Below are 56,103 nucleotides of genomic sequence, written 5' to 3' on the forward strand. Positions count from 1 at the left end.
AGCCCCGCGCCCCTGAAGCTGCCCCTTCGGGGCGCTTCACAGTTCCAGCAGCCACCGTCCGCCGCCTATCAGCGAGCAAAGCGACACCAGGTGGAACAGGAACAGCCACAAGCCCGCCGGTACGTGCGTCAGGCGTGCCAACTGGTCCGCGTCCGAGTCGCCCGCTCCGCCCCTCGACCTCTTCGCCTGGAGCTCGAAAGCGGGACGCACTCCACCCAACAACAAGAACCACACCACCGCGTAAGCGAACGCCGCCTGCACCTGCGGACCCGTAAGCCACGACACCAGGAGGAAGGCCGCGCCGCTGAGGATCACCGTGAGGGCGCCGTACGCGTTGCGGATCATCACCAGCATGGCGATGAGCAGGAGGGTCGACAGCCACAGGAGGAGGGTGATGTGGCCGGCGCCCAGAAGGGCGGCGCCGCCCAGGCCCAGGAGTGGGGGAGCGGTGTAGCCGGCGGCCGCCGTGAGGATCATGCCGAGGCCGTGCGGTTTGCCGCGGCTGACGGTGAGGCCGCTGGTGTCGGAGTGGAGGCGGATGCCGGTGAGCTGGCGGCCGGTGAGGAGGGCCACCAGGCCGTGGCCGCCCTCGTGGGCGATGGTGATGGCGTTGCGGGAGACGCGCCAGAGTCCGTGCGGGACGACCACGGCGAGCGCGGCGACCATGGTGGCGATCACCACCCACAGATCCGGGTCGGGCTGGCTGCCGAAGACCTCGTCCCAGAGGGCGGGTATCGAGGCGATTGCGGTGCTGTCCATTGGCGGCGGAGGCTCCCGTGGGTGTCGTCGAATCTGGCAGTGTTGCACGTATGTGCGGACGGTATGCAGCTAGTCGTGGGCCCGAGGATCTCGCAGGAGTCTTTGAGATCGAGAAGTGGGAGCCCGAGGAGGTGCTGGCCCCCGACTACAACGTGGCCCCGACCAAAGAGGTCTATGCAGTCCTCGACCGTCCACTTAAGGACGCGGACAGCCCGAAGCCGGTTCGCCAGCTGCGCAAGCTGAAGTGGGGGCTGGTGCCGAGCTGGTCGAAGACGCCCGAGGGCGGGGCGCGGATGATCAACGCCCGCGCGGAGACCGTGCACGAGAAGCCTTCGTACCGTCGCGCCTTCGCCGCCCGGCGGTGCATCATCCCCGCCGACGGCTACTACGAGTGGGTCACCGCCAAGGACGAGCGGGAGCTGGAGGTCGAGGGGAAGAAGAAGCGGCAGCGGAAGCAGCCGTACTTCGTGCTCCCCGCCGACGGGTCGGTGTTCGCGATGGCCGGTCTTTACGAGTTCTGGCGGGACCGGACGCTGCCCGACGACCATCCGCTGGCCTGGTGGGTCACCTGCTCGGTGATCACCACGGAGGCGGAGACGACCCCGCTCGCGGTCGCCCCCGCCGACGGGCCGTACGCGCTCGCCGACATCCACCCCCGGATGCCCCTGATGCTCACCCCGGACCGCTGGGACGCCTGGCTCGACCCGGCCCGCACCGACCCCGACGACCTGCGCGAGCTGCTCGCCCCGCCACCCGCCGGGCTGATGCGCGCCTACCCGGTGTCCACGGCCGTCAGCAACGTCCGCAACAACGGACCGGAGCTGCTGAAGGAGCTGGAGGGGCCCGAGGAGGGCACACTCTTCTAGCGTGACCGAGATCATTGAGACCGACGCGGGGACCGCCCGCATCACCTGGCACCGGGCGAAGCAGGCCCGGCTCGTCCTCGCCGTCAGTCATGGGGCCGGCGGCGGCATCGAGGCGCGCGACCTCCAGGCCCTCGCGACCGTCCTCCCCGCGCACGGCGTGACCGTCGCGCTGGTCGAGCAGCCGTGGCGGGTGGCCGGGAAGAAGGTGGCGACCGCGCCGAAGACGCTGGACGTGGGGTGGCGGGGCATCTGGCCGGCCGTCGCGAAGCCCGGGCTGCCGGTGGTCTCCGGGGGCCGCAGTGCCGGAGCGCGCGTGGCCTGTCGTACGGCGACGGAGCTGGGCGCCGCCGCCGTCCTGGCCCTGAGCTTCCCGCTGCACCCGCCCGGGAAGCCGGAGAAGTCGCGGGCCGGTGAACTGCTCGGCGCCGGGGTGCCCACGCTCGTCGTGCAGGGCGGCAACGACCCCTTCGGGAAACCGGCCGAGTTCCCGGAGGGCGACTTCGAACTGGTCGAAGTGCCGTACGGCGATCATGGTTTCGCGGTGCCGAAGCGGGCGGAGATCGGGCAGGACCAGGCCCTGGAGATCATCACCGGGCGAGTGGTGGAGTGGACTCGAACACTCGGGTGAAGGGCGGGAATGCCGGGACCCTTACCACTGTTGTGCAGGGCACAGAGAGTCGTAGAAAGGAAGTCCTCCGCATGGGTTCGACCTTCTGCCCGGCCCGTAGCAGCCGCCCCGACCTGGACTGGTCGGTGCTGCACGCGACCAAGGCCACCCCTATTGGGGCGGCGGGCGGACCGGATCGTCGTCTATCCTCCGATTCTGGTGGCATCGGCTTCGGTGCTGCCCGGAATCTTGAGGAGGTGGGTCCGGTTCCCGGTACCGACGCAGGGACCGAACACGGCCAGGCGGAGCAGCCCGAGGGCCAGGGCACGAGCACGGAGTCCACGGCGGAGCGCAGCGCGCGCTTCGAGCGGGACGCGCTCGAATTCCTCGACCAGATGTATTCGGCCGCACTGCGCATGACCCGCAACCCGGCCGACGCCGAGGACCTGGTGCAGGAGACGTACGCCAAGGCGTACGCGTCGTTCCACCAGTTCCGCGAGGGCACCAACCTCAAGGCGTGGCTGTACCGGATCCTCACCAACACGTTCATCAACTCGTACCGCAAGAAGCAGCGCGAACCCCAGCGCTCCGCGGCCGAGGAGATCGAGGACTGGCAGCTCGCGCGTGCCGAGTCGCACATGTCGACGGGTCTGCGCTCCGCCGAGTCGCAGGCGCTCGACCACCTGCCCGACTCGGATGTGAAGGAAGCCCTCCAGGCCATTCCGGAGGAATTCCGCATCGCCGTGTATCTCGCGGACGTAGAGGGCTTTGCGTACAAGGAGATCGCGGACATCATGGGGACACCCATCGGTACGGTGATGTCCCGGCTGCACCGGGGCCGCCGTCAACTGCGCGGCATGCTCGAGGACTACGCGCGTGACCGCGGACTGGTCCCGGCCGGTGCCGGAGAGTCGAACGAAGCGAAAGGCTCGGGCTCATGAGCTGCGGAGAGCCGCACGAAACGGACTGCAGTGAGGTCCTCGACCATCTCTACGAGTTCCTCGACAGAGAGATGCCGGACGCGGACTGCACCAAGTTCGAGGTGCACTTCGAGGAGTGCTCGCCGTGCCTGGAGAAGTACGGCCTGGAGCAGGCCGTGAAGAAGCTCGTGAAGCGGTGCTGCGGGCAGGACGACGTGCCGACGGATCTGCGCTCCAAGGTGATGGGACGCCTGGAGATGATCCGGTCGGGGCAGGTCGTGCCCGAGCATGATGTGGCGGCCTCTCCGCAGGAGTCCTGAACGGACTGTCGTCACTCGAATGTGCTAATCCGCGGGTGATACGCCCGCGGCCTCCCCCTGATCGCCCTAGGCTCCTCGGCCTGGACAGGCATGGTCGGGGGGAAGGGCGTCAGCCATGGAGGCGACACCGGCACGGGCACGTGCGTACGTCCTCTGTGCCGTCCTCGGCGCCCTGCTCTGTCTGCTTCCGCTGCCGGCCGTCCACGCACCCTGGTGGGCGGTCGTGCTGTTGGCGGCCCTCTACGCCGGCTGCGAGCAGATCGCCCGGCGCCGGTTCGCCGGCACCTTCTACCCGGTGCTGCTCGCCGCCGCCTTCCTCCTGCCGCCGCCCGCCGCCGCGCTCGTACCGCTGCCGGGCGCGCTGTTCTCCCACGTCGACGAGGGCCCGCCCTGGCTGCGGCGCAGCTGGCGTGCCGCGCAACTCGCGCTCGCCGTATGGGCGGCGGGCCGCGTCCACTGGGCGCTGGGCGGCCGGAACGCCGTCGTCGCCTCCGACTTCCCGTACGCCCTGCTGCCCGCCCTCGCCGCCGTCCTCGCCTTCTGCCTGGTCCTGACCGTCCTCGACGGCGGCATCCTGGCGCTGGCCGAGCGGATGCCCCTACGACGGGCCTGGCGAGGCCTGTTCCTACGGTCCCTGGCGCCCATCGGCGTGCACGGGCTCGCCGGGCTGATGATGGCCGTCCTGTGGCGCAGCCCCTACGGCCCGGTCGCCGCGCTGCTCGTCCTGCTGCCGATGGGGGTGTCCTGGTGGGTGTTCGCCCAGTACCACCGGGAACACGCCGCCCACCAGGCCACCATCCGCGCCCTCGTCCAGGCCGTCGACATCAAGGACGGATACACCCGCGGGCACAGCGAGCGGGTCGGACAGGCGTCGATGATGATCGCGCGGGAACTGGGGATGGACGACTCGCGGGTGGAGGTGCTGCGCTTCGCCGGGATCCTGCACGACGTGGGGAAGCTGGGCGTGCCCACGCGGCTCCTGCGCAAGGACGGGCCGCTCACCCCCGAGGAACGGCGGGTGATCGAACTGCATCCCGAGTACGGGCACGAGATCGTGCGGGGCATCGGCTTTCTCGGGGAGGCCCGTGCGGCCGTCCTGCACCACCACGAACGGCTGGACGGCAGCGGGTACCCGTACGGGCTGCTGGGCAGTCAGATCCCGGAGTCCGCGCGGGTGGTTGCTGTCGCCGACGCCTTCGACGCGATGACGTCGACGCGGTCGTACCGGCGGGCTCGGCCGGTTCCGGCAGCTCTGGCGGAGCTGGAGCGGTGTGCGGGGGCGCAGTTCGATCCGCGCATGGTGGCCGCGCTGATGCTGGCCCTCGGCAAGTACGGCTGGCGGCCCGCCGTCACCGCGGACGAGCCCGCCGACCTCGTGCCGCCGCCCGCGCCGGTCCCGAGCCGGCCGGGAGTACACCGATGACGCGGCGCCGCAACCTCCTGCCCCTCACCCTCATCCACACCTCCGCCGCCCTCCTCGCCGTCACCGCCCTCACTCACACCCTCTGGACCGGCCTCGAAGAACGCGGAGTCGCCCTCGCCTTCGGACTCCTCGTAGCCATAGGCGAGCTGAGCCGCTGGAACGGCAACAGCACCGCCGGTCTCGGCGCCGCCGGCGCCCTCTCCTACGCCCTCCTCGGTACGGACGCCGGCCACCCCACTCATCACGGCGTCTTCCAGGTCGTCACCGTGGTCGTCGCCGCCGCGCTGGTCGGCTGTGTGCCGCACATCGCGCGCGGGCAGAGCGGGACCCCCGACCACCTGGCACGCCGGATCCTGACCGTCGGCTTCGCCGCCGTCTGCTTCCAACCCCTTTACAACCAAGGGGTGTTCGGCCACTGGGGCGGCCCCGCCTACGCCCTCCTCCTGCTCGCGCTGCTCGCCCTCACCGCCCTCTGCGACGCCGTGCTCGCCGCCGCGCTCGCCCACTCCCGCACCCGCTGGCCCTTCGGCCCGCTGCTCCGCGACGAGCTGCGCGGCATGCTCGGCATCGGGTCGGCGGTCTGCGCGACCGGCGCGGTGATGGCGCTCGCGGTCGCCGTGGTGGGGCTGTGGGCGCTGCCCGTCTTCTCCGTGCCGCTGCTGCTGACCCAGCTGTCCTTCCGGCGGTACGCGGCCGTACGGACCACCTACCGGCAGACCATCACCTCCCTCGCCCGCTCCACCGAGATCGCCGGGTACACCCCGGCCGGGCACGCCCGCCGGGTCGCCGCGCTCTGCCAGGCGGTCGGGCGGGACATGGGACTGTCCGAACCCGACCTCACCGTCCTGGAGTACGCAGCCCTGATGCACGACATCGGCCAGCTCAGCCTCGTCGACCCGGTACCGGCCGGCGCCACCGCCGTACTCCCCGTGGCCGAGCAGCGGCGGATAGCCCTGCTCGGCGGGGCCGTCGTACGGCAGACCGGGGTGAGTCCTCAGGTGGCGGCCGTCGTGGAGCGGCAGGCCGACCCGTGCCGGGAGCAGCCCGTCTCCGCGCGGATCGTGCGGGCCGTCAACGCGTACGAGGAGAAAACCCGGGCAGGAGGCCCCGGCGGGCCCCTCCAGGCGCTGGAGGAGCTGCGCCTCGGGACCGCCGGGGACTACGCTCCCGAGGTCGTGGAAGCGCTGGCCCGGGTGCTCTCCCGTGGCTGTCTGACCTTGCCTTCGGCTGGGTAACCCATGGGTAATGAGCGCCCTCCCAGCCGTACGTGGTTGGATGCGAAGAAGAGGGTGTCCGGGGGCAGAGCCAGCCCAACGAACGGAACTGGCAGGCGGGAATCGTGAGGATCTTCGGCAAGGGACGGCACCGGCCCTCCGCCTCCTGGCGGCAGGCCACAGACCGCGCGTTCACGCTGATCGGCGACGGTCGCTACGAGGACGCGGGCGCGCTGCTGACACGTGCCGCCGATCTGGAACCCTGGCTGTCCGAGTCCTGGTTCAACCTCGCACTGCTGCACAAGTTCCGGCACGACTGGGAGCAGGCCCGGGCGGCCGGGCTCCGCGCGGTCGCGCTGCTGGAGCGGGAGGCCGGCGCGCCCGACTGGTGGAACGTGGGCATCGCGGCCACCGCGCTCCAGGACTGGCCGCTGGCCCGGCGGGCCTGGCAGGCGTACGGGCTGCGGGTGCCGGGCGGGGTCACCGCGGCGGGCGAACCCGCCGGGATGGACCTCGGCAGCGCGGCCGTACGGCTGTCTCCCGAGGGCGAGGCCGAGGTCGTGTGGGGGCGGCGGCTGGATCCGGCGCGGATCGAGGTGCTGTCCATTCCGCTTCCCTCGTCCGGGCGACGCTGGGGTGAGGTCGTGCTCCATGACGGCGTGCCGCACGGTGAGCGGACCACCGCCGCCGGGCACTCCTACCCGGTTTTCGACGAGATCGAGCTGTGGGCGCCGTCGCCTGTGCCTACGTGGGTCGTGCTGCTGGAGGCTGCCGCCGAGGCCGACCGGGACGCGTTGGAGCAGCTGGCGGCCGATGCCGGGTTCGCGGCGGAGGACTGGTCGTCCTCCGTGCGGTTGCTGTGCCGGATGTGTTCTGAGTCGCGGATGCCGTCCGACGAGGGTGACGGGGAGCATCTTGATCCGCATGATCACAGTGAGCCTGGGCATCCTGGGCCGCTCGGGCATCGGACCGATGGGCAGTTGTGGGTGCCGGAGCGGGAGTGTGGGCTTGCGGCGCCCGCGTCGCTCGTGAGGGGGTTGTTGGACGGGTGGGTTGCCGACAGCCCTGACTCTCGGGACTGGCGGGATTTGGAAGAGGTCTGCTGAGGTCGTTGGTCGGGTGCGGGTCCGTTGTGGCTGGTCGCGCAGTTCCCCGCGCCCCTAAAAGACAGGGCGTTGTCGCTGGTCGCGCTCACACGGCGGAGCCGCAGATATGCACAGCCCCGCGCCCCTGAAGGACATCCACGTACCCTGTCTCTGCAACATCTCCCCCCGTTTTACCTAGGAAGGCTTACGTCCGTCATGGCGCAGCAGGACACCGATCAGCAGCACGTGGGCGTGCTTCCCGTGGACGACGAGGGGTTTGTCGTCGATACCGAGGGGACCGAGGAGCGTGAGGCGGCCTGGCGGGAGCGGGGGACCTCGCGGGCGATCACGGTCGTCGGGAATCCGGTGCTGCACAAGGAGTGCGCGGACGTCACCGAGTTCGGCGCGGAGCTGGAGACGCTGGTGGCGGACATGTTCGCCTCGCAGCGCACCGCCGAGGGCGTCGGCCTCGCCGCCAACCAGATCGGCGTCGGCCTGAAGGTCTTCGTCTACGACTGCCAGGACGACGAGGGCAAGCGGCACGTAGGTGTCGTCTGCAACCCCAAGCTGGTCGACCTGCCCGCCGACAAGCGGCACCTGGACGAGAGCAACGAGGGCTGTCTGTCGGTGCCCACCGCGTACGCGCCGCTCGCGCGGCCCGACTACGCCGAGGTGACCGGGCAGGACGAGCGGGGCAACCCGATCAAGGTCCGCGGCACCGGCTACTTCGCCCGGTGTCTGCAGCACGAGACCGATCACCTCTACGGCTACCTCTACATCGACCGGCTCTCCAAGCGCGACCGCAAGGACGCGCTGCGGCAGATGGCCGAGAACGAGCCCCGCTACCCCGTGGTCGCCAACGACTGAGTCCCGGGGAGTCCCAGGGACGATCACAACCCCCTTACGTACGGCGTCTGTTCAGGTGCACCTCCCTGACCAGGCGCCGTTCGCATGTCCGTCGCACATTCGATCGTTTTTGCTCTCGTAGTGATCCAGAATCAGTCACACAAGGATGGGTTCTCGGCACTTGGGGGTAGTGAAGGGAGCAAATCCGTTCCCAGAACGGTCAGTTGTGGTGCTGAATGGGAAGTGCGGGGATACGCAACGGCGCACGCCCGGCACAGCGGGAGGGGCGTGTGCACCTGGCGGCTGAGAGGGGTTTGTTCGTGCCTGCTTTCTCGCACAGCACCACAACGGCATCGACGGCGATCGCCGTTCCACCATCACTCTCTCTCCCGGTGATCGAGGCGGCGTTTCCCCGGCGACTGCATCCGTATTGGCCGAGGCTCCAGGAGAAGACACGCGTCTGGCTGCTGGAAAAGCGCCTCATGCCGGCGGACAAGGTACGCGAATATGCCGACGGTCTTTGCTACACGGACTTGATGGCCGGGTACTACTTGGGCGCACCGGACGAGGTGCTCCAGGCGATAGCGGACTTCAGCGCGTGGTTCTTCGTCTGGGACGACCGCCATGACCGGGACATCGTGTACGGCCGGCCCGACGCCTGGCGGCGGCTCCGGTTCCGCTTGCACGCCGCACTGGACTCACCACGCCACCACCTGCTTCACCCGGATCCCCTGGTCGCGGGGTTCGCCGACTGCATGATGCGGATCTACTCGTTCCTCCCCGCCACCTGGAACGCGCGGTTCGCCCGGCACTTCCACGCCGTGATCGAGGCCTACGACCGGGAATTCCGCAACCGCTCCGAGGGGGCCATTCCCGCGGTCGAGGAATATCTGGCACTGCGCCGGCTCACCTTCGCGCACTGGATCTGGACCGATCTACTGGAAGCGAGCGCGGGGTGCGAACTCCCGGAGGGCGTAAGGAAACACCCGGGATATCGGCGGGCGGCGCTGCTCAGTCAGGAATTCGCCGCCTGGTACAACGACCTCTGCTCTCTTCCCAAGGAAATAGCGGGCGACGAGGTCCACAATCTCGGAATCAGTCTCATCAAACACGAGGGACTGACTCTCGAGGACGCGGTCGCCGAAGTGAGGCGTCGGGTCGAGGAATGCATTGCCGATTTCCTCGTCGCGGAACAGGAGACCTTACTTCTTGCCGAGCGGCTCGACGACGGCACCGTACACGGAATGGAATGGAGCGCCGCCGTACGGTCCTGTCTCGGCAATATGCGGAACTGGTTCAGTTCCGTCTACTGGTTCCACCACGAGTCCGGCCGTTACATGGTCGACAGCTGGGACGACCGGTCCACACCCCCGTACGTCAACAACGAAGCGGCAGGTGAGAAATGACCGTCGAGTCTGTGAAGCCCGCGCCCCCCGAGGCGCCGGAACTGCTGGAGCCGCCCGTCGCGGGCGGCGGAGTGCCGCTGCTCGGCCATGGCTGGAAGCTGGTCCGCGACCCGCTGGCCTTCATGGCCCGACTCCGCGACCACGGCGAGGTCGTACGGCTCCGCCTCGGTCCCAAGACGGTGTACGCCGTCACCGCGCCGGCCCTCACCGGGGCGGTCGCGCTGAGCCCCGACTACATCATCGCGGGCCCGCTGTGGGAGTCCCTGGAGGGACTGCTCGGCAAGGAGGGGGTGGCCACCGCCAACGGGCCCACCCACCGGCGCCAACGGCGCATCATCCAGCCCGCGTTCCGGCTCGACGCGATACCCGGCTACGGGCCGGTCATCGAGGAGGAGGTGCACGCGCTCACCGAGCGCTGGCGGCACGGCGGGACGATCGACTGCACCTCCGAGGCCTTCCGGGTCGCCGTGCGGATCGCGGCCCGCTGTCTGCTGCGCGGCGACTTCATGGACGAGCGCGCCGAACGGCTGTGCACCGCCCTCGCCACCGTCTTCCGGGGCATGTACCGGCGGATGGTCGTCCCGGCCGGACCGCTCTACCGGCTGCCCCTTCCGGCCAACCGCGAATTCGACCGGGCGCTGGCCGATTTGCATCTCCTCGTCGACGAGATCGTCGCCGAACGCCGGGCATCTGGTCAAAAGCCGGACGATTTGCTGACAGCGCTGCTGGAGGCGACCGACGAGAATGGCGAGCCGATCGGGGAACAGGAGATCCACGACCAGGTCGTCGCGATCCTCACCCCCGGAAGTGAAACCGTGGCGTCCACGATCATGTCGCTGCTCCAAGTCCTGACCGAACACCCGGAACACACCGACAAGGTATGTGCGGAAGTTGAATCCGTGACGGGCGGACGCCCGGTGGCATTCGACGACGTCCGCGCGCTCACCCACACCAACAATGTCCTCGTCGAGACGTTGCGCCTGTGGCCCGCCGTATGGATATTGACGCGACGGGCGGTCACCGACACCGAACTGGGCGGCTATCGGATTCCGGCCGGGGCCGACATCATCTACAGCCCCTACGCGATCCAGCGCGACCCGCGTTCGTATGCGCACAACCTGGAGTTCGACCCCGACCGCTGGCTTCCGGAACGGTCCAAGGACGTACCGAAGTTCGCCATGAGCCCGTTCAGCGTCGGCAACCGGAAGTGTCCCAGCGACCACTTCTCGATGGCCCTGCTGAGCCTGTTCACGGCGGCGGTGGCGGCGAAGTACCGCTTCGAGCTGGTGTCCGGCTCCTACGACACCACTCGCGTCGGCATCACCCTCCACCCGCACCGGCTGATGCTCAGGCCGATCCCCAGGTGAGACGACAGGCGTGCGTTCAGGCGGCTTCCGGGCCCCTGAACGTGCGCCGGTAGGCGTTCGGAGTGGTACCCAGGGCGCGGACGAACTGGTGGCGCAGCGCGGGCGCGGTGCCGAAGCCGGCACGCCAGGCGATCGCGTCCATCGTCTCGTCCGTCCCCTCCAGCAACTGCTGTGCCAGCAGCACCCGTTGACGCAGGATCCAGCGGTACGGCGTGGTCCCGGTCTCCTGCTGGAAGCGGCGGGCGAAGGTACGCGGCGACATGTGGGCGCGGGCGGCGAGCTGTTCGACGGTGACCTCCTGGTCGAGGTGCTCCGCCATCCACACCAGCACCTCGCCCACCGTGTCGCACTGCGAGCGCGGCAGCGGCCGCTCGATGTACTGGGCCTGCCCGCCGTCGCGGTGCGGCGGTACGACCATCCGCCGGGCGATGGCGTTGGCGACCTCGGGACCCTGCTCCTTGCGCACGATGTGCAGACAGGCGTCGATGCCGGCCGCGGTGCCCGCCGAGGTGATCACCGGGTCCGCGTCGACGTACAGCACGTCCGGCTCCACGACGATCTTCGGATACCGCCGGGCCAGCAGCTCCGCGTGATGCCAGTGCACCGCGCACCGCCGCCCGTCCAGCAGCCCGGCGGCGGCCAGCACGAACACCCCCGAGCAGACGCTGAGCACCCGGGCACCCCGGTCCACGGCCCGCCGCAGCGCGTCGAGCAGCTCCTCCGGGTACTCCCGCGCCGCGTAGGTCGCACCCGCCGGTACGGCGATCAGGTCCGCAGTCTCCAGCCGCTCGAGCCCGTGCTGGACGGCCAGCGAGAAGCCCGCGTGGGTGGCGAGCGTCGGTCCCTCGGCCGAGGCGACCGCGAAGTCGTAGACCGGCAGGCCCTCGTCGCTGCGGTCGAGGCCGAACACCTCGCAGACGACGCCGAGTTCGAAGGGATGGACTCCGTCGAGCAGGACCACGGCCACGTTTTTGAGCATGCTGCCAGTGTGCGCCAGGACTGGCAGGAAATCGAGGGTGTACGGCAGTACTGCCACTCACGGTAAGGAGTGTAAGGCTCGACACTGGTGTCTATGAACGCAGCCATGGACAACCTCATCGCCCTACTGACCGTCCTCGGCGTCTTCCTCGCCGTGGCCTTCCCGTCGCTGCTCGGCATCGCGCACGAGCGGCGCATCGACCGTCAGATCCGGACCGCCCACCGGATCATGACTTCGTCACCACGACGGTGACCGACCACTCCTGAATGCCCTTGCAGGAGATCTTGTGCGGGGCGGTCGCACACAGCGGCCGGGACGACGTGAGCTTCACGGTCCCGGCCGAGACCGCCTTGAACGCGTTGCTCGCGTCGCCGGGCCGGATCAGGATCCCGCTGTTGGTGGCCTCCAGGCCCGTGCCGGCGGTCTTGACCTGCGCCCACGGCCGGGACGCCGTCCCGTCCAGCAGGATGCGGACCGTGTTGCCGGTCGTCAGGCAGAACGTTCCGTTGTCGTCGGTGGCGGCGAGGGTCTCCTTCGACGCACAGGCCGACTTGCTCTTGCTCGGTGTGGGGGACGAGGACGGCGACACGCTGCCGCTGCCGGTGTCGGACTTCGTGCCGCCGCAGCCGGTGAGGGTCAGTGCCAGGGTGGCGACGGCGAGGGACGGAGCGAGGATGGATCGACGCATGGGGGGCCTCCTTGCCCCTTTGACGTGTCACGGACGCATCCGGATCCGCCGTGAGAAGTGAAGTATTCGTGGACATGACAGAGCCCCGGCCGCTGCGAGACGGCCGGGGCCCAGCTCATGAGGAGGTCAGCTTGTCGTCACGGCGGTGTCGTCGAGAACGAAGCTGGTCTGGAGCGAGGAGTCCTCGACCCCGCTGAACTTCAGGGTGACCGTGGTGCCGGCGAAGGCCGACAGGCTGAAGGACTTCGCGACGTAGCCGGTCGCCGCGTTGAGGTTGGAGTAGGTGGCCAGGGTGGTCGATCCGGCGGTGACCGTCAGCTTGTCGTAGGCCGTGCTGGTGGTGGTCTCCGCGGTGTCGACGTGCAGGTAGAAGGTGAAGGTCGTGGCGGTGCAGCCGGACGGGATCGTCACCGACTGGGACAGCGTGTCGGTGTGGGTCGAGCCGTAGCCGTCGAGCCACGCGTAGTACGAGCCCGCGTGCGCGGCCTCACTGCTGGAGTTGGTGATGACGCCGCTGCTCGCGGTCCAGGTGGTGTTGCCGGACTCGAAGCCCGCGTTGCCCAGGAGCTGGGTCGAGGTGCAGGAGCCGCCGCCCGAGGTGCTGACCGTCCAGGTGAAGGAGGCCGAGCCGGAGGCGCCGGTGGAGTCGGTCGCGGTCACCGTCACGGCGTAGGTGCCGGCGGTGGACGCGGTGCCGGAGATCAGCCCGGTCGAGCTGCTGATCGACAGGCCGGTGGGCAGCCCGCTCGCGCTGTAGGTGAGGGTCGCGCCCGCGCTGTCCGAGGCCGAGATCTGCAGGCTGGCCGTGGAACCGGTCGCCGTGGACTGGCTGCCCGGGTTGGTGACGGTCACCGTGTTGCCGGTCGTGGTGCCGGTGGTGAAGGCGGCGGTGCCGTCCGGGGTGCCCCAGCCGGTCGGGCCGTCGTAGCCGGTGCCCGCGGTGCAGAAGTACGAGGTCGAGCAGGTGCCGTTGTTGCCGCTGGTGACGTCGTACAGGTTGCTGGTGTGGGAGTAGGGGTACTTCGCCGGGTAGTCGCTGGAGCCCGGGGTGCCGGCCAGCGCGTAGACGCCCGCGATGATCGGGGACGAGGCGCTGGTGCCGCCGTAGACCGCCCAGCCGGAGCCGCCGTAGGTGTCGTAGACGGCCACGCCGGTGGCGGGGTCGGCGACGGCCGCGACGTCGGCCTCCATGCGCTTGGTGCAGCCCGTGTCGGTCTGCCAGCTCGGCTTCGGGTCGTAGGCGGAGCAGCCGGAGCCGCCGCCCTCGGTGCTGCTCGTCTTCCACACGGACTCGGTCCAGCCGCGGGAGTTGGAGGACGTGGAGAGGGCCGTGCCGCCAACTGCGGTCACGTACTGGGACGTTGCCGGGTACTCGGCGCCGTAGGCCTCGTCACCGGAGGAGACGGTGATCGCGACACCCGGGTGCTTGAAGTACGAGGTGTCCTCGCTGGTCTGCGAGGAGGACTCGGAGCCGCCCCAGCTGTTGGAGACGAACTTCGCGCCCAGGGCGACGGCCTCGTTCTCGGCGGCGCCGAGGTTGGCGTCGGTGGCCGAAGTGGCCTCCACCAGGATGATGTTGCAGTTCGGGCAGACCGCGCTGACCATGTCGATGTCGAGCGCTTCCTCGCCCGCCCAGCCGGTGTCGTTCGTCGGCAGGGAGGTGGTCGAGCCGGTCTGGCTGACCTGCTTGAAGCAGCCGCTGGCCTTGGTGCAGGCGGAGAGGCCGAAGTTCGAGCGGTAAGTGGCCAGGTCCGACTCGGCGTTGGGGTCGTTGTACGCGTCGACCACGGCGACCGTCAGACCGGAACCGCCGGTCGAGGGCAGCGCGTACGCGCTGTGCAGGTTGGCCGGGCTCAGCCCGGAGACCGCCGCGGCGGCGTCCGGGTGCACGGCGGCGGCGAGCTTCTGCTTGATGTCGGTGCGCCGCTGCGCGAAGCAGGCCGCCGAACCGGGGGCCGCGGTCGCGCACAGGTGCTCGGTCGGCACCTTCTGCCCGGCCTTGCCGGTCGAGTGGACGGCCTGGGCCGCGGGGGCGGTCAGGGCCTTGGCGTTCTGGGTGACCTTGGAGACCTGGGCGGACTGCACGACCGCGTGGTTGGCGGGCCGCGCGTCGGCGGGGGAGGCCGCCGCGAGACCGAAGACGCTGAGGGTGAGGGCGGGTATGGCGGCGGTCAGTAGTCTTCGCAGGCTTCGTCTGGGCTTCTCACGCATGGGGGTACTGCCTCCGTCGAGTTCGATTGGAGTGGGGTTCCTCGGCGTGGTGGCAGGCCTGTGACGCGCGTAGCGGCGGCGTTGAACGTCGTCATGGGCATGACACTTGGAGCGTTCTGTGATGCCGTTGTGAATGACATGGACAGGACGGGCAGAACGTAGCCGGGCCGACGAGACCGCGAACAGACGCACCCCATGAACTTTGCCGCTCCATAGAAACTCCATGGACGGCCCATGGAAGCTCCATGGGCCGTCCGCGAAGTAAGCGATACATAAAGGGGGGCTAGAAGTCCTCGTCGAGGTCGACCGTGCCCTCCACGGCGACCTGGTACGCCGACGGGCGGCGCTCGAAGAAGTTGGTCAGCTCCTGCACACCCTGCAACTCCATGAAGGAGAAGGGGTTCTCGGAGCCGTAGACCGGCGCGAAGCCCAGCCGCTGGAGGCGCTGGTCGGCAACGCACTCCAGGTACTGGCGCATCGAGTCGGTGTTCATGCCCGGCAGACCCTCACCGCACAGATCGCGCCCGAACTGCAGCTCGGCCTCGACAGCCTCCTTCAGCATGTCCGTGACCTGCTGCTGGAGTTGGTCGTCGAACAGCTCCGGCTCCTCCTTGCGGACGGTGTCGACGACCTCGAACGCGAAGCTCATGTGCATGGTCTCGTCGCGGAACACCCAGTTGGTGCCGGTGGCCAGGCCGTGCAGGAGACCGCGGCTGCGGAACCAGTAGACGTACGCGAACGCGCCGTAGAAGAACAGCCCCTCGATGCACGCGGCGAAGCAGATCAGGTTGAGGAGGAAACGGCGGCGGTCGGCCTGGGTCTGGAGGCTCTCCAGCTTCTCGACCTCGTTGATCCACTTGAAGCAGAACTCTGCCTTCTCGCGGATGGAGGGGATGTTCTCCACCGCGTCGAAGGCGGCGGCCCTGTCCTCGGGGTCGGGGAGGTAGGTGTCCAGCAGGGTCAGGTAGAACTGGACGTGCACGGCCTCCTCGAAGAGCTGACGGCTCAAGTAGAGCCTCGCCTCGGGGGAGTTGATGTGCTTGTACAGCGTCAGCACGAGGTTGTTCGCCACGATCGAGTCGCCCGTCGCGAAGAATGCGACCAGCCGGCCGATCATGTGCTGCTCGCCCGGCGTCAGCTTCGCGAGGTCGGCGACGTCCGAGTGGAGGTCGACCTCCTCGACGGTCCAGGTGTTCTTGATCGCGTCCCGGTAGCGCTCGTAGAAGTCCGGGTAGCGCATGGGGCGGAGGGTCAGCTCGAAGCCCGGGTCGAGAAGGTTCTTGGCTTCGGTGGTCATTACTGGCAGGCCTCGCAGGACTCGGGGTTTTCCAGGGAGCAGGCGACCGCGTCTTCGTCGGGCGTCAACTGCTGTACGGGGACGGTGGGTTGGGCTTGCGCCTGGGCCGCGCGGGCGATCCGGGTCGCCGGGCGCGAGCGCAGGTAGTACGTCGTCTTCAGGCCCTGCTTCCAGGCGTACGCGTACATCGAGGAGAGCTTGCCGATGGTCGGCGTCTCCAGGAACAGGTTCAGGGACTGGGACTGGTCCAGGAACGGGGTGCGGGCGGCGGCCATGTCGATCAGGCCGCGCTGCGGGATCTCCCATGCCGTGCGGTACAGCGCTTTTACGTCCGCCGGGATCCAAGTGAAGCCCTGCACCGAGCCGTTGGCGTCGCGCAGCGCCTCGCGGGTGCGGGCGTCCCACACGCCGAGCTGCTTCAGCTCGTTCACCAGATACGAGTTGACCTGGAGGAACTCACCGGACAGCGTCTCGCGCTTGAAGAGGTTGGAGACCTGCGGCTCGATGCACTCGTAGACGCCCGCGATGGACGCGATGGTGGCGGTGGGGGCGATCGCCAGCAACAGGCTGTTGCGCATGCCGACTTGGGCGATACGTTCCCGCAGGGCCGTCCAGCGCTCGGGCCAGGTGAGTTCCACGTCGTAGTGGTCGGGGTGCAGAACACCACGGGCGGTACGGGTCTTCTCCCAGGCCGGGAGCGGGCCGTTGCGCTCGGCGAGGTCGGCGGAGGCCTCGTAGGCGGCGAGCATGATCCGCTCGGCGATCCGGGTCGAAAGCGCCTGCGCCTGCGGGGAGTCGAAGGGGACGCGGAGTTTGAAGAAGACGTCCTGGAGGCCCATCGCGCCCAGACCGACCGGGCGCCAGCGGGCGTTGGAACGGCCCGCCTGCTCGGTCGGGTAGAAGTTGATGTCGACGACCCGGTCGAGGAAGGTGACGGCGGTGCGGACCGTCTCGTCCAGCCGCTCCCAGTCCAGCTCACCATCGGTGACGAACGCGCCCAGGTTCACCGAGCCCAGGTTGCAGACCGCCGTCTCGCCGTCGTCCGTGACCTCCAGGATCTCGGTGCAGAGGTTCGAGGAGTGGACGGTGTGGCCGGGCTCGGCGGTCTGGTTGGCGGTGCGGTTGGCCGCGTCCTTGAAGGTCATCCAGCCGTTGCCGGTCTGCGCGAGGGTGCGCATCATGCGGCCGTAGAGGTCACGGGCCGGGATGGTCTTCTTGGCCAGGCCCGCCGCTTCCGCCTTGCGGTAGGCGGCGTCGAACTCGTCGCCCCACAGGTCGACCAGCTCGGGCACGTCGGCGGGGGAGAACAGCGACCAGGTGCCGTCCTCGTTGACCCGGCGCATGAACTCGTCCGGGATCCAGTGCGCCAGGTTCAGATTGTGCGTACGGCGGGCGTCCTCACCGGTGTTGTCCCGCAGCTCCAGGAACTCCTCGATGTCGGAGTGCCAGGTCTCCAGGTAGACGGCGGCGGCACCCTTGCGCCGGCCGCCCTGGTTCACCGCGGCGACCGAGGCGTCCAGCGTCTTCAGGAACGGGACGATGCCGTTGGAGTGCCCGTTCGTGCCGCGGATCAGCGAACCGCGGCTGCGGATACGGGAGTACGACAGTCCGATGCCACCCGCGTGCTTCGAGAGGCGGGCGACCTGGTGGTAGCGGTCGTAGATGGAGTCCAGCTCGTCCAGCGGGGAGTCGAGGAGGTAGCAGGACGACATCTGGGGGTGCCGGGTGCCGGAGTTGAAGAGGGTGGGGGAGGAGGGGAGGTAGTCGAGGCGGCTCATCAGCCGGTAGAGCGCGGCGACTTCGTCGAGCGCGCGCGTCGAGTCGTCCTCGGCGAGGCCGCTCGCGACACGCAGCATGAAGTGCTGGGGCGTCTCGATGACCTTGCGGGTGATCGGGTGGCGCAGGAGGTAACGGCTGTGCAGGGTACGGAGCCCGAAGTAGCCGAAGCGGTCGTCGCCCTCGATGTCGATCAGCGCGTCGAGGCGGGCCGCGTGCAGCGTCACGAACTCGGCGGTGCGGTCGGCGATCAGGCCCTCGCGGTGGCCCACGGCGACGGATTCGGTGAACGTGGTGACGCCCTGCGAGGCGGCCTCGGCGGCGATGTTGATCGTCAGCAGCCGGGCGGCGAGGCGGGAGTAGACCGGGTCCTCGGAGATGAGGCCGGCGGCGGCCTCCGTGGCCAGTTCGCGCAGTTCCGTCTCGTCCGCGTGCGCGGACCGGCCGCGCAGCGTGGCGGCGGCGACCCGGCCGGGGTCGGCGTCGGGAAGGTCGGCGGTCAGCTCGGTCAGGGTCCGCAGGATCGCGGCGCCGGGACCGTCGGCACCGGGAACGGCCGTTCCGGGAACGTCGGTTCCGGACGCTGCGTTCGCCTCGTTCGCCTGGGTCGCTGATGCCGGCTCTGCTGGCGCGATGGTCACGGTGGGGCTCTCCCTCGCTCGGCACGGGGCCTTGCGGAGGGCAGGCGGCAGCTCACGAGCGCACGGGGCGTCGCGTCCACCGGCCCACTCCACGAGGCCCGGACGTCATGCGCCCGGGCCGGGTTGGCCGGGCGCGCCGTCGGCAGGTCCTCGGACTGACCAGGCGTGCGTATGCACGCAAGTACACCGTTGCGGGACAGTTCCGGATTCGCACCGGATTCCCCTGCGGCGACAGCGAGCATGAGCATACATCTTGTGCCGGGCTGTCGCGGCACCCCCAGATGTTGTGTCGCGGCTGTTTCAGAGCGTCAACTCATAGGTGAGGAGAGTGATGTCGTCCAGCTCCGGCAGGGGATTCCAGTCGCGCTCCGGGGTGCGGGTGAAACCGAGGCGTTCGTAGATGCGATGGGCGGCGTGCATGGTGCGTTGGGTCGACAGGACGATCGCTGTGCAGCCCGCGGTGGCTCGGGCGCGGTCGACGCAGGCGCGGACCAGGGCCTCGCCGGCGCCCTTTCCGCGGGCCTCTCGGGCGACCGCGAGCATCCGGATCTCGGCCTCGCCTTGTTGCGCGATGTCTGCCATGGGGCCGCCGGACGGGACGAAGGTCACTCCGCCGAGGAGGTGGTCGTCTTCGATGGCCACGAGGACGTCGGCTGCGGCGGCTCGTTTTGCTACGGCTCTCAACTCGCCGAGGTAGTCGTCGCTTTCGCCGAAGTCCAGGAGGCCGTCCTGGAGGTAGGCCTGCGCTGTGATCTCGCCCAGAGTTTCGTATTCGGTGGGTTCTACTCGTCGGATGAGGATGTCCATGTAGGTGAGTGTGAACGAAACAGCGGGCCGCCGAGGGGTGCTCCCTCGGTGGCCCGCTGCGGGTTCGTTGTGGCTGGTCGCGCCCCTGAGGTGGGATCAGTGACCGGCGATCACCGGTAGCTCTTCCTTTACCCCCGGGTCGCCCGCGTCTGCCGTGTAGTCCGCCGGGCTTGTCTCGTCCACGCCCTCCGGGGCCTTCGCCGCCTTCAGGATGAACGTGAGGACCACCGTTACCGCCACGTTCAGTACGAACGCCGTCAGGCCGATGTAGCCGATCTCGCCGATCCCCGGGATCTCCTTGGACGAGCCGCCGAAGTGGTCCTGGGTCGGGGAGGCGACGCCGTAGGCCGCGAGGGTGCCGTAGAGCATGCCGACCGCCCAGCCCGCCAGGAGGGCCCAGCGGTGGAACCAGCGGGTGAAGAGGCCGCCCACCAGGGACGGGAAGGTCTGGAGGATCCAGATGCCGCCCAGGAGCTGGAAGTTGATGGCTACCGTCTTGTCCATCGTCAGGACGAAGGCCAGGGCGCCGACCTTCACCAGCAGCGAGACCAGCTTGGAGACCTTGGTCTCCTGGGCCGGGGTCGCGTCCGGGTTGATGAAGTCCTTGTAGATGTTGCGGGTGAAGAGGTTCGCCGCCGCGATGGACATGATGGCGGCGGGGACGAGCGCTCCGATGCCGATCGCCGCGAAGGCCACGCCCGCGAACCAGTCCGGGAACATGTTCTCGAAGAGCTGCGGGATGGCCAGTTGGCCGTTGGTGACCTTGACGCCCGCCGCGATCGCCATGAAGCCGAGCAGCGCGAGCAGGCCCAGCATCAGTGAATACAGCGGCAGGATCGTGGTGTTGCGGCGGATCACGTTGCGGCTCTTGGAGGAGAGGGTCGCGGTGATCGAGTGGGGGTACATGAACAGGGCCAGTGCCGAGCCCAACGCGAGGGTGGCGTACGTCCATTGGCCCGCCGGGGCCGGTACGAGTCCGCCCGCTCCCGCCGCCTTGAACTTGGCGCCCGCCGCGCTGAAGATGTCGTCGAAGCCGCCGAGCTTGATCGGGATGTAGATGATCGCCACGGTGATGACGAGGTAGATCAGGCCGTCCTTCACGAACGCGATCAGCGCGGGAGCGCGCAGGCCGGACGAGTAGGTGTACGCGGCCAGCACGGCGAACGCGATCAGCAGCGGCAGGTCCTTCACGAACCAGTTGGAGTTCGCGCTGCCGCCCACGCCCATGACGTCCAACACGGCCTGGATGCCGACCAGTTGGAGCGCGATGTACGGCATGGTCGCGAGGATGCCGGTGACCGCCACCGCGAGTGACAGGCTCTTCGAGCCGAAGCGGCCGCGCACGAAGTCGGACGTCGTCACGTATCCGTGCTTGTGCGACACCGACCAGAGGCGGGGCAGGAACGTGAAGATCAGGGGGTACACGAGGATCGTGTACGGCACCGCGAAGAAGCCGGCCGCGCCCGCCGCGTAGACCGCCGCGGGGACCGCGACGAACGTGTACGCGGTGTAGAGGTCGCCGCCCAGCAGGAACCAGGTGACCCAGGTGCCGAACGACCGTCCGCCCAGGCCCCATTCGTCGAGGCTGTGCTCGTTGTCGGCCCGGCGCCAGCGCGCGGCCAGGAAGCCCAGGACCGTGACGGCCAGGAAGAAGAAGATGAAGACGCCGAGAGCGACGCCGTTCACGCCGTCGTTCACCGGGTGCCTCCATGACGGGTGCGCTGGTCACGCTGCCAGAGCTTGTAGGCGGTCATGGTCAGCGCCGTCGAGATCAGCACCCACAGCATCTGGTACCAGTAGAAGAACGGGATGCCGATGAATATGGGGTCCGTCTTGGCGTAGGAGCCGACCCAGAGCAGCGCCACGAAGGGTGCGAACAGGCAGACGGCGATGACCACGCGGACCGGTGTCACCACCGGCGCCGCCACTTCGGGCGGAACTTCAGGCACATCTGACATTTCGCGGCTCCCGTCCCCTCACTGATCACCTGTGTAACGCGCAGGCAATGTAGGTCACGGGATCGCGGGTGCGGAAGACCCCGTCCGCATATCGTCATGTCGATTTAGTGAAAACCTGACATCGGTGTCAAAAGCAGGGTTCAGCAGCAGCGGAAACCCTGGCGTGGGTCGGCCTCTTGTCGCTCCGTCCGCATCCGTTCGAAGGCGCGGCGGTCCGGGACCTCCGCGTCCGGGTGGTCCCGGCATACGTGCGCGACATACCGCTCGTACGCCGACTCGTCCGTCAACTCCCGGACGTACCAGCGCACTCCGCTAGTCGCCCGCCTGAGCACCGACCACATCGCGTGCCCTCGCCTCCTCCTTCTCCTTCCGGGTCGGGATCAGCCCGGCCGGTGCCACGATCTTCGACTCGACGTACGGCGTCTCGCTCAGCGTGGAGAGCGCCGGGCGGCGGACGTGTCGAACGCAGACGCGAAGGGCGTCCGCGATCACGACCACGACCAGCACCGCGAGAATGGCCGAAAGCACTCCGTCCACCGTGGAGTTGGTGACGACGGTGTGCATGTCGTCCATGTTCTTGGCGGGCGGCAGGACCTTGCCCGCGTCGATCGCGTCCTGGAACACCGAGCGTTGCTTGAAGAAGCCGACCTTCGGGTCGCTGGAGAACACCTTCTGCCAGCTCGCGGTCAGCGTGACCGTCGCGTCCCAGGCCAGCGGAATTCCGGTGATCCAGGCCCACTTGAGGCGACCGGACTTCACCAGGAGCGTCGTGCAGACGGCCAGCGCGACGGCGGCGAGCAACTGGTTGGAGATGCCGAAGATCGGGAAGAGCTGGTTGATCCCGCCGAGGGGTTCGTGGACGCCGACCCAGAGGAAGTAGCCCCAGAGCGCGCAGACCAGGGCACTCGTCAGCGCCAGGCCCGGCTTCCAACTCACGTTCCGGAACGGCCGATAGACGTTCCCCAGCATGTCCTGGAGCATGAACCGGCCCACCCGGGTGCCCGCGTCCAGCGCGGTCAGGATGAACAGCGCCTCGAACATGATCGCGAAGTGGTACCAGAAGGCGCGCAGACTCCCGCCGGTGACCTTGGCGAAGATCTCCGAGACACCGACCGCGAGGGTGGGCGCACCGCCGGTGCGGGAGAGCAGGCTGGCCTCGTCGACGTTCTTCGCGGCCTGCGCGAGGTCGGCGGGGGAGATGTGATAGCCCCAACTGGTCACCACCTGCGAGGCGTTCTGCACGGTCGTGCCGATCGCGCCCGCCGGTGCGTTCATCGCGAAGTACAGGCCGGGGTCGATGATGCTCGCGGCGACCAGTGCCATGATCGCGACCGACGACTCCATCAGCATGGAGCCGTAGCCGATCATCCGGATCTGCGTCTCCTTCTGGATCATCTTCGGGGTCGTCCCGCTCGATATGAGCGAGTGGAAGCCGGACAGGGCCCCGCAGGCGATCGTGATGAAGACGAAGGGGAAGAGGGAGCCGGCGAAGACCGGGCCGTTGCCGTGCTTGGCGAAGTCGGTGACGGCGGGCATCTTCAGGTCGGGCAGGGCGACGATGACCCCGATCGCCAGCAGGGCGATGGTGCCGATCTTCATGAAGGTGGAGAGGTAGTCGCGCGGGGCGAGCAGGGTCCAGACGGGGAGGATCGAGGCGATGAAGCCGTACGCCACCAGCCAGATGACCAGCGTCGAGGGCGCGAGGGTGAAGGTGTCGGCCCAGGACGACTCGGCGACCCAGCGGCCCGCGACCAGGGCGAGCAGCAGCAGGGCCACGCCGATCAGCGACACCTCGGAGACGCGGCCGGGGCGAAGTACCCGTAGATAGAAGCCCATCAGCAGGGCGATCGGGATGGTCATGCCGATGGAGAAGGTGCCCCAGGGGGAGGAGGCCAGCGCGTTCACGATGACCAGGGCCAGCACACCGAGCAGGATGATCATGATGGCGAAGGTGGCGAGCAGGGCCGCCGCGCCGCCGAAGGGGCCGATCTCCTCGCGGGCCATCTGGCCAAGTGACCTGCCGTCGCGCCTGGTTGAGAAGAACAGCACCACCATGTCCTGGACCGCGCCCGCGAAGATGACGCCGACGATGATCCAGATCGTGCCGGGCAGGTAGCCCATCTGCGCGGCCAGCACGGGTCCGACGAGCGGTCCGGCGCCGGCGATCGCGGCGAAGTGGTGGCCCAGCAGGACGCGGCGGTCGGTGGGGTGGTAGTCGATGCCGTTGTCGAGACGTTCGGCCGGGGTGGCCCGGGTCGCGTCGACCTTCAGGACCTTGTACGCGATGAACTTCGAGTAGAAGCGATAGGCGATGGCGTACGAGCCGAGCGCGGCGGCCACCATCCAGGCGGCCGACACGTTCTCGCCCCGCGCCAGCGCGAGAACGGACCAGCCCGCCGCGGCGACGAGCGCGACGAGGGTCCAGACGACGATGGTTCGGACGTTCGCGGTACGCACCGGGGAGTCCTCCCGTCCAGCGGCGACGGGAGGAACGTAGAGCAACCGGCGTTACTGCGTAAGACCCCTAGTCCTGCGGACGCTTGAGTCGCGCCACGAACTTGTACCGGTCGCCCCGGTACACCGACCGCACCCACTCCACCGGCTTGCCCTCCTTGTCGAGGGAGTGGCGGGAGAGCATCAGCATCGGGAGGCCGACGTCGGTGCTGAGGAGGCCGGCCTCGCGCGGGGTGGCCAGCGAGGTCTCGATGGTCTCCTCGGCCTCGGCGAGATGGACGTCGTAGACCTCGGCGAGCGCGGTGTAGAGGGACGTGTACTTGACCAGGGACCTCCGCAGCGCGGGGAAACGCTTCGCGCTGAGGTGGGTGGTCTCGATGGCCATCGGTTCGGCGTTGGCCATGCGGAGGCGCTCGATGCGCAGGACCCGGCCGCCGGTGGTGATGTCGAGCAGGTCGGCGAGGGTGTCGTCGGCCGTGATGTAGCCGATGTCCAGGAGCTGCGAGGTGGGTTCGAGGCCCTGGGCGCGCATGTCCTCGGTGTACGAGGTGAGTTGGAGCGCCTGCGAGACCTTGGGCTTGGCGACGAACGTGCCCTTGCCCTGGATGCGTTCGAGACGGCCCTCGACGACCAGTTCCTGAAGGGCCTGGCGGACCGTCGTGCGCGAGGTGTCGAACTCGGCGGCCAGCGTGCGCTCGGGCGGGACGGGTGTGCCGGGCGGCAACGTCTCCGTCATGTCCAGCAGGTGTTTCTTCAGGCGGTAGTACTTGGGCACACGCGCGGTGCGGACGGTAGCCCCACCCTCGTTCTCCGCACTGCTGACGTCGGTGCTCATGCTCCGCCTTTCCGGCTCCGGACAAGGGTCACTTCGTGATCCCTTCTGTATACCGTCGCGGTCGCTTTTGGTCTAGTCCACAAGGGCAAGTGGTCTAGCGGAAGAGAGTACTCCGGCACGGTTGTTTTCGCTGCCTTCTTACTTAAAGGTTCCTGCATATGTAGGTCCCATAACGGCTGGTCAGGGCGGTTTCGGGAACCCTTGACAGGCCCTGTGGTCTGGTCCAAGCTCCCGGTACTGGTCTACACCATTGGTTCAGGTCCCGGCCCATGGGCGGGAGGTGTGGCAGGCATCCCTGAGGAGGGTGGCGTGAAGCGCAAGCTGATAGCCGCGATCGGTATCGCGGGCATGATGGTCTCCATCGCGGCGTGCGGGGGCAACGACGACAAGGGCTCTTCGAACAGCGGCGCCGACGCCAAGGAGCTGACCGTCTGGCTCACCGTCGACGCGCAGAACAACTGGCCCGAGCTGGTCAAGGCGGCCGACGCGGCTGTGCAGAAGGCGCACCCCGGCGTCAAGATCAAGCACGAGTACTACGGCTGGCCGGACAAGAACACCAAGCTCGACGCGGTCCTCGCCACCGACAAGGCCCCCGACGTGGTCGAGATGGGCAACACCGAGATGCTGGGCTACATGGTCAAGGGCGCCTTCGCGCCCCTCGACGCCTCGAAGTTCACCAACTCCTCCCAATGGCTCGACGGCCTCAAGGCCTCGGTCACCTACGACGGCAAGACCTACGGCGTCCCGTATTACGCCGGTGGCCGCGTCGGCAACTGGCGTTCGGACATCGCCGCTTCGGTCGGCATCAAGACGCCCCCGAAGACGTACACCGAGCTGACCGCCGACCTGGACAAGATCCAGAAGAAGGAAGGCGACAAGTTCAGCGCCTGGTACCAGCCCACCCGTGACTGGTACGCGGCCATGTCCTTCGTCTACGACGCCGGCGGCTCCATCGCCGCGGAGTCCGGCGGCCAGTGGAAGGGCAACCTCTCCTCGCCGGAGTCCATCAAGGGCCTCACCGAGTTCAAGAACGTCATCGACAAGTACATGCACGGCGACAAGACCAAGGACGAGTCCGACCGTTACATCGTCTACGGCCAGGGCAAGGCGGCCATGATCTTCGGCGCCGCGTGGGAGGGCGCGAGCGCGGCCGACCCGAAGGCGGACAAGACCGGCGGCAAGCTGAAGACCAGCCTCGTCAACTTCGTGATGCCCGGCCCGTCCGGCAAGAACATGCCCGTGTTCCTGGGCGGTTCGGACCTGGCCGTCCCGGTCAAGTCCAAGGCGCAGGCGCTCGCCGCCGAGTGGATCAACGCCTTCACCGGCCCCTCCGGCCAGAAGGGCCTGATGGCCAAGGGCAACCTGCCCAACAACAAGACCGACCTCGCGACGCTGAAGAACGACCCCGCGACGGCGGTCCCGGCCACCGCGGCCGAGTCCAACTGGTTCGTCCCGATGGCACCGGGCTGGGGCCAGGTCGAGAAGGCTCAGGTCCTCCAGACCATGCTGCAGAACATCGGCACCGGCAAGCAGTCGGTCGAGGACGCCGCGAAGGCCGCGGACACCGCGATCGACAAGGTCATCAACACCAAGTGACCCGGGCTCTGCCGCCGAACTCCCGCCTGCCCGCCCTCCGGGCGGACGACGGGAGTTCGGCGGCAGGACCCAGCGGGGCCCTGTTGGACACCTCGGTGTTCTCGGGGCAGGGCCCCGCCTCACGTACGGCCGTACGACCTGAGGGACCGCTGAGGAGCGCGCGATGAGTGCCGACACGACCACCCCTGCCAAGGTGCCGCCGCCGCGGCAGGCGCCCCCACCGCGCGTCTCGGGCGCACCTCGCGGAAAGCGGACGTCGAGAGGCACCGGGATCCCCTGGCTGCTGCTCGCCCCCTGTCTGCTCATCCTCGCCCTGGTCATGGGCTATCCGCTGGTCCGCCTGGTCACGCTGTCCTTCCAGTCCTTCGGACAGTCCCAGCTGTGGGGCTTCAAGCCCGCCGAGTGGATCGGCTTCGACAACTTCTCCGGGATCCTCGGCGACGGCGAGTTCTGGGGCGTCGTCGTCCGCACGATCGTCTTCGCGGCCGGCTCGGTCATCTTCACGATGGTCGCCGGCATGGCCCTCGCCCTGCTCCAGCAGCGGGTCTCCGGCTGGATGAAGACCCTCATCAACATTGTCCTGGTGGCCAGTTGGGGCATGCCGGTCATCGTCGCGACCACCGTCTTCAAGTGGCTCTTCGACACCGACTACGGCGTCTTCAACGCCCTGCTCAGCAAGCTCCCCGGCGTCGACATGGTCGGCCACAACTGGTTCGCCAGCGGACCGCAGGGCCTCCTCGTCATCATGCTGCTGGTGGTCTGGGGCGCGGTGCCCTTCGTGGTGATCACCCTCAGCGCCGGACTCACCCAGGTCCCCCAGGAGCTTGAGGAGGCCGCCCGCCTCGACGGCGCCGGCGCCTGGGGCGTCTTCCGGTACGTCACCCTGCCCATCCTCAAGCCGATCATCGTGATGCTCACGACGCTCTCGGTGATCTGGGACATGGGCGTCTTCCCCCAGGTGTTCGTGATGCGCGGCGGCCATCCCGAGGCCGACTTCCAACTCCTGAGCACCTACTCGTACGACCGTGCCTTCGTCGTCAACGACTACGGACAGGGTTCCGCGATAGCCCTGGTCACGGTGGTGCTGCTGCTCGGTGTCGTCGCCGTCTACATGCGTCAGATGCTTCAGATCGGAGAGGTCGAATGAGCGCGCTCACGACCGACGCGCCCCGCAGGCCGACCGGCGGGCGCAAGAAGTCCAAGCTCGGCTGGAACCTCGTCGGCCTCCTCGTCTTCCTCGTCGTCGGCTTCCCCCTCTACTGGATGGTCGACACGGCCTTCAAGCCGGCCAAGGACGCCATCGACCCGGACCCGAGCCTGCTGCCCACCGGCATCACGCTCGACAACTTCCGCCGGGCGCTGGACATCGCGGACTTCTGGGGCCCGGTCGGCCGCAGCCTCATCGTGTCCCTGTCGGTCGTCGTGATCGGCATCGTCGTCGGCCTGCTGGCCGCGCTCGCCATCTCCCGCTTCGCCTTCCGCGGCCGCAAGATCGTGATCGTCGGCATCCTCGCGGTCCAGATGGTCCCGCTGGTCTCGATGATCATCCCGGTCTTCCTGCTGCTGAACGACCTCGATCAGTACGACAAGCTCTCCGGCCTGATCATCACGTACCTGACCTTCATCCTCCCGTTCACGGTGTGGACCCTGCGCGGCTTCATCGTCAACATCCCGAAGGAACTGGAGGAGGCGGCCATGGTCGACGGCTGCTCCCGCACCGGCGCCTTCATCCGCGTGGTCTTCCCGCTGCTGGCCCCCGGCATGGTCGCCACCTCGGTCTACGGCTTCATCCAGGCCTGGAACGAGTACCTCTACGCCCTGATGCTGCTCAGCCAGGAGCACCAGACGGCGACCGTCTGGCTCGGCAACTTCACCACCAAGCACGGCACCGAATACGCCCCGATGATGGCCGGCGCCACGATGATGGCCGTGCCGATCGTCGTCCTCTTCCTCCTCGTCCAGCGCAAGATGGCCGCGGGTCTGACCGCCGGCGCTGTGAAGGGATAACGCCAACCGATGACGACATTCGCCAGCGGTACAGACACCCTGACGCGCGACGCGCTCACCGTCCTGCAGCCCGGATTCCCCGGCACCACGGCCCCCGACTGGCTGCTTCGGCGCCTCGGCGAAGGCCTGGCCTCGGTGGGCCTGTTCGGCCGCAACATCGCGTCACCCGAGCAACTGTCCTCCCTGACCGCCCAGTTGAGGGCCGAACGGGACGACGTGCTGGTCGCGATCGACGAGGAGGGCGGAGACGTCACGCGCCTCGAGGTGCGCACGGGCTCCTCCTTCCCCGGCAACCACGCGCTCGGCGCGGTGGACGACGTGGACCTGACGAGGGAGGTGGCGTACGAACTGGGCCGCCGCCTCGCGGAATGCGGGGTGAACCTCAACTGGGCCCCGTCCGCCGACGTCAACTCCAACCCCTCCAACCCGGTCATCGGCGTCCGCTCCTTCGGCGCCGACCCCGAACTCGTCGCCCGCCACACCGCCGCCTATGTCACCGGCCTCCAGGCCGCGGGCGTCGCCGCCTGCACCAAGCACTTCCCGGGCCACGGCGACACGGCGGTCGACTCCCACCACGCGCTGCCGCGCATCGACGCGGAGTCCTCCGTCCTGGAGCGACGCGAACTCCTCCCGTTCCGCGCGGCCATCGCCGCCGGCACCCGCGCGGTGATGAGCGCCCACATCCTGGTCCCGACCCTGGACCCGGACCACCCGGCCACCCTCTCCCCGCACATCCTGACCGACCTCCTGCGCGGCCGGCTCGGCTACGACGGCCTCATCGTCACCGACGCCATCGAGATGCAGGCCATCGCCGCCACCTACGGCATCGAACGCGGCAGCGTCATCGCCATCGCCGCCGGCGCCGACGCGCTCTGCGTGGGCGGCGGCCTCGCGGACGACGAGACGGTACGACGCCTGCGCGACGCCCTGGTGAGCGCGGTCCGCGCGGGCGAACTCCCGGAGGAACGCCTGGCCGAAGCGGCGGAACGGGTACGGGGGTTGGCCCGCTGGGCGGCCTCGGCATCGGCCGCCGCCGAGGGCCCCGCGGTGGCAGAGACGGGTTCCGCTTCGGCCCCGGCCACCGTGTCCTCGCCGGACGTGACGCGCGTCGACATCGGCCTCGTCGCCGCCCGCCGCGCCCTCACGGTCACCGGCGCCGAAGGCTTCACCCCCCTCACCGAACCGCCCTACGTCGCTCTCCTCACCCCCGTCGCCAACATCGCCGTCGGCGACGAGACGCCCTGGGGCGTGGGTGCGGAGCTGACCCGCTTGCTGCCCGGTACGGAGACGGGGAGCTTCGCCGGGGAGGCCGCGGGGGACGCGGTGCTGGAGGCGGCGGGGGCGCGGCGGGTCGTGATCGTGGTGCGGGACGAGCACCGGCATCCGTGGATGGCCGCAGCCCTCGACACCGTGCTCACGGCCCGGCCCGACACCGTCGTGGTCGAGATGGGCATCCCTCAGGCCGCCCCCCGAGGCGCCCTCCACATCGCCACCCACGGCGCGGCCCGAGTCTGCGGCCGTGCGGCGGCGGAGGTCGTCGCGGGGGAGTGACCTCAGGTGATACGCCGGTGCCGGGCCCACCACGAGGGAGCCCGGCACCGGTATGTACGCGCGAGAAACCCGTGCCTCAGATCCCCTGCCAGTCCGGCTTGTTGACGAACGTGTGCCGGAAATAGTCCGCCAGTTTCAGCTTGGACGCGGCGCCCTCGTCCACCACGACCGTCGCATGCCGGTGCAACTGAAGTGCCGACGCCGGGCACACCGCGGCGACCGGCCCCTCCACGGTCGCGGCGACCGCGTCCGCCTTGCCCTCACCGGTCGCGAGCAGCACCAGGTGCCGCGCCTCCAGGATGGTCCCGATGCCCTGCGTGATGACGTGGTGCGGGACCTGACCTATGTCGCCGTCGAAGAAGCGCGCGTTGTCCACCCGCGTCTGCTCGGTCAGCGTCTTGATCCGGGTCCGCGAGGCCAGCGACGAGCACGGCTCGTTGAACCCGATGTGCCCGTCGGTCCCGATCCCCAGTATCTGGAGGTCGACCCCGCCGGCCTCGCCCAGCGCCCGGTCGTACGCCTCGCACGCCGCCTGCACGTCCTCGGCCGTACCGTCCGGCCCGAGGAACGAGTCCATCCCGACCCCGAGCGGCTCCAGCACCTCACGGCGCAGCACCGAGCGGTACGACTCCGGGTGCTCGGCGGGCAGCCCCACGTACTCGTCGAGCTGCGCGATCCGCGCCCGCGAGGTGTCCACGGCGCCGGCGCGGACCTTGGCCGCCAGCGCTTCGTAGATGGGCAGTGGCGTCGAGCCGGTGGCCACGCCCAGCAGGGCGTCCGGCTTGCGCCGGAGCAGCTGCGCCATGGCCTCGGCGATGAGCTCGCCGCCCGACTTGGCGTCCGGAACGATGACAACTTCCACGCTGGGCCTGCCGTTCTGAAGTGAGCCATGTGGTTTAGACCAATCGAGGCTCAATCTAACAGAATCGGGTCCGACCGCCCAGGTGATACCCGTCCCACCACCCCGCGCGGGCGGCCTCGTGACAGAGGGGGTGAAATGGACCCGACGGACCGCCGTCGCCCTTCCCCGCGCACCTCCGGAGGACCCGCATGACCGCCACGACACCGACCCCCGAGAACGACGTGCCGGGCCGGATCATGGCCCGCGAAACGGCCGAGCAGCCGGCCGTCCTGCGCCGCATCCTGGAGGAGGGCGCCCCGCGCATCCGGCAGGTGGCCCAGGAGGTGGCCGCCCGCAAGCCCCGCTTCGTGCTGCTCACCGCCCGCGGCACCTCCGACAACGCCGCCCTGTACGCCAAGTACCTCCTGGAGATCCGCCTCGGCCTGCCCTGCGGACTCACCTCGATGTCGACCACCACGGCCTACGGCGCCCGCCCCGATCTGACCGACGTCCTCGTCGTCACCGTCAGTCAGTCCGGCGGCTCCCCGGACCTGGTCGCCTCGACCCGCGCCGCCCGCGAGGCCGGCGCGATCACCGTCGCCGTGACCAACAACCCGGACTCACCGCTGGCCGCCGTCTCCGAGTACCACATCGACATCATGGCCGGCCCGGAGAAGGCCCTCCCCGCGACCAAGACGTATACGGCCTCCCTTCTCGCGCTCTATCTCTTCGTCGAGGGACTTCGCGGCGGCGACGGCGCCGCGGCCAAGGCACTGCCCGACCTCGCCGAGCAGCTGCTCGCCCGGCAGGACGAGGTCCGCATCCTCGCCTCCCGCTACCGCTTCGCCGAGCGCATGGTCATCACCTCCCGCGGTTACGGCTATCCGACCGCCAAGGAAGCCGCCCTCAAGCTGATGGAGACCAGCTACATCCCCGCCCTCGCCTACTCCGGTGCCGATCTGCTGCACGGCCCCCTCGCCATGGTCGACAACGTCTCCCCGGTCATCGCGGTCGTGACGGACGGCAAGGGCGGCGCCGCCCTCCAGCCCGTGCTCGACCGGCTGCGCGGCCGGGGCGCCGACCTGGTCGTCATCGGCCCGGCCGGCCAGGTCGAACAGGCCTCGGCCGGCTTCGTCCTGCCCGTCGAGGGCGTCCTCGAGGAACTCCAGCCGATCCTGGAGATCCTTCCGCTCCAGCTCCTCGCCTACGAGGTCACCATCGCCCGGGGCCAGGACCCGGACGCGCCCCGCGCCCTGGCCAAGGTGACGGAGACCCGCTGACCCCACGCCCTTATGTGAGGGAACCTCCCGTCGCGTCCACCCAACTCCCCGTGATCCACCGCCCGCCGTCGGACGCCAGGAACGCCACCACATCCGCCACGTCGGCGGTCTCTCCCACCCGCCCCAGCGCGGAGAAGGCGGCCGCCCTGGCCCAGCCGTCCTCGCTCCCGTGCAGGAACTCGGCGGTGTTGTCCGTGTCTATGAGGCCCGGCGCCACCGAGTTCACCGTGATGCCCCGGGGGCCGAGCACCTTGGACAGGTCCCGGGAGAAGACGTCCAGGGCGCTCTTCGTCATCGAGTACGCGATGTTGTGCGGCATGGCCGCGCTGCGGGCGAGCCCCGAGGAGATGTTGATGATCCGGCCGCCGTCCCGCAGCCGGTCCAGCCCGTGCCGGACGAGGAAGAACGGCGCCTTCACGTTCACCGCGAAGACCCTGTCGTACTCGTCCTCCCCTATCTCCCCGATCGGTGACGACGATCCGATCCCCGCGTTGTTCACCAGGATGTCCAGCCCGTCCGCGTGCCGGTCGAACTCCGCCCAGAGCCGCTCGGCATCACCCGGCACGCCCAGTTCCCCGCCGAGCGCGAACGCCGAGCCGCCCGCACCCTCGATCGCGGCGACCACCTCCTTCGCCGCCGCCTCACTCCTGCCGTAGTGCACCGCGACCCGCGCCCCGTCCCGCCCCAGCCGCTCCGCGATGCCCCGTCCGATTCCCCTGCCCGCACCCGTGACGAGTGCCGTCCTGCCCGCGAGCACACCCATGTCCACGCCCCCTCCGCGTCTCTTCAGCGATTTCCCTAGCGGTCGCTACAGAAAAGACCGTACAACAGCGCACCGACATTTCTCTAGCGTCCGCTATACAATTCACTCCATGGTGGACGGTGCAGAGGCAAAACCGCAGGTCAAGGCCGGTAAGTCGCGAGGGCGACCGCGCTCCTTCGACCGTACGACCGCCTTGGAGCGGGCGGTGCTCGCGTTCTGGGAGCACGGCTACGAGGCCACCTCCGTCTCGGACCTGACCCGTGCCATGGGCATCGGCGCCCCCAGCCTCTACGCGGCGTTCGGCGACAAACAGGCCCTGTTCGCCGAGGTCGTGGAGGAGTACGGCACGCGCTACGGCTCCTTCGCCGACCGGGCGCTCGCCGAGGAACCCACCGCCCGCGCCGCCGTGGCCCGGATCCTGCGCGAGGCCGCCGCCGAGTACACCGCACCCGGCCGGCCGCACGGCTGTCTCGTCATCCATGCGGCCACCAATTGCACGACCCCCGAGGTCGAGGAGTCCCTGCGGACGCGGCGCAACGCCAACCTCGCCGCCTTCGAGCGCCGTATCGCCGCGGACATCGCCGCGGGGGAGCTGCCGGTGGACCTCGACGCCGCCGCGCTGGCCCGGCACGCGGGGGCGGTCGTGCAGGGAATGTCCCAGCAGGCGCGGGACGGGGCGAGCCGGGCGGAGCTGGAGGCGCTCGCGGAAATTGCCATGACCATCTGGCCCCGCACATGACTCAACACCGTTAGGCTTCGCAGTGGATGCTGGGACGTCCGAGTAGTTGCGGACGGGTGCGGTAAAGCATCGGCATCAAACATCCTTCAACGCATGGACACGGATTAGTGGTCTAGTCCACAATGTGTTAAAGGCGTAAGCCTCCGTCTTCCCCGCACAGGAAGACGGACCGAGGAACCGGAGCTCTCTGCCCTGACTGCCCCGGGTCCTCATCCATCGGCCGATCGGGACCGCACACCCCGTGGCCGTTGCTGCTCCGGGCTGCGGTGCCGAGAGGGCTGAGGGTCCCTCTCAGGCGCCGCGGCCCGCGGGTGTTTTTAGGACAGGTACAGACCGGCGGGTACGCTCGCAGACGTGCCCTCCATGAACGAACTCGTACGCCAGCACACCGCACTCGACGACTCCGACCTCGAGTGGCTGCACCTGCTGGTCTCGGAGTGGCAGCTGCTCTCCGACCTCTCCTTCGCCGACCTGGTCCTGTGGGTCCCCACCCGCGACGGCACCCGCTATGTCTCCGTCGCCCAGATGCGGCCGAACACGGGCCCCACCTCGTACCAGGACGACATGGTCGGCCACCTCGTCCCGCGCGGCCGCCGCCCCATGCTGGACGCGGCCCTCGACGAGGGCCGGATCGTGCGGGAGGGCGACCCGGAGTGGCGCGAAGAGGTCCCCGTCCGCGTCGAGTCGATTCCGGTACGACGGGACGGGCGCGTCCTGGGAGTCATCGCGCGCAACACCAATCTGCTCACCGTGCGCACCCCGAGCCGCCTCGAACTGACCTATCTGCAGAGCGCGTCGGACCTCGCGCAGATGATCGCGGCCGGTTCCTTCCCGTTCCCGAACCAGCAGGTCGACATGGACGCCTCGCCGCGTGTCGGCGACGGACTGATCCGGCTCGACGGCGACGGCATCGTGCAGTACGCCTCGCCCAACGCCCTCTCCGCGTACCACCGCATGGGCCTTGCCACCGACCTCGTCGGCCAGCACCTGGGCGTGACCACCGCCGAACTCGCCCCCACCCGGGGCCCGGTGGACGAGGCGCTCGCCAAGGTGGCCAGCGGTTGGGCGCCGCGCGAGTTCGAGATCGAGGCGCGGGACGGGGTGATCCAGTTCCGGGCGATCCCGCTCAAACCCAAGGGCACCCGCATCGGTTCACTGGTGCTGCTTCGGGACGTCACCGAACTGCGGCGCCGTGAGCGGGAGTTGATCACCAAGGACGCGACCATCCGGGAGATCCACCACCGGGTGAAGAACAACCTCCAGACGGTCGCCGCCCTGTTGCGCCTCCAGGCCCGCCGGATCGAGTCGGAGCGCGGCCGCGAGGCCCTGGAGGAGGCTGTACGCCGGGTCGGTTCGATCGCGATCGTGCACGAGACGCTGTCCCAGAACCTGGACGAGCGCGTGGAGTTCGACGAGATCGCCGACCGGGTGCTCGCGATGGTCGCCGAGATCTCCCCGGGCAAGGTCACCGGCCGGCGCAGCGGTCGCTTCGGAATACTGGACGCCGAGGTCGCGACCCCGCTCTCCATGGTCCTCACCGAGATCCTGCAGAACGCCCTGGAGCACGGCTTCCGCGAGGGCGAGACCGGCACGGTCGAGGTGTCGGCCGTGCGTGGCGGCACCTCCAAGGAGGCCCGGCTCCTGGTCACCGTCCAGGACGACGGAGTAGGACTCCCCGAAGGGTTCGACCCGCACCGCTCGGGCAACCTGGGCCTGCAGATCGTACGGACCCTGGTGGAGGGCGAGTTGGGCGGCACGTTCGACATGGTGCCGGGGCCGGAGCGGGGGACCCGGGTGATCCTGGATGTGCCGGTGCAGGCGCACAAGTGACGTATGTGCACACGATCTCCACGCGCGCGTGCCCGAACGGCCGTGCACGCGCGCGTGCTTGAACAGCAAAGAGCCCCGGATCACTGGGTGATCCGGGGCCAGTCGCTCGTTGCTATGCGCATCGGGGGTACTGCGCGCTGCGGCTCGGGGGCGGGAGATGCGTACTCGCTGTACGCGCCGCCAAGCTCAGGCTGTTAGCAGGGTGGATGTCAGGCGGAGGCCTGACGGGCCCGGTTGCGAGCGGCGCGGCGCTTCATGGCGCGGCGCTCGTCCTCGCTGAGACCACCCCAGACGCCGGAGTCCTGGCCGGACTCGAGCGCCCACTGCAGACACTGATCCATAACGGGGCAGCGACGGCAGACGGCCTTGGCTTCCTCGATCTGCAGCAGCGCAGGACCGGTGTTGCCGATGGGGAAGAAGAGCTCGGGGTCTTCCTCGCGGCAAACGGCGTTGTGACGCCAGTCCATGGCTGCTACCTCTCCTTGGTATTACGTGCGGGTTGCTTGTGAATGTGAACGCTTTCACGAATCCCTCAACAAGTGAAGGGCCGAACGCCAGGTTCACTGGCGGGGTCCTGTGGATTGAAGAGGGGTTCCGGTGATCCGTGGAGGCCGGTGTTGCGGGCCGTCTCGATCGCCACGTAGAGACTCGCAAACCTCAGCGGCGGATACAACCCCTTCTGGAAAGTTTTTTTTGATTCCTCGGTGTCGACTAGGTCACAGCCGTACTTCCATGGGGTGGATCCTGGTCTAAACGTTCGAGTGAAAGGACTTCAGCCCTTTCTGCTCACACAATCACACGCAGTGCACGGCGTACGCCTGTGAACGTCACGCTCGTACGCAGTCCGAGGTGGTCGCCGTCCATCTGGAGGGGCAGAGGGACCTTCGAATGCAAGGTGAACTCGCTCAGGTCGTGCAGAGCCGCAGCGTGCTTGCCATGGGGTCCGCGCTCGGGGGACGAAGTGAGCAACTGGGTGCCATACCGGGCAACCGCGGCGCTGGACAGACGGCTGAGACCGAGTACGTCGAGGCCTTTATCGAACGACGCCTTAGGTGACGTGTACATCGGGCGATTGCCGAGATACGTCCAGGGCGAGGTGTTCGAGACTATGGCCACCACCAGATCGGTGACCGGGTCCTCCCCGGGCTGCTCCAGGGTGATCGTCCCGTGCCGGCGGTGCTGCTCCCCGAGGAACTGCCGGACCACCTGACGCACGTACAACGCGTGCGTGGATTTCTTGCCCTGCTCCCGCTGCTGTTCGACCCGCCCGACCACTCCCGCGTCGAACCCGAGCCCGGCGTTGAAGGTGAACCAGCGCGACGGCACCGCCTCGTCCTCGGTGCCGGGCGTGCCGGAGGTCAGCCCCAGGCCGACCGTGCGCTCACGGCCCTCGCGCAGGGCGTCGAGGATCGCGCCGGTGGCCTCCACGGCGTCGTTGGGCAGGCCCAGGGCGCGCGCGAAGACGTTGGTGGAACCGCCGGGGACCACGGCGAGGCCGGGCAGGCGCTCCGGGTCGGGGCCGGTGTGCAGCAGGCCGTTGACGACCTCGTTGACGGTGCCGTCGCCGCCGAGGGCGACCACCAGGTCGACGTTCCCGCTCTCCGCGGCCTGCCGGGCGAGGTCGCGCGCGTGGCCTCTGTACTCCGTGGTGACGGCCTCCAGCTTCATCTCGCTGGCGAGCGCGTGGAGCAGGACGTCGCGCGTACGTGCGCTTGTGGTGGTTGCCGCCGGATTGACCACGAGAAGTGCACGCATGAGTTGCAGCGTACCTACTGGGGGGTACCCGTCCCATACCGAGGTAGGGGTTCGGTAAGAGGAGAGGGCGTGAGCCTGGACACCTGGGGCCGTTTTCCGAGGGCTACCCTTCTGGGGTGAGCGCTGAGCAGACCCCCGCCCCGGAGACGGCGACCGACGGCCCCGACGGACCCCGTCCGCGCCGTCTGGCCTACGCGGCGGTCCTCGTCGCGCTGGAGGGTCTCGCGCTGGCCGTCGGCGGTGTCTGGATGCTCGTCCTGGGGCTCACCGGCGACCCGGACGACCGTCAGCAGGCGGTGACCGGAGGCGTGACCCTGGTGGTGCTCGCGCTGCTGCCGCTGCTCGCCGCGCGCGGACTGCTCGGCCGGCGCGGCTGGAGCCGGGGTCCCGCCGTGATCACGCAGATCATGGCGCTGCCCGTGGCCTACAACCTGCTCCGGGCCGACAGCGTGGCCATCCCGGCCGGCATCGCGCTCGCGGTGGTCGCGGTCGCCTCGCTGGTGCTGCTGGTGAACCCGGCGACGACACAGGCCCTCGGAATCCGAGGGCCCGGCCGCCGTACCGAAGAGCCGAAGGGCTAGCCCCCGGCCCGGTCCTACTCCTCTACGAGGAGCTTCTCCCGCAGCTGGGCCAGTGTCCTGGCCAGCAGGCGGGACACGTGCATCTGGGAGATGCCGACCTCCTGCGCGATCTGCGACTGCGTCATGTTGCCGAAGAAGCGCAGCAGCAGGATCCGCTTCTCCCGGGGCGGCAGGTCCTCCAGGAGCGGCTTGAGCGACTCGCGGTACTCGACGCCCTCCAGGGCCTCGTCGTAGGCGCCCAGGGTGTCCGCGACCGCGGGGGACTCGTCGTCCGTGTCCGGGACGTCCAGGGACAGCGTGGAGTACGCGTTCGCGGACTCCAGGCCCTCCAGGACCTCCTCCTCCGAGATGCCCAGCTTCTCGGCCAGCTCGTGGACCGTGGGGGAGCGGCCGTGCCGCTGCGAGAGCTCCGCCGTCGCCGTGGTCAGCGACAGACGCAGCTCCTGGAGCCTGCGCGGGACGCGCACCGCCCAGCCCTTGTCACGGAAGTGACGCTTGATCTCGCCGACGACCGTCGGGGTCGCGTACGTCGAGAACTCGACACCGCGCTCCGGGTCGAAGCGGTCGACCGACTTGATCAGGCCGATGGTGGCGACCTGGGTCAGGTCGTCCAGCGGCTCGCCGCGGTTGCGGAAGCGGCGCGCCAGGTGCTCGACGAGCGGCAGGTGCATACGGACCAGCCGGTTGCGCAGCTCCGCGTACTCGACGCTGCCGTCCTTGAGCGTGCGCAGCTCGATGAAGAGCGCGCGTGCTCCGCTGCGGTCCTGGGGGTCGTGCCGGGTGCTCTGCGCACTCTGCACGGCTTGCGCGGCCGCCACGTCGTCCCGCTCGTGCTCGCTCATCGCCTGGTCCGTCGCCCTTCCCCGAGCTTTCGCCTCCTCCCCCACGCTCGACTGAGTCTGAGCGGGGGAACCCCCAGAAACGGGGGAGACCCCACCAATACGCACGGCACCGTCCTGCTCACGTTGACCGTCGTCCGTCACACCGGCCTCCGAGGGTTCGTCCTCCGGATGCGGCCGGGCCTGCTCGGGGATTCCGCCGCGGGGCACCAGGGGGCCGTCGTCCGCCGTACGGCGTGCTCCGCCCGTGCCGCCCTCGGCCGGCAGCTCCCGTGTGCCGCGCTCTTCGTCCCGCACCGGCCCGTCCCCGTTCCTCACGCCGGCCCGGGTCCCGCGCCGCGCTGTTTGTAGAGGCTGATCGAAACGGTCTTGTCCTCGTCGACTGCCGATGAGACCTTCCCCGCGAGGGCCGAGAGCACGGTCCAGGCGAAGGTGTCGCGCGAGGGCGCGTGACCGTCCGTCGTCGGGGCGGAGACGGTGACTTCGAGCGAGTCGTCCACGAGCCGGAAGACACAGCTGAGCACTGAGCCGGGCACGGCCTGCTGGAGCAGGATCGCGCAGGCCTCGTCCACCGCGATGCGGAGGTCCTCGATCTCGTCGAGGGTGAAGTCCAAACGGGCTGCGAGGCCGGCCGTGGCCGTACGCAGCACCGACAGGTAGGCACCCGCAGCCGGCAGCCGGACTTCCACGAAGTCCTGGGTCGCGGGCTCGCCTGCGATCTGGGACACCCTCACCTCCAAGGTGGTACAAGCTCTTTCGGGGGCCCAGGGGTCGCCCCCCGGGGTAACGCGATACTTGGTTCAGCGGTGACGCTACCGCGCTCTGAACTTTCCTGTCCCCGGGACCCCAACCCCATGCTGTCACTCATAGTAAACCTACGGATACGCTCCGTGGCTAGGGGTCCTGCGGGCCCAATTGGGAAGAGCGCGCGCCGGGTTGACGTACCCAGACGTCAGACGGTCGAACCGTCGAAACCGGGGGTCGGATTACGGGGTCACAGGAGTACGTGGTCCACGAAGCACCAGCGCCAGCTCTCACCGGGTTCGTAGGTCCGCATCACCGGGTGCCCGGATTCCTTGTGATGTGCTGTCGCGTGACGCAGGGGCGAGGAGTCGCAGCAGGCGACATGGCCGCAGTAGAGGCACAGTCGCAGCTGTACGGGGTGGGTGCCGGCCGCCAGACACTCGAGGCAGGTCTCGCTCTGGGGCTTCGGTTCCGGGAGCGGCAGCGCGTCGGCGTGCGTGCACTGTTTCATGATTGCCAGATTACGACGGCTGTGCGGTTGGCCGCGCGGAAAAACGAGGGCGGGCGAGGACGATGGACGTGATGCCACTGCTGTTGCTGGTGGCGGGAAGTGCCGTGGTGGCCGCGGGGGCCCGGCGCACCCCGGTGCCGGCGCCGCTGCTGCTGGTCGCCGTCGGGCTGGCCGTCTCGTACGTCCCGGGGGTCCCGGACTACACCCTGGACCCGGACGTCGTCCTGCCGCTGCTGCTGCCCCCGCTGCTCTACACGTCGGCCACCGACAGCTCCTACCTCGACCTGCGGGCCCAAGTGCGGCCCGTGGCGCTGCTGTCGGTGGGGTACGTGCTGTTCGCCACGTTCGTCGTCGGCTGGGCCGCGTACGTGATCGTGCCGGGGCTGCCGCTGACGGCGGCGCTGGTGCTCGGCGCGGTGGTGGCGCCGCCGGACGCGGTCGCCGCGACCGCGGTGGCCCGCCGGGTGGGACTGCCCTCGCGGATCACGACGATCCTCCAGGGCGAGTCCCTGCTGAACGACGCCACCGCGATCACCGCCTACAAGGTGGCTCTCGCGGCGGCGGTCGGCGAGGGCGCCACCTGGGCGGGCGGCATCGGGGAGTTCCTGCTCGCGGCCGTCGGCGGTGTCGGTGTCGGGCTCCTGATGATGGTGCCGATCCACTGGCTGCGCACGCACCTCAAGGAGGCGCTGCTCCAGAACACGCTCTCCCTGCTGATCCCGTTCGTCGCCTACGCGGTCGCCGAGCAGGTGCACGCCTCCGGAGTGCTCGCCGTCGTGGTCGTGGCGCTCTATCTGGGCCACCGCGCGTGGGAGGTCGATTTCGCGACCCGCCTCCAGGAGGAGGCCGTGTGGAAGATGGTCGCGTTCGTCCTGGAGTCGGCGGTGTTCGCCCTGATCGGGCTGCAACTGCCGGTGGTGCTCAAGGGACTTGGCGAGTACCGGGGCCTGGACGCAGCCCTGTACGCGATCGCGCTCTTCCTTGTCGTCGTCGTGACCCGGTTCGTGTGGGTGTATCCGGCGGCCTTCCTGCCCCGCGTGTTCTCCGCGCGGATCAGGGAACGCGAGGACAACCCCACCTGGAAGGGGGCGATGACCACCGCGTGGGCCGGCATGAGGGGAGTGGTCTCACTCGCCATCGCCTTCTCGATCCCGCTCACGGTGCACGGAGGCGACCCCTTCCCGCAGCGCAACATCATCCTGTTCCTGACCTTCACGACGGTCATCGGCACTCTGGTGGTGCAGGGTCTGAGCCTGCCCCCGATCATCCGGCTGCTGAAATTCCCCGGGCGCGACCCCCAGGCCGAGACCCTCGCCGAGGCCAACGCCCAGGCGCAGGCCTCCCGGGTGGCCGAGAAACGCCTCAACGCCCTTCTGGAGGACGAGCGCAACGCCCTGCCCCCTCCGCTGGCCGACCGCCTCCGCGAGGTCCTGGAGCGCCGCCGCAACGCCGTCTGGGAGCGCCTGGGCGCCACCAACCCCGTCACCGGCGAGACCGTCGACGACACCTACCGCCGCCTCTCCCGCGAGATGATCAGCGCCGAACGCTCGATGTTCGTCCGCCTGCGCGACGGCCGCTACATCGACGACGAGATGCTGCGCACGCTGCTGCGCAGACTGGACCTGGAGGAGGCGGCGGCTTATCGGGAGGCGGCGTAGGCCTGTCGGGAGGCCGCCCGGGCTTGTGGGGAGGGCACCTGGGCCTGTCGGAAGGATCAGGTCGCAGACGCGGGGCGTGGGGTGTGCCAGGCGCGAAGCGGAGGAGGGCGGCGACGCGACGGGGGTCCCCTCCCGGTCGTGCGAAGCCGGGACTGGGGCGTCGGCGGCCGACGGCCACGCCGCAGACGCGGGGCGTGGCACGCGCTCGCCGCTGACCCAAGCGCGCTCTGGCTGCCTCTGTCATCGCTCGCCGACATCCCCCAGCCTTCGCCCGGGAGGCGCCCCCACCGCGTCGCCCGCGGCCGCTGCCACCGGCCCCTTCGCCGCCTCGCAGCCGCACGCGCCTCGCCCCGCTCACCGGCGCGTCCGTCAACTACCGCCGCTTTCCCGCGACCTGAGCCGCCGGCCAGCCCCAGCGCTTGGCGGGACGCTACGGGAACGGTCGCCCGGTGACGACAGCGGCGATCGTGCTCCCGCGCGGGAAAGCCCCTTCCTCCGTCAGCGCGACAAGTCCGTACAGCAACTTGGCGACATAGAGACGCTCGACGGGCAGCCCGTGCCGGTTCTCGAAGTCCTCGGCGAAGGTGTCGAGTTCGGTCGGTACGCGCGCGTAGCCGCCGAAATGGAAGCGGTCGTCGAGCGACCAGTCGCCGCGTCGGCCGCCGAAGGCCCGCTCCTGGAGGGCCGTGATGTCGGCGCCCAGGAAGCCGCCCTTGAGGACCGGTATTCCCAACACCCGCTGGTCGGGGGCGAGTCCGGCGGCCAGTCCGGCCAGGGTGCCGCCGGTCCCGCAGGCCAGGGCGACGACGTCGACGTCGGCACGCGCGCGTAGTTCCTCGCCCAGGGCCCGGCAGCCGCGTACCGCAAGGGAGTTGCTGCCGCCCTCGGGGACGACGTACGCGTCCTCCGTGTCCACCTCGCGCAGGATGCCGGCCAGTGTCTCGGGCTCGCTCTTGCGCCGGTACGTCGACCTGTCGACGAAGTGGAGGCGCATCCCGTCGGCCGCGCACCGGGCCAGGGACGGGTTGAGCGGACGGTCGGACAGTTCCTGGCCGCGGACCACGCCGACCGTGCGCAGGCCCAGGAGGCGGCCCGCGGCGGCGGTGGCGCGCAGGTGGTTGGAGTAGGCGCCGCCGAACGTGACGACCGTACGGCCGGCCGCCGCCGCGAGGTTGGGCGCGAGTTTGCGCCACTTGTTGCCGATGAGGTCCGGGTGGATCAGGTCGTCCCGCTTGAGCAGCAGCCGGACGCCGTGCCGGCCGAAGCGCCCGTCCGCGATCTCCTCCACCGGCGACGGCAGCCGGGGCCGTAGGGCGGCGAGGTCGGGGCTGGTCACGGGACCATTGTCACCCGGGGCGCCGGTGTCGTCCGTGTCCCCCGGGGGTCACTTCAGGCGCTCGCCGACCCGCTCGCGCAGCCAGTCCATCGTGAACCCGCGCGGGTCCACCTTTCCGGGCTGCCACTCCAGGTGCCCGATCACCGAGCGCGCGGACCACTCGTGGTGGCGGCAGATCGCCGCGCAGACCTTCTCGATCGCCTCCAACTGGGCCTCGGGCCAGGGGTCCTCGCCGTCGCCGAGGTTCTCGCACTCGAAGCCGTAGAAGTGCCGGTTGCCGTCGGTGTTGGCCTCGTTGTCGTGCGGCAGCCGCTTCTCGGCGATCACCGCGCGCAGCACGTCGTCGTCGCCCAGGCCCGCGTGGTTGGCGCGGCCGTAGCCGACCAGGTGGACCCTGCCGTCCTTGGTGATGACGCCGTGGCACAGCGGGCCGGGCAGGTCGGGGCGGCCCTCGCGGCAGAGGTCCACGGTGTGGGCGCTGCCCTTGGTGACCGTGTGGTGGATCATCACGCCGTGCACGGGTCCCCACGGGCCCTTGTGGTTGCGGTTGTGGTGCTCCCAGTCGCCGACCTCGACGACCGTGACGCCCTCCGCCTTCAGACCGGCCAGGAAACCGCCCGCGGACATGGGTGAGGCCATGAACGCCTCCTTCGTGCTGTGCGACGGCCGACGTGCACGACCGCCTGTTATCGCTGCTTGTACCGAAAAAGTCCCGGTACGCACGACTTGTTCGCACGGCGTGCGAGCCGATCCGGACAGCAGTGACCCCGGCCGCAACTCGAACAACATTCGACGTAAACAGCCCCCGTGCCCAGCAGTTGAAGATCCATTCCCGCTCTTTCGGGTAATACCACCGGCACGCTGAGTGAGGAAGGCTGGTGCGCGAGAACGATGCCGGGCGCACAGGCGCCGGGCATGAATGGGGAGGGCATTTCTCTATGTCGGTAGGCGAAGAGGTCCGCGCGGAGCAGAACAAGCCGCAGCAGAGCCTTGGCACGGCGGCTGCGCGGAACCTGGCCACCACCACCAAGTCCGCACCGCAGATGCAGGAGATCAGCTCCCGCTGGCTCCTGCGCACACTGCCGTGGGTGAACGTGCAGGGTGGCACATACCGGGTGAACCGACGGCTGAGTTACTCCGTGGGCGACGGCCGGGTGACATTCGTGAAGACCGGCGACCGCGTCGAGGTCATCCCCGCGGAGCTCGGCGAACTGCCCGCGCTGCGGGACTACGAGGACGAGGAGGTCCTCTCGGAACTGGCCGTCCGCTGCAGGCAGCGCGAGTTCGCCCCGGGGGAGGCGATCGCGTCGTTCGGCAGCCAGGCCGACGAGGTGTACCTGCTGGCACACGGCAGGGTGGAGAAGATCGGCACGGGCCCGTACGGCGACGACACGGTCCTCGGAGTCCTCGCCGACGGCGCCTACTTCGGCGACCAGGCACTCCTGGACCCGGAGGCCATCTGGGAGTACACGGCCCGCGCGGACACCGCCTGCACGGTCCTCGTGCTGGCCCGCGGGGACGTCGAGCAGGTCGCGGAGCGCTCCGAGACCCTGCGCGAGCACCTCACGCAGCTGCGCGCGATCCCCGAGCAGCGCACCAACAAGTACGGCGAGAAGGCGATCGACCTCGCCGCCGGCCACTCCGGCGAGCCGGACATCCCGCACACCTTCGTCGACTACGACGCCCGGCCGCGCGAGTACGAACTCAGCGTCGCCCAGACCGTCCTGCGCATCCACTCGCGCGTGGCCGATCTCTACAACCAGCCGATGAACCAGACGGAGCAGCAACTGAGGCTCACCGTCGAGGCGTTGAAGGAGCGCCAGGAGCACGAGCTGATCAACAACCGCGAGTTCGGCCTGCTCAACAACTGCGAGTACGACCAGCGGCTCCAGCCCCACGACGGCGTCCCCAGCCCGGACGACCTGGACGAGCTGCTCAGCAGGCGGCGCGGCACCAGGATGCTCCTCGCCCACCCGCGCGCGATCTCCGCGTTCGGCCGCGAGCTCAACAAGCGCGGACTGGTCCCGGAGTCCATCGAGATCGGCGGCAACCGCATCCCGACCTGGCGCGGAGTGCCGATCTACCCGTGCAACAAGATCCCGGTCAGTGACCGGCGGACCACCTCGATCATCGCCATGCGTACCGGCGAGGCCGACCAGGGCGTCATCGGCCTCCAGCAGGCCGGCATCCCGGACGAGATCGAGCCGAGCCTGTCGGTGCGGTTCATGGGCATCAACGAACAGGCGATCATCAAGTACCTCGTGACGGCCTACTACTCGGCGGCGGTCCTGGTGCCGGACGCCCTCGGCGTCCTGGAGAACGTCGAGATCGGCCGCTGGAGGTGACGTTTCAGCAGCTGGACGCGGTGTCCCCGCCCGTCAGGGCGGGTACACCCCGGTCACATGTGCTCAGCCGCAGTGGAAACGCCACCGTCCGCGGACTCTCCGAGGGGGACCCCATGGCCGAGTTCAGGGCGGAGACGAAACAGCGCGCCGACGGGACACAACCGGCCGACGGGACCCAGCCGGTCGAAGGAACGGGGCCGAGCGCACCGCAGGCCGACGTGCACGAGGCGGCGGTGATCCTGGAGGAGGCCCGCGCGTCCGTCGACCCCGAGCTGCGCTCGGCGATCGACTCGCTCCCCGGCTCGATGCGCCGGATCGCGCTCTACCACTTCGGGTGGGAGCACGCGGACGGCACCCCGGCGGCGGGCAACCCGGGCAAGGCGATCCGCCCCGCCCTCGTCCTCACCGCGGCCGGCGCACTCGGCGGCGAGCGCGCACGGGCGGGCGCGCTGCGGGCCGCGGCGGCGGTCGAACTGGTCCACAACTTCACGCTGCTGCACGACGACGTGATGGACCGGGACACCACCCGCCGACACCGGCCCACCGCGTGGACCGTGTTCGGCGACCCCGACGCGATCCTCGCCGGGGACGCGCTCCAGGCGCTCGCGCTCCGGCTGCTCGCCGAGGACCCGCACCCGGCGTCCTCGGCCGCCGCGGCCCGGCTCGCGGACTGCGTCGTCGAACTGTGCGCGGGTCAGCACGCGGACACCGCCATGGAGAAGCGCGCCCCCGGCGAGGTCACCCTCGACGAGGTGCTCGCCATGGCCGAGGCCAAGACCGGCGCACTGCTCGGCTGCGCCTGCGCGGTGGGCGCGCTGTACGCGGGGGCGTCCACCGAGGACGTCGAGGCGCTGGACGCGTTCGGCCGCCAGGCCGGGCTCGCCTTCCAGCTGATCGACGACGTCATCGGCATATGGGGCGACCCCGGCCGCACCGGCAAACCGGCCGGCGCCGACCTCGCCGTACGCAAGAAGTCGCTGCCCGTGGTCGCCGCGCTCACCTCGGGCACCGCGGCGGCCGGGGAACTCGCCGAACTGTACGGACTGCCGTACGAGGAAGGGGACTTGGAGCGCACCGTGCTCGCCGTGGAGCGGGCGGGCGGCCGGGACTGGGCGCAGGCCCAGGCGGCCGACCGGATGGCGCGGGCCGTGCAGGAGCTGGCCCGGGCGATTCCGGACCCGCAGGACGCGGGCGGTCTGCTCGCGCTGGCCGAGTTCGTGACCCGGCGCAGCAGTTGAAGACTCCGGAGCCCCGCAGTGCCGTGCGGTCCTGACCCCGCACGGTGACCCGGGGCCCCGGACAATGCGGGTCCCGCGCATCCCCACGGTGCGCGGGGCTCGCCCCTCTTTTAAGGCTCGGTTCGCCTCCGGGGCGCCAAAGCCTGTGTCGAGAGCGCGATCGTGCTCGACCCTGCGGGCCTCCGCGCGTTCGTGCTCGACCCTGCGGGCCTCCGCGCTCCCCCAGAGGGGGGACCCCCAGCGCTCTCGACACAGGCGCGCCCCTTCGGCTCACTCGCCCGTAAGTCCCGCTAGGCTCAACACCCGTACGGAATACGACTGTTGAGGCGCGGAGGCGGACCATGGGCGTGGCGATACGGGCGGCGGGCGAAGGTGACCGGGAGTTGATCGTCGGGCTGCTGGACGACGCGTTCCAGGACGATCCGGTGAGCGGCTGGATCTTTCCCGACGCCGAGTACCGCCGTACGACCCATCACAAGCTGATGGCCGCCTTCACGGACTCCGTGTTCGCCGACGGCCGGATCGACCTGGCCGAGGACGGCGCGGCCTGCGCGCTGTGGCTGTCGGTGCCGGGCGAGGCGCACGCGGCGGACGGCGAGGACGAGGCCGTACAGCTGCGGGAGTTCGTGGATCCGGACAACGAGCGGGTCGAGACGATCGCCCGGCTCATGGCGGAGGGACACCCCGCCGGCCGGGCCCACGAGTACCTGTGGATGATCGCCGTAAGACCGGACCGGCAGGGCGAGGGCCTCGGCGCCGCGCTGATCCGGCACGTCCTGGAGCGCTGCGACCGCGAGGGCCTGCCCGCGTACCTGGAGGCGAGCAGCGAGCGCAGCACCAAGCTGTACGAGCGGCTCGGCTACGCCTTCACCGACACCACCCTCGACCTCCCGGACGGTCCGCGCATGTATCCGATGTGGCGCGAGCCCCGCACGGCTCTAGTCTGAGTGCATGGGCAGAGAAGGGCACACCTGTCCCGTCTGCGGGCAGCCGGTTGCCACCGTCGTCCGGCGGTACAAGACGCTCGGCGCATGGGTGCCGAAGTGGGTGGCCGGCCCGTGCCGGAACCCCGAGTGCGAGGCGTACGTCGGCGAGGGCGCCGAGCCCGGCGCCGAATCCGCCCCGAAAGAATCCTGAACCCGTGTCGAGAATCCCGGCCCGGCTCCGATGTCTCCTGTGAGAGCCGCCCGGCACGGGTGGCCCGAGCCGAAGGAGCGGACTCATGAAGTACCTGGTCATGGTGCAGGGCACGCAGGCGGACTACGACGGCATGCAGGGCAAGCCCACCCCCGGGTCCCCGGCCTGGAGCGAGGCGGAGATCCAGGCCATGTTCGCCCACATGGGTGCCATCAACGACGACCTGTCCGAGACGGGTGAACTGATCGACGCGCAGGGGCTGACCGAACCGGCGAGGACCCGGCTGGTCACGCTGGGCGCGGACGGCAAGGCCGTGATCACCGACGGCCCGTACAGCGAGACCAAGGAACTGATGGCCGGCTACTGGGTCCTGGAGTGCGCGAGCCTGGAGCGCGTCACGGAGATCGCCGACCGCGTCACCCGCTGTCCCCTGCCCGAGGGTGCCGTGAACCGCGCGGTGGTGATCCGCCCCATCCAGGACGGCACCGCGGACGTCTGAGCCGTATGCGCGACACCACCGGCACCACCGGCATCGAAGACCTGCTGCGCCGCCACGCGCCGCAGGTCCTCGGCGCGCTCGTCAGGCGGTACGGCCATTTCGACACCGCCGAGGACGCCGTACAGGAGGCGCTGCTCGCGGCGGCCCGGCAGTGGCCGGAGCGCGGTGTGCCGGAGAATCCGCGCGGGTGGCTGATCCGGGTCGCCTCGCGGCGGCTGACGGACGCGCTGCGCGCCGAGGAGGCGCGGCGGGCGCGGGAGGAGAAGGCGGCGGCTCTCGAGCCCCGCAATCCGTACACGCCCGAGCCGCCGCGCGAGGACGACACCCTCTCCCTGCTCTTCCTCTGCTGCCATCCGGAGCTGACCCCGCCCGCACAGATCGCGCTCACCCTGCGGGCGGTCGGGGGACTGACCACGGCGGAGATCGCCCGCGCGTATCTCGTCCCCGAGGCGACGATGGCGCAGCGGATCAGCCGGGCGAAGGCCAAGGTGCGGGGCGTGCGCTTCGGGCGGCCGGACAACTGGGCCGAGCGGCTGCCCGCCGTCCTGCACACGCTCTACCTGATCTTCAACGAGGGCTATACGGCGACGTCCGGGCCGAGTCTGATCCGGCGCGAACTCGCGGGCGAGGCAGTCCGGTTGACCCGTGCTGTGCACCGGCTGCTCCCGGAGGTCGGCGAAGTGGCGGGGCTGCTCGCGCTGATGCTGCTCACCGACGCCCGCCGGGCCGCCCGCACCGGTCCGCACGGCGAACTCGTCCCCCTCGACGAACAGGACCGCGACCGCTGGGACAGGACGGCGATCGAGGAGGGCGTCGCCCTCGTCACCCAGGCGCTGTCCCAAGGGCCCGCGGGGCCCTACCAGTTGCGCGCGGCGATCGCCGCCGTACACGACGAGGCGCCGTCGGCGCGGGCGACGGACTGGCACGAGATCCTCGGCCTGTACGAGGTGCTGGTGCGCCAGGTCCCCGGCCCCGTCGAACGCCTCAACCGGGCCGTCGCCGTCGCCATGGTCGACGGTCCGCACGCGGGCCTGGCCGAACTGGACCTGGTGGCGGACGAGTTGGGGGAGGGGCACCGCCCCGACGCGGTCCGCGGCCACCTCCTGGAACGGGCCGGCGAGTTCACCGCGGCCCGGGCCGCCTACGAGTCGGCGGCGGCCAGGACCCTCAGCCTGCCCGAGCAGCGCTATCTGCGGGCGCGGGCGGCGCGACTGAGGCCTTAGCGTGGGCGTATGCCGGAATCAGAACCCACCGCCACCCCCGCCACCATCCTCCACATCACCGAACGCGCCCTCTGGGACGCGGCCCGCGAGCGCGGCGCCTACGAGTGGTCGACCCGCGGCCGCACCCTCCAGGAGGAGGGCTTCATCCACTGCTCGACCCGCACCCAACTCCCGCGCGTGGCAGCCTTCTTGTACGGCTCCTACGACGGCCCCGACGACCTCGTGGTCCTGGAGGTGGACCCGGCACGGCTGGACGCACCCCTGAAGTACGAGGCGCCCGAGCCGGGCGGCGAGGAGTTCCCACACATCTACGGGCCGATTCCGGTGGACGCGGTGGTGGGCGTGGAGGTGTGGACGGCTTGAGCCGGTTGTGGCGCCGGGTCCTGGTGGCGTGGGCGGTCGCCGTGGCCGTCGGGGGCGGGCTCACACTGTGGCTGCAGGAGTCCGGCGGGCCGCACGAGCCGTACAGCTGGCAGCTGAACAAGCCTGACGGCGAGACGCCGACGCCGTCGCCGAGTCAGGACGATCAGGACGCGGCGAACGACTGTCCGACGCCCACGGCCTCGCCGTACGACGACCCGCATACGATCTTCGTCTGCCTCAAGGACGGCTAGGCAGCCCGCCGGTCTCCGGGTCGCGGCCGGTCAGGCAGTAGACGCCGCCCGCCGGGTCCCGCATCACGGTCCAGTGCGTGCAGTGGGAGACGACGCTCGCGCCGAGCCGCTCGTGCCGTGCCGTCGTCGTGCCGATGTCCGCGCAGGCCAGGTCGAGATGGGCGGAGGCGGGGCGCTCCTCGCCGAGCCGCTGGAGCAAGATGCGGATCGGCAGGCCGGGCGGCGGCTTGAGCACATGGAACTCGGGGAGTGCGCCCCGCAGTGACGCCCAGTCGGGCAACAGGGCGCTCCAGAAGGCGACTTCGGCGTCGTAGGAGCCGGGTCCGATGTCGAGGGACACCTGGTCGAGGCGGCTGCCGTCCACGACGGGCGGTCGTACGGACTCGCCGTGCCAGGGGACCGCGCAGAACAACTGCCCGGCGGGGGACCGGAGTACGGCCCAGCCGTCGTGCTCGGCGACGGTGTCGGCGCCGAGCGTCAGCGCGGACGCCACGAATGCCGGCACGTCCTCGACGGAGAGGTCGAGGTGCGCCCCGCCAGGGCCGGCCCCGACCCCCTGGACCTTCACGCACGGATCCGCCCCCTCCACCACCAGGGTGACGAACTCCCCCTCGTCACCGCGCGGTTCGGACGGCCGGGTGTCCGTGACGGCCGTCCAGAAGGCGCGGGCGGGGTCGAGGAGCGCGCGCGGGCGGTCGACGAAGGCGTAGGTCCAGCGGATGCTCATGGCGTGATCGTAGGCCGGAGGGCGTGAGCGGCCCCCGTCGTTTTCAGTCCCCGCTGCGCTGCATGAACCGCAGCATGTTCCCGGCCGGGTCCCGGAACGCGCAGTCGCGGACGCCGTACGGCTGGTCCGTCGGCTCCTGGACGACCTCGGCGCCGGACTCCTGGACGCGGGCGTAGAGGGCGTCGCAGTCGGCGGTGGTGAAGTTGACCCCGCGCAGGGTGCCCTTGGCGAGCAGTTCGGCCATGGCCTGCTTGTCGGCGGGGGAGGCGTCCGGGTTCGCGGCCGGGGGCTCCAGCACGATCTCCACGTCCGGCTGCAACGGCGACCCCACGGTCACCCACCGCATGCCCTCGAAACCGACGTCGTTACGGATTTCCAGCTCCAGCACGTCGCAGTAGAAGGCGAGCGCCTTGTCGTGGTCGTCGACGGCGATGAAGCACTGGCGGAGTTTGAGATCCATGGGGGACAGGCTAGGGGCGCAGGGGCGGTCCTGCCCGGTTTGGCCGGGTAAAAGTGCGGGCCACGCAGGACGGGATCACCGCGCCCGCCTCGTGGGAGCGGGCGCGGTAGGCGCTGGGGGTCTCGCCGACCAGTTCGGTGAAGCGCGAGCTGAACGAACCGAGCGAGGTACAGCCGACCGCCATGCACACCTCGGTCACACTGAGATCCCCGCGCCGCAGCAACGCCTTCGCCCGCTCGATCCGCCGCGTCATGAGATAGCTGTACGGCGTCTCCCCGTACGCGGCCCGGAAGCTCCGCTGGAAATGGCCCGGCGACATCAGCGCGGTCCGCGCGATCGAGGCCATGTCGAGCGGCTCGGCGTACTCCCGGTTCATCCGGTCGCGGGCCTGACGCAGCCGTACGAGGTCTTCGCGGTTCACGTCGTCCAGGATGGCACGGGGCCTGCAATTGCCGGGCCGGGAACGACGAAGGGGCCCCGTCGGCGAACCGGCGGAGCCCCATCGCCCATCACCACAAGACCAGTCGGTGGGCTCGGAGACGGAGTCAGTCGCCTTGTGGCCGCCAGGCGATCGCGTGGCGGGCGGCGACGGCGCCACAGGCAAGGGCGACCACCGCACCGGCCAGGGTCACCACGACCAGACCCACGAGAAGAAGTGGCAGGGACATCCAGCCCCCCTTCCCCAAGTTGATCAGCAAGCCGCCGAGCAGGGCTGCCACCAGCGCTCCCACTGCCCCGACGATCCCCAACGGGATCGCGAGGTTCCAGGCGGCGATGCCGCTGTAGAACCGGCGGTCGGTACGGAACGCGGACAGCGGGCCGAGAGCTCTCGCCTGTTCCAGGAAGATTCCCGCGGCTCCCAACGCACCAGCGGCGGCGAGGGCGGCAAGCCCGATCAGGGCCATGTCGAGCAACCAGCGCGTCTGCGCGGCCTGGGCGGCCGATCCGAGGTACCACGATTGACCCGGCAACGCGGTCATGGGACCGATCAGGTGCTGATAGGCGGCCTGCTTGATGCGGTTGAGCCCGCTGTCGCCGTCAGAGTTGAGGACCAGGAAGCCGTACAGGGCCTTGTCCCCGCGCGACGGGGCCTGGCAGGCGCAGACCGACGCGATGGGCGCGCTGACCAGGTCACCGTCCCGCAGCACGTTCGCGCCCATCGGGGTGAGCCGGGTGAAGACGTCCTTCGCGGACTTCGGCGTGGAGGGGCACGAGGTCATCTGTCCCAGGGCGCGAAGGCTCTCGCACGGGCCGGTGAGCCGCACTGTCGGTTCCTCGTCGGCCGGGACACCCGGCTCCGGCGAGTACCGGAGGACCTTCTCAAGGCCCAGGGCGGTGGTGAAACCGGCGGCGGTCGCTGGTATGTCGCGAGAACGGACCTGGACGAGCGCGGCCCCGTACGTCTGGTAGCGGTCTCTGGCCTCGGCTGCCGGCCCGGTGAACTGCGTTGTCAGGACCTGGCCGATGGTGACGAGTCCGAGACCGACCACGAGGGCGGCGCTGAGACGGGCCAGGGTCGCCGGGCGCGCCGCGAGCCACCGACCGGCCACGATGCGTACCGGATCGCCCTTGGCTCCGCCTCGTTCGGCCAGCCGGCGGCCGAGCACCCGCGCGAGGTGTGAAGCCGAGTAGGGAAGCGCGATCAGCGCGACGACGGAACCGGCGACGAAGCCGAACCGGCCCTCCACCTGGCGGTGTTCGGACCCCCAGGCGGCGACGGCCAGCCCGAGGAGGAAGAGGGCGTGGGGCCAGCGAGGGGTCCGGTTGCGTTGCCGGGTCGGCCTGGTGCCGGTCCTGCGGGGCCTGCGGATCGCTGCCAGGACAGTGAGCAGGACCAGACAGGCGAAGACTTCCAGGGCGAGGACGGGCAGGCCGGGCAGGGCGGCCCGCAGGTCGCGAGACCACACCTGGTAACCGGTGAACGGCAGGGTGGGAGAGGTCAGCGACAGCGCGGAGACAATGGCGCACGCCGCCACCACTCCGGTCGCGATCGCCTTCCAGGACTCTCCGGCCAGGACGAGGGCGCGAACTCGTGTGGGCGCTCCCAGTGCGTCGAGGAGGGCGAGGCGGCGGTCACGGGTATCCGCCCGGCTGCGCACGGCCACCAGGATCAGGGCCGCGCACGGGAGGGCCGCCATGAGCAGGATGAGCAGGTCCAGCTCGGCGATTCCCCGATCGAACTGATGGCTGCTCACGAAGAACATCTGCTGGTTCGGGTTGCCGAAGCCGCGCACGTAGGAGTTCGGCTCATATACCTGCGCGAAGAACGCAGGCTGTGCCGGATTGACGTAGGCCACGAGTTCGGCGGCATCGGCAAGCCCGTCCTGGCCTATGGTCCCGGCGAACGATCCGTACCGACGCTCCGTTCCAGGAGCCGCCGCGACGAGCGACGGCGACAGGAACGCCTCGCCGCGCTTGGGCCACCGGTTCAGACCCGGAGGGGGCGGCGTGCCGGGGCGCATCTCGCGCACGAAGATCACGGACACGCTGCGGTCGCCGACCGTGTCCGGCCGCTCCCACCATCGGGCCACCGCGGAACCGGTGTCGCCCTGGGCCACCGAGACGGGGTTGCGGGCCGTCATCCGGTGGTCGCGTTCGGCGTGGACGGTGTGGGCCGCGGCCGAAACCCACAGGGTCAGCAGCGCGAGGAACGCAGCACAGGCCAGCGAGGCCCGGTGCAGTCCGCCGCCGCTGCCCCTGCCGGCACGGTGACCGACGGCCAGCGCGACTCGCAGGCGTCCCCCTCGTCCTCGGGCCGTACGCAGCGGGGACCGGGTCGGAGACGACGCGGTGACGGTCGTCGTGTCGGTGGGCAGGGTCATCGCTGGTTCACCGCACCGTTGCTCTCGTGAATGGGGTGCAGCCTGCCTTCACGCACGGCGAGAACACGGTCCGCCCGAGCGGCGACAGCCGGATTGTGGGTGACGACGACGAGCGCGCAGCCGTGGGATGCGGGAAGGGCGAACAAGAGGTCGGCGACGTTGTCGGAGGTCTCGCCGTCGAGCGCTCCGGTGGGCTCGTCCGCGAGAATGACGCGTGGCTTTCCGATCAGGGCCCTGGCCACCGCGACCCGCTGACGTTCCCCGCCCGAGAGCGATCCGCAGTCGGTGCCGATGACGGAAGCGACTCCCAGGTCGTCGAGGAGCGACTCCGCCCGGGCGTACGTCTCCGATGCGGGAGCGCCGGCCATGAGGGCGGGAAGGGCTACGTTCTCCAGCGGGCTCAGTTCCGGGAGCAGTTCGCCGAACTGGTAGACCATCCCGATGGTGTTCAGGCGGACTGCGGCCCTGCGCCCCGGTGCCAGAGCGGTGACGTCCTGGCCGTCGATGCTGACGGTGCCGTGATCGGGAGACGTGAGTCCTGCGAGACAGCTGAGCAATGTGCTCTTACCGCATCCGCTGGGGCCTGTGATGGCCACGCTCTCACCGTGGTCGACGTGCAGTGTCAGTGAGTTCAGGATCACTCGGCCGGCGATCGTGTACTGCAGATCCCGGGCGTGAACGCCGCTGGGTGTGGGGGGCATGAGGCAACTCCGGTTCCTGGGTCACAGACTGTGAACGGCGGTGGTGCGGGGCCTCGCGCCCCGCACCACCGCCGTCAGTTTCTAGTTGCGGTACTCAAAACTGGACCAGGCGTCCGGAGCGAAGTCGCGGATCTGGTGGGCCTGGTGGCGGTAGACAAGGTTGGTGCTGTCACCGCTCGCGTTGCAGTGGCCGACCCCGCTGTGCTCCGAAACGGTTCCGTGGCTTCCGCTGTCGCGGTAGTAGTTGCTCTCGACATAGTTGCCGTCCTCGTCGCCGTCACAGATCTTGGCGGCCTTCCAGCTGTTGATGGCAGAGGAGCAGCTGTTGTAGGCGCACACCTTCGCTTCCGCGGTCGGAACTCCGACCACAAAGGTGGAGATGGCAAAGAAACCCACTACTATGCCTGCACGCTTTCGCATGAAGACTCCTTCACTGAGGTGGACTGCGATAGTGAAGTGGGCGCGGCGGTGCAACGTCGCGCCCACTGCTGTTGCTTGGACAGCCACTGCGCCGAACTCGGCGACCGCTCCTCGTGCCTTGGCCGCACATGGACGCAACGACTGGCCCCGAGGCTGCGTGAAGCGCCTCGGGAGGCATCACTATCGATCATGAGTCAACAAGCTGCAACTACAATGAATGCAAATATTTCGGAACTCGATGTTCCGTATTCGCGGGGAGTGAAGGCGATGCGGCTACGTGGGCTCTTTGCGGCGGTATGTGCGTGCAGTGATGTCCCGCGTGCTTTACCAGCCGTAGCAGGGTAACGATCCTGCAACTGCCCACTGCCCGGCGTGTGTTGCCGTCTCGGCAGGGCGGTTTCACTGCCTCGTTCGGCTACGCGTCGGGTGGACGGACGGTTCCGCTACCTACTGCGCTGGCGGGCCCGTATTTGTTACTGCCGGGGTAAGCGGGCCCGCACAGTCCTCGCCCTCCGTCGCTGACGCGGGAACTCCATACCCACTGACCTGTGCGGACTGCCCGGCTTCTTGGTTGGGCAGGATGAGCCCCACGCGGAGAGGCGGATCTGCGGGGGAATACGTAAGCGGCTTGTGGACCGTACGCCGACATCGCTGCGAGTACGGCGGCAGCATGGCGAGGCATGGTGAACCTGTGGCGGTGACGACCACAGCCAACAACCGAAGCCCTTCCCTGTCGGCTACCGGGGTTGTGTCGTGCAGGTTTCGCGTCGATCTGTGCCTCGGCCGGTTGAAGCTTGGCGACGACGAGAGCGGCGAGCGCTCTTGCGTTTCGCTGCCTTGGATGAGTGCCGATGGTTGCGGATGCAGCTGTACCTTTCGTTGCCGCTGTCGTACACCTCGATACGCAGCACAGTGGCGAGGTCACATGCCGGGGAGGCGTCCTCGTCTGCCGTCGTCGACGTGGACGGGAACGACTAAAGAGGCCCGGCCGGCGAACCGGCAGAGCCCCTTCCCCATACCCACTGACCTGCGATGGTGCACCGATCGCCGGTCGGGCCGGGCCGACTGGTTGTCAGGCCTTCTTGGTCTCCTAGTAAACGGCCAGGTCGGTGACCTGTGGCGATGGTTGCTACAAGTCGCTGACCTGGTCTTTTCTCGATGGCTGGCGATGGGATGCGACGGTCTTGATCGGGTGTCCTGCGGACTGTGTGCGGACTGAGCACACTGGGCAGGCGGGGCACCGTGATCGCAGCCCGGCCGTCGGGGCGCCTGCTGTCAGTGGGCACTGCGAGAATCGGGCCCATGGCGGGAGATGTGTTCGGCTTTCATGCGCCTCGTGTCTGCAGAATCCGTAGCGCGCATGCCACAGCGGAGGATTCAATTCCGCGAGTCACCGAGGCGTTTCGCACCGGGGATGACGGTGTGAT

At 69.6% G+C, this 56,103-nt stretch carries 56 protein-coding genes and 1 riboswitch (1 of these 57 only partly in view); of the genes, 29 read left to right on the forward strand and 27 right to left on the reverse strand.

What is annotated here, in order from left to right:
- Positions 1-36: 36 nt before the first annotated feature.
- Entirely contained in the window at positions 37-759 is a 723-nt protein-coding gene (locus tag SSP08S_RS34075) for a M50 family metallopeptidase (protein ID WP_019072146.1), read from the reverse strand.
- Between the two features lie 50 nt (positions 760-809).
- Between SSP08S_RS34075 and SSP08S_RS34080 the strand changes: the two genes are divergently transcribed.
- The 10 genes from SSP08S_RS34080 to SSP08S_RS34125 all read left to right on the forward strand — a co-directional run bounded on the left by SSP08S_RS34080 (position 810) and on the right by SSP08S_RS34125 (position 10,813).
- The gene (locus SSP08S_RS34080) at positions 810-1,625 is read left to right on the forward strand and encodes an SOS response-associated peptidase (protein ID WP_026179072.1); all 816 of its coding nucleotides are present in this window, start codon (positions 810-812) and stop codon (positions 1,623-1,625) included.
- 1 nt (position 1,626) lies between these two features.
- Entirely contained in the window at positions 1,627-2,253 is a 627-nt protein-coding gene (locus tag SSP08S_RS34085) for an alpha/beta hydrolase family protein (protein WP_019072148.1), read from the forward strand.
- Positions 2,254-2,489: 236 nt separating this feature from the next.
- The gene (gene sigR / locus SSP08S_RS34090) at positions 2,490-3,173 is read left to right on the forward strand and encodes an RNA polymerase sigma factor SigR (protein WP_019072149.1); all 684 of its coding nucleotides are present in this window, start codon (positions 2,490-2,492) and stop codon (positions 3,171-3,173) included.
- Entirely contained in the window at positions 3,170-3,472 is a 303-nt protein-coding gene (gene rsrA / locus SSP08S_RS34095) for a mycothiol system anti-sigma-R factor (RefSeq protein ID WP_019072150.1), read from the forward strand. Before sigR ends, rsrA begins: the two co-directional genes overlap by 4 nt.
- 115 nt (positions 3,473-3,587) lie before the next feature.
- The gene (locus SSP08S_RS34100) at positions 3,588-4,895 is read left to right on the forward strand and encodes an HD-GYP domain-containing protein (RefSeq protein WP_019072151.1); all 1,308 of its coding nucleotides are present in this window, start codon (positions 3,588-3,590) and stop codon (positions 4,893-4,895) included.
- Positions 4,892-6,130, forward strand: a complete 1,239-nt coding sequence (locus SSP08S_RS34105) for an HD-GYP domain-containing protein (RefSeq protein WP_019072152.1) — start codon at positions 4,892-4,894, stop codon at positions 6,128-6,130. Before SSP08S_RS34100 ends, SSP08S_RS34105 begins: the two co-directional genes overlap by 4 nt.
- Before the next feature lie 104 nt (positions 6,131-6,234).
- A complete protein-coding gene (locus SSP08S_RS34110; protein ID WP_019072153.1) occupies positions 6,235-7,215 on the forward strand; it encodes a tetratricopeptide repeat protein in 981 nt (326 codons plus the stop codon).
- A gap of 195 nt (positions 7,216-7,410) precedes the next feature.
- The gene (gene def / locus SSP08S_RS34115) at positions 7,411-8,061 is read left to right on the forward strand and encodes a peptide deformylase (protein WP_019072154.1); all 651 of its coding nucleotides are present in this window, start codon (positions 7,411-7,413) and stop codon (positions 8,059-8,061) included.
- 299 nt (positions 8,062-8,360) lie between these two features.
- Positions 8,361-9,446, forward strand: a complete 1,086-nt coding sequence (cyc1, locus tag SSP08S_RS34120) for an epi-isozizaene synthase (RefSeq protein WP_086022030.1) — start codon at positions 8,361-8,363, stop codon at positions 9,444-9,446.
- Positions 9,443-10,813: a bifunctional albaflavenone monooxygenase/terpene synthase gene (locus SSP08S_RS34125; protein ID WP_019072156.1), complete on the forward strand. Its 1,371-nt coding sequence runs from the start codon at positions 9,443-9,445 to the stop codon at positions 10,811-10,813. The genes cyc1 and SSP08S_RS34125 overlap by 4 nt, the downstream gene beginning before the upstream one ends.
- A gap of 16 nt (positions 10,814-10,829) precedes the next feature.
- On the opposite strand, the gene SSP08S_RS34130 is transcribed toward SSP08S_RS34125, so the two are convergent.
- Complete coding sequence (locus tag SSP08S_RS34130; protein WP_019072157.1) at positions 10,830-11,792, reverse strand: GlxA family transcriptional regulator; 963 nt, start codon at positions 11,790-11,792, stop codon at positions 10,830-10,832.
- 93 nt (positions 11,793-11,885) lie between these two features.
- Between SSP08S_RS34130 and SSP08S_RS62410 the strand changes: the two genes are divergently transcribed.
- Entirely contained in the window at positions 11,886-12,044 is a 159-nt protein-coding gene (locus tag SSP08S_RS62410) for a hypothetical protein (RefSeq protein ID WP_019072158.1), read from the forward strand.
- Here the strand turns inward: SSP08S_RS62410 and SSP08S_RS34140 are convergent.
- The 10 genes from SSP08S_RS34140 to SSP08S_RS34185 form a co-directional block, all read right to left on the reverse strand.
- A complete protein-coding gene (locus tag SSP08S_RS34140; protein ID WP_019072159.1) occupies positions 12,019-12,480 on the reverse strand; it encodes a hypothetical protein in 462 nt (153 codons plus the stop codon). The genes SSP08S_RS62410 and SSP08S_RS34140 overlap by 26 nt on opposite strands.
- 126 nt (positions 12,481-12,606) lie before the next feature.
- Positions 12,607-14,691 (reverse strand): putative Ig domain-containing protein, encoded by a 2,085-nt coding sequence (locus tag SSP08S_RS34145; RefSeq protein ID WP_019072160.1) that lies wholly within the window; start codon positions 14,689-14,691, stop codon positions 12,607-12,609.
- 283 nt (positions 14,692-14,974) lie between these two features.
- On the reverse strand, positions 14,975-15,988 hold the full coding sequence (locus SSP08S_RS34150; RefSeq protein WP_019072161.1) for a ribonucleotide-diphosphate reductase subunit beta: 1,014 nt from the start codon (positions 15,986-15,988) through the stop codon (positions 14,975-14,977).
- On the reverse strand, positions 15,988-18,405 hold the full coding sequence (locus tag SSP08S_RS34155; protein ID WP_019072162.1) for a ribonucleoside-diphosphate reductase subunit alpha: 2,418 nt from the start codon (positions 18,403-18,405) through the stop codon (positions 15,988-15,990). Before SSP08S_RS34155 ends, SSP08S_RS34150 begins: the two co-directional genes overlap by 1 nt.
- Before the next feature lie 124 nt (positions 18,406-18,529).
- A riboswitch (cobalamin riboswitch) is annotated at positions 18,530-18,653 on the reverse strand.
- 52 nt (positions 18,654-18,705) lie between these two features.
- Positions 18,706-19,212, reverse strand: a complete 507-nt coding sequence (locus SSP08S_RS34160) for a GNAT family N-acetyltransferase (RefSeq protein WP_019072163.1) — start codon at positions 19,210-19,212, stop codon at positions 18,706-18,708.
- A gap of 96 nt (positions 19,213-19,308) precedes the next feature.
- Positions 19,309-20,910 carry a monocarboxylate uptake permease MctP gene (gene mctP, locus SSP08S_RS34165; RefSeq protein ID WP_019072164.1) on the reverse strand — a complete coding sequence of 534 codons (1,602 nt, stop codon included), beginning with the start codon at positions 20,908-20,910 and terminating at the stop codon, positions 19,309-19,311.
- Entirely contained in the window at positions 20,907-21,170 is a 264-nt protein-coding gene (locus tag SSP08S_RS34170) for a DUF3311 domain-containing protein (protein ID WP_026179073.1), read from the reverse strand. Before SSP08S_RS34170 ends, mctP begins: the two co-directional genes overlap by 4 nt.
- 140 nt (positions 21,171-21,310) lie before the next feature.
- Positions 21,311-21,511 carry a YbdD/YjiX family protein gene (locus SSP08S_RS34175; RefSeq protein ID WP_026179074.1) on the reverse strand — a complete coding sequence of 67 codons (201 nt, stop codon included), beginning with the start codon at positions 21,509-21,511 and terminating at the stop codon, positions 21,311-21,313.
- Positions 21,483-23,627 (reverse strand): carbon starvation CstA family protein, encoded by a 2,145-nt coding sequence (locus SSP08S_RS34180; RefSeq protein ID WP_019072167.1) that lies wholly within the window; start codon positions 23,625-23,627, stop codon positions 21,483-21,485. The genes SSP08S_RS34175 and SSP08S_RS34180 overlap by 29 nt, the downstream gene beginning before the upstream one ends.
- A 67-nt stretch (positions 23,628-23,694) precedes the next feature.
- Positions 23,695-24,459, reverse strand: a complete 765-nt coding sequence (locus SSP08S_RS34185; protein WP_019072168.1) for a GntR family transcriptional regulator — start codon at positions 24,457-24,459, stop codon at positions 23,695-23,697.
- Between the two features lie 309 nt (positions 24,460-24,768).
- On the opposite strand from SSP08S_RS34185, the gene SSP08S_RS34190 reads away from it, so the two are divergent.
- From SSP08S_RS34190 to SSP08S_RS34205, 4 genes are all read left to right on the forward strand, one after another.
- Positions 24,769-26,055: an extracellular solute-binding protein gene (locus SSP08S_RS34190; RefSeq protein ID WP_019072169.1), complete on the forward strand. Its 1,287-nt coding sequence runs from the start codon at positions 24,769-24,771 to the stop codon at positions 26,053-26,055.
- A gap of 163 nt (positions 26,056-26,218) precedes the next feature.
- Entirely contained in the window at positions 26,219-27,202 is a 984-nt protein-coding gene (locus SSP08S_RS34195; protein ID WP_019072170.1) for a carbohydrate ABC transporter permease, read from the forward strand.
- Complete coding sequence (locus tag SSP08S_RS34200; RefSeq protein ID WP_019072171.1) at positions 27,199-28,062, forward strand: carbohydrate ABC transporter permease; 864 nt, start codon at positions 27,199-27,201, stop codon at positions 28,060-28,062. The genes SSP08S_RS34195 and SSP08S_RS34200 overlap by 4 nt, the downstream gene beginning before the upstream one ends.
- Before the next feature lie 9 nt (positions 28,063-28,071).
- Positions 28,072-29,613: a glycoside hydrolase family 3 protein gene (locus tag SSP08S_RS34205; RefSeq protein ID WP_019072172.1), complete on the forward strand. Its 1,542-nt coding sequence runs from the start codon at positions 28,072-28,074 to the stop codon at positions 29,611-29,613.
- 76 nt (positions 29,614-29,689) lie between these two features.
- On the opposite strand, the gene nagB is transcribed toward SSP08S_RS34205, so the two are convergent.
- Complete coding sequence (nagB, locus tag SSP08S_RS34210; RefSeq protein WP_019072173.1) at positions 29,690-30,475, reverse strand: glucosamine-6-phosphate deaminase; 786 nt, start codon at positions 30,473-30,475, stop codon at positions 29,690-29,692.
- 188 nt (positions 30,476-30,663) lie between these two features.
- Between nagB and SSP08S_RS34215 the strand changes: the two genes are divergently transcribed.
- A complete protein-coding gene (locus SSP08S_RS34215) occupies positions 30,664-31,734 on the forward strand; it encodes an SIS domain-containing protein (protein WP_019072174.1) in 1,071 nt (356 codons plus the stop codon).
- Positions 31,735-31,744: 10 nt separating this feature from the next.
- Here the strand turns inward: SSP08S_RS34215 and SSP08S_RS34220 are convergent, their stop codons facing one another.
- Positions 31,745-32,497: an SDR family oxidoreductase gene (locus tag SSP08S_RS34220; RefSeq protein ID WP_019072175.1), complete on the reverse strand. Its 753-nt coding sequence runs from the start codon at positions 32,495-32,497 to the stop codon at positions 31,745-31,747.
- A gap of 109 nt (positions 32,498-32,606) precedes the next feature.
- Here SSP08S_RS34220 and SSP08S_RS34225 point away from each other — a divergent pair, with 109 nt between their 5' ends.
- Entirely contained in the window at positions 32,607-33,236 is a 630-nt protein-coding gene (locus tag SSP08S_RS34225; protein WP_026179075.1) for a TetR/AcrR family transcriptional regulator, read from the forward strand.
- 363 nt (positions 33,237-33,599) lie between these two features.
- A complete protein-coding gene (locus SSP08S_RS34230) occupies positions 33,600-35,066 on the forward strand; it encodes a sensor histidine kinase (protein ID WP_019072177.1) in 1,467 nt (488 codons plus the stop codon).
- A gap of 209 nt (positions 35,067-35,275) precedes the next feature.
- Here SSP08S_RS34230 and SSP08S_RS34235 read toward each other — a convergent pair whose 3' ends face one another.
- Both SSP08S_RS34235 and SSP08S_RS34240 read right to left on the reverse strand, forming a co-directional pair.
- On the reverse strand, positions 35,276-35,533 hold the full coding sequence (locus SSP08S_RS34235; RefSeq protein ID WP_006142322.1) for a WhiB family transcriptional regulator: 258 nt from the start codon (positions 35,531-35,533) through the stop codon (positions 35,276-35,278).
- A gap of 319 nt (positions 35,534-35,852) precedes the next feature.
- Positions 35,853-36,821 carry a diacylglycerol/lipid kinase family protein gene (locus tag SSP08S_RS34240; RefSeq protein WP_019072178.1) on the reverse strand — a complete coding sequence of 323 codons (969 nt, stop codon included), beginning with the start codon at positions 36,819-36,821 and terminating at the stop codon, positions 35,853-35,855.
- A 116-nt stretch (positions 36,822-36,937) separates the two neighbouring features.
- Between SSP08S_RS34240 and SSP08S_RS34245 the strand changes: the two genes are divergently transcribed.
- Positions 36,938-37,402: a hypothetical protein gene (locus SSP08S_RS34245; protein ID WP_019072179.1), complete on the forward strand. Its 465-nt coding sequence runs from the start codon at positions 36,938-36,940 to the stop codon at positions 37,400-37,402.
- Between the two features lie 14 nt (positions 37,403-37,416).
- Here SSP08S_RS34245 and SSP08S_RS34250 read toward each other — a convergent pair whose 3' ends face one another.
- The 3 genes from SSP08S_RS34250 to SSP08S_RS34260 all read right to left on the reverse strand — a co-directional run bounded on the left by SSP08S_RS34250 (position 37,417) and on the right by SSP08S_RS34260 (position 39,496).
- Entirely contained in the window at positions 37,417-38,538 is a 1,122-nt protein-coding gene (locus SSP08S_RS34250) for an RNA polymerase sigma factor SigF (RefSeq protein ID WP_439654584.1), read from the reverse strand.
- Between the two features lie 17 nt (positions 38,539-38,555).
- Entirely contained in the window at positions 38,556-38,969 is a 414-nt protein-coding gene (locus tag SSP08S_RS34255; protein ID WP_004925829.1) for an ATP-binding protein, read from the reverse strand.
- Positions 38,970-39,235: 266 nt separating this feature from the next.
- Positions 39,236-39,496, reverse strand: a complete 261-nt coding sequence (locus tag SSP08S_RS34260; RefSeq protein WP_019072181.1) for a UBP-type zinc finger domain-containing protein — start codon at positions 39,494-39,496, stop codon at positions 39,236-39,238.
- Between the two features lie 62 nt (positions 39,497-39,558).
- Between SSP08S_RS34260 and SSP08S_RS34265 the strand changes: the two genes are divergently transcribed.
- Complete coding sequence (locus SSP08S_RS34265) at positions 39,559-41,154, forward strand: Na+/H+ antiporter (RefSeq protein ID WP_019072182.1); 1,596 nt, start codon at positions 39,559-39,561, stop codon at positions 41,152-41,154.
- A 430-nt stretch (positions 41,155-41,584) separates the two neighbouring features.
- Here SSP08S_RS34265 and SSP08S_RS34270 read toward each other — a convergent pair whose 3' ends face one another.
- Positions 41,585-42,490 (reverse strand): 1-aminocyclopropane-1-carboxylate deaminase/D-cysteine desulfhydrase, encoded by a 906-nt coding sequence (locus SSP08S_RS34270; protein ID WP_019072183.1) that lies wholly within the window; start codon positions 42,488-42,490, stop codon positions 41,585-41,587.
- A 48-nt stretch (positions 42,491-42,538) separates the two neighbouring features.
- Positions 42,539-43,129, reverse strand: a complete 591-nt coding sequence (locus SSP08S_RS34275) for an N-acetylmuramoyl-L-alanine amidase (RefSeq protein WP_019072184.1) — start codon at positions 43,127-43,129, stop codon at positions 42,539-42,541.
- A gap of 299 nt (positions 43,130-43,428) precedes the next feature.
- Between SSP08S_RS34275 and SSP08S_RS34280 the strand changes: the two genes are divergently transcribed.
- The 8 genes from SSP08S_RS34280 (at position 43,429) to SSP08S_RS56425 (ending at position 49,546) form a co-directional block, all read left to right on the forward strand.
- Entirely contained in the window at positions 43,429-44,835 is a 1,407-nt protein-coding gene (locus tag SSP08S_RS34280) for a family 2B encapsulin nanocompartment shell protein (protein ID WP_019072185.1), read from the forward strand.
- A gap of 113 nt (positions 44,836-44,948) precedes the next feature.
- Positions 44,949-46,073, forward strand: coding sequence for a family 2 encapsulin nanocompartment cargo protein polyprenyl transferase (locus tag SSP08S_RS34285; RefSeq protein WP_019072186.1), 1,125 nt, complete (start codon positions 44,949-44,951; stop codon positions 46,071-46,073).
- A 341-nt stretch (positions 46,074-46,414) separates the two neighbouring features.
- On the forward strand, positions 46,415-47,020 hold the full coding sequence (locus SSP08S_RS34290) for a GNAT family N-acetyltransferase (protein WP_019072187.1): 606 nt from the start codon (positions 46,415-46,417) through the stop codon (positions 47,018-47,020).
- A 4-nt stretch (positions 47,021-47,024) separates the two neighbouring features.
- Positions 47,025-47,210 carry a hypothetical protein gene (locus SSP08S_RS59750; protein ID WP_078532598.1) on the forward strand — a complete coding sequence of 62 codons (186 nt, stop codon included), beginning with the start codon at positions 47,025-47,027 and terminating at the stop codon, positions 47,208-47,210.
- A gap of 85 nt (positions 47,211-47,295) precedes the next feature.
- Entirely contained in the window at positions 47,296-47,709 is a 414-nt protein-coding gene (locus tag SSP08S_RS34295; protein ID WP_019072188.1) for a YciI family protein, read from the forward strand.
- A gap of 5 nt (positions 47,710-47,714) precedes the next feature.
- Complete coding sequence (locus tag SSP08S_RS34300; protein WP_019072189.1) at positions 47,715-48,932, forward strand: RNA polymerase sigma factor; 1,218 nt, start codon at positions 47,715-47,717, stop codon at positions 48,930-48,932.
- Positions 48,933-48,941: 9 nt separating this feature from the next.
- A complete protein-coding gene (locus tag SSP08S_RS34305) occupies positions 48,942-49,295 on the forward strand; it encodes a DUF952 domain-containing protein (RefSeq protein WP_019072190.1) in 354 nt (117 codons plus the stop codon).
- Complete coding sequence (locus SSP08S_RS56425; RefSeq protein WP_019072191.1) at positions 49,283-49,546, forward strand: hypothetical protein; 264 nt, start codon at positions 49,283-49,285, stop codon at positions 49,544-49,546. Before SSP08S_RS34305 ends, SSP08S_RS56425 begins: the two co-directional genes overlap by 13 nt.
- Here the strand turns inward: SSP08S_RS56425 and SSP08S_RS34315 are convergent.
- From SSP08S_RS34315 to SSP08S_RS34340, 6 genes are all read right to left on the reverse strand, one after another.
- Positions 49,533-50,273, reverse strand: a complete 741-nt coding sequence (locus SSP08S_RS34315) for a VOC family protein (protein ID WP_019072192.1) — start codon at positions 50,271-50,273, stop codon at positions 49,533-49,535. The two genes, SSP08S_RS56425 and SSP08S_RS34315, sit on opposite strands and share 14 nt — an antisense overlap.
- 43 nt (positions 50,274-50,316) lie before the next feature.
- Positions 50,317-50,733, reverse strand: coding sequence for a VOC family protein (locus SSP08S_RS34320; protein ID WP_019072193.1), 417 nt, complete (start codon positions 50,731-50,733; stop codon positions 50,317-50,319).
- A 10-nt stretch (positions 50,734-50,743) separates the two neighbouring features.
- Positions 50,744-51,154 (reverse strand): helix-turn-helix transcriptional regulator, encoded by a 411-nt coding sequence (locus tag SSP08S_RS34325; RefSeq protein ID WP_019072194.1) that lies wholly within the window; start codon positions 51,152-51,154, stop codon positions 50,744-50,746.
- A gap of 124 nt (positions 51,155-51,278) precedes the next feature.
- The gene (locus SSP08S_RS34330; protein ID WP_019072195.1) at positions 51,279-53,555 is read right to left on the reverse strand and encodes an ABC transporter permease family protein; all 2,277 of its coding nucleotides are present in this window, start codon (positions 53,553-53,555) and stop codon (positions 51,279-51,281) included.
- The gene (locus SSP08S_RS34335; RefSeq protein WP_019072196.1) at positions 53,552-54,256 is read right to left on the reverse strand and encodes an ABC transporter ATP-binding protein; all 705 of its coding nucleotides are present in this window, start codon (positions 54,254-54,256) and stop codon (positions 53,552-53,554) included. The genes SSP08S_RS34330 and SSP08S_RS34335 overlap by 4 nt, the downstream gene beginning before the upstream one ends.
- Positions 54,257-54,337: 81 nt before the next feature.
- Positions 54,338-54,676, reverse strand: coding sequence for a hypothetical protein (locus SSP08S_RS34340; RefSeq protein ID WP_158697246.1), 339 nt, complete (start codon positions 54,674-54,676; stop codon positions 54,338-54,340).
- 1,302 nt (positions 54,677-55,978) lie between these two features.
- Here SSP08S_RS34340 and SSP08S_RS34350 point away from each other — a divergent pair.
- On the forward strand, positions 55,979-56,103 hold the beginning of the coding sequence (locus SSP08S_RS34350) for an ATP-binding protein (RefSeq protein ID WP_158697247.1). 4,408 nt of this gene lie beyond the right edge of the window; 125 of the gene's 4,533 nt are visible here — the first part of the coding sequence; the start codon lies at positions 55,979-55,981; the stop codon falls past the right edge of the window.

Source organism: Streptomyces hokutonensis (assembly GCF_000376565.1).
GTDB lineage: Bacteria > Actinomycetota > Actinomycetes > Streptomycetales > Streptomycetaceae > Streptomyces > Streptomyces hokutonensis.

Coding starts and splice junctions, on each gene's coding strand:
- SSP08S_RS34290 (WP_019072187.1), top strand. CDS start 46,415: ATGGGCGTGGCGATACGGGCGGCGGGCGAAGGTGACCGGGAGTTGATC.
- SSP08S_RS34145 (WP_019072160.1), bottom strand. CDS start 14,691: ATGCGTGAGAAGCCCAGACGAAGCCTGCGAAGACTACTGACCGCCGCC.
- SSP08S_RS34260 (WP_019072181.1), bottom strand. CDS start 39,496: ATGAAACAGTGCACGCACGCCGACGCGCTGCCGCTCCCGGAACCGAAG.
- SSP08S_RS34315 (WP_019072192.1), bottom strand. CDS start 50,273: ATGAGCATCCGCTGGACCTACGCCTTCGTCGACCGCCCGCGCGCGCTC.
- SSP08S_RS34105 (WP_019072152.1), top strand. CDS start 4,892: ATGACGCGGCGCCGCAACCTCCTGCCCCTCACCCTCATCCACACCTCC.
- SSP08S_RS62410 (WP_019072158.1), top strand. CDS start 11,886: ATGAACGCAGCCATGGACAACCTCATCGCCCTACTGACCGTCCTCGGC.
- SSP08S_RS34340 (WP_158697246.1), bottom strand. CDS start 54,676: ATGCGAAAGCGTGCAGGCATAGTAGTGGGTTTCTTTGCCATCTCCACC.
- SSP08S_RS34075 (WP_019072146.1), bottom strand. CDS start 759: ATGGACAGCACCGCAATCGCCTCGATACCCGCCCTCTGGGACGAGGTC.
- SSP08S_RS34205 (WP_019072172.1), top strand. CDS start 28,072: ATGACGACATTCGCCAGCGGTACAGACACCCTGACGCGCGACGCGCTC.
- SSP08S_RS59750 (WP_078532598.1), top strand. CDS start 47,025: ATGGGCAGAGAAGGGCACACCTGTCCCGTCTGCGGGCAGCCGGTTGCC.
- SSP08S_RS34240 (WP_019072178.1), bottom strand. CDS start 36,821: ATGCGTGCACTTCTCGTGGTCAATCCGGCGGCAACCACCACAAGCGCA.
- SSP08S_RS34335 (WP_019072196.1), bottom strand. CDS start 54,256: ATGCCCCCCACACCCAGCGGCGTTCACGCCCGGGATCTGCAGTACACG.
- def (WP_019072154.1), top strand. CDS start 7,411: ATGGCGCAGCAGGACACCGATCAGCAGCACGTGGGCGTGCTTCCCGTG.
- SSP08S_RS34320 (WP_019072193.1), bottom strand. CDS start 50,733: ATGGATCTCAAACTCCGCCAGTGCTTCATCGCCGTCGACGACCACGAC.
- SSP08S_RS34200 (WP_019072171.1), top strand. CDS start 27,199: ATGAGCGCGCTCACGACCGACGCGCCCCGCAGGCCGACCGGCGGGCGC.
- SSP08S_RS34265 (WP_019072182.1), top strand. CDS start 39,559: ATGGACGTGATGCCACTGCTGTTGCTGGTGGCGGGAAGTGCCGTGGTG.
- SSP08S_RS34170 (WP_026179073.1), bottom strand. CDS start 21,170: ATGTCAGATGTGCCTGAAGTTCCGCCCGAAGTGGCGGCGCCGGTGGTG.
- SSP08S_RS34300 (WP_019072189.1), top strand. CDS start 47,715: ATGCGCGACACCACCGGCACCACCGGCATCGAAGACCTGCTGCGCCGC.
- SSP08S_RS34275 (WP_019072184.1), bottom strand. CDS start 43,129: ATGGCCTCACCCATGTCCGCGGGCGGTTTCCTGGCCGGTCTGAAGGCG.
- SSP08S_RS34285 (WP_019072186.1), top strand. CDS start 44,949: ATGGCCGAGTTCAGGGCGGAGACGAAACAGCGCGCCGACGGGACACAA.
- SSP08S_RS34230 (WP_019072177.1), top strand. CDS start 33,600: ATGAACGAACTCGTACGCCAGCACACCGCACTCGACGACTCCGACCTC.
- rsrA (WP_019072150.1), top strand. CDS start 3,170: ATGAGCTGCGGAGAGCCGCACGAAACGGACTGCAGTGAGGTCCTCGAC.
- SSP08S_RS34305 (WP_019072190.1), top strand. CDS start 48,942: ATGCCGGAATCAGAACCCACCGCCACCCCCGCCACCATCCTCCACATC.
- SSP08S_RS34195 (WP_019072170.1), top strand. CDS start 26,219: ATGAGTGCCGACACGACCACCCCTGCCAAGGTGCCGCCGCCGCGGCAG.
- SSP08S_RS34125 (WP_019072156.1), top strand. CDS start 9,443: ATGACCGTCGAGTCTGTGAAGCCCGCGCCCCCCGAGGCGCCGGAACTG.
- SSP08S_RS34140 (WP_019072159.1), bottom strand. CDS start 12,480: ATGCGTCGATCCATCCTCGCTCCGTCCCTCGCCGTCGCCACCCTGGCA.
- SSP08S_RS34330 (WP_019072195.1), bottom strand. CDS start 53,555: ATGACCCTGCCCACCGACACGACGACCGTCACCGCGTCGTCTCCGACC.
- SSP08S_RS34150 (WP_019072161.1), bottom strand. CDS start 15,988: ATGACCACCGAAGCCAAGAACCTTCTCGACCCGGGCTTCGAGCTGACC.
- SSP08S_RS34100 (WP_019072151.1), top strand. CDS start 3,588: ATGGAGGCGACACCGGCACGGGCACGTGCGTACGTCCTCTGTGCCGTC.
- SSP08S_RS34280 (WP_019072185.1), top strand. CDS start 43,429: ATGTCGGTAGGCGAAGAGGTCCGCGCGGAGCAGAACAAGCCGCAGCAG.
- SSP08S_RS34215 (WP_019072174.1), top strand. CDS start 30,664: ATGACCGCCACGACACCGACCCCCGAGAACGACGTGCCGGGCCGGATC.
- SSP08S_RS34080 (WP_026179072.1), top strand. CDS start 810: ATGTGCGGACGGTATGCAGCTAGTCGTGGGCCCGAGGATCTCGCAGGA.
- SSP08S_RS34220 (WP_019072175.1), bottom strand. CDS start 32,497: ATGGGTGTGCTCGCGGGCAGGACGGCACTCGTCACGGGTGCGGGCAGG.
- SSP08S_RS34295 (WP_019072188.1), top strand. CDS start 47,296: ATGAAGTACCTGGTCATGGTGCAGGGCACGCAGGCGGACTACGACGGC.
- SSP08S_RS34175 (WP_026179074.1), bottom strand. CDS start 21,511: ATGTGGTCGGTGCTCAGGCGGGCGACTAGCGGAGTGCGCTGGTACGTC.
- SSP08S_RS34160 (WP_019072163.1), bottom strand. CDS start 19,212: ATGGACATCCTCATCCGACGAGTAGAACCCACCGAATACGAAACTCTG.
- SSP08S_RS34225 (WP_026179075.1), top strand. CDS start 32,607: ATGGTGGACGGTGCAGAGGCAAAACCGCAGGTCAAGGCCGGTAAGTCG.
- SSP08S_RS34235 (WP_006142322.1), bottom strand. CDS start 35,533: ATGGACTGGCGTCACAACGCCGTTTGCCGCGAGGAAGACCCCGAGCTC.
- SSP08S_RS34130 (WP_019072157.1), bottom strand. CDS start 11,792: ATGCTCAAAAACGTGGCCGTGGTCCTGCTCGACGGAGTCCATCCCTTC.
- SSP08S_RS34185 (WP_019072168.1), bottom strand. CDS start 24,459: ATGAGCACCGACGTCAGCAGTGCGGAGAACGAGGGTGGGGCTACCGTC.